Source organism: Rhodopseudomonas palustris (assembly GCF_013415845.1).
Taxonomy (GTDB): domain Bacteria; phylum Pseudomonadota; class Alphaproteobacteria; order Rhizobiales; family Xanthobacteraceae; genus Rhodopseudomonas; species Rhodopseudomonas palustris_F.
Genome location: NZ_CP058907.1, coordinates 283,739 through 340,022 on the forward strand (window position 1 = coordinate 283,739; position 56,284 = coordinate 340,022).

Annotated in this window: 54 protein-coding genes and 1 tRNA gene (2 of these 55 cut by a window edge); 34 read left to right on the forward strand and 21 right to left on the reverse strand. The window is 64.8% G+C overall.

Going from position 1 to position 56,284, the window contains the following annotated elements; translation table 11 throughout:
- Positions 1-945 carry the 3' portion of a phytanoyl-CoA dioxygenase family protein gene (locus HZF03_RS01335; RefSeq protein ID WP_119017665.1) on the forward strand. Its footprint begins 141 nt before the window's first position, so the window shows 945 of its 1,086 coding nt (coding positions 142-1,086); the start codon falls outside the window, past its left edge; it ends in the stop codon at positions 943-945.
- 27 nt (positions 946-972) lie between these two features.
- On the opposite strand, the gene HZF03_RS01340 is transcribed toward HZF03_RS01335, so the two are convergent.
- Both HZF03_RS01340 and HZF03_RS01345 read right to left on the reverse strand, forming a co-directional pair.
- Positions 973-2,271 carry a RuBisCO large subunit C-terminal-like domain-containing protein gene (locus HZF03_RS01340; RefSeq protein WP_119017664.1) on the reverse strand — a complete coding sequence of 433 codons (1,299 nt, stop codon included), beginning with the start codon at positions 2,269-2,271 and terminating at the stop codon, positions 973-975.
- A gap of 114 nt (positions 2,272-2,385) precedes the next feature.
- Positions 2,386-2,808 carry a secondary thiamine-phosphate synthase enzyme YjbQ gene (locus HZF03_RS01345; protein WP_012494025.1) on the reverse strand — a complete coding sequence of 141 codons (423 nt, stop codon included), beginning with the start codon at positions 2,806-2,808 and terminating at the stop codon, positions 2,386-2,388.
- Between the two features lie 225 nt (positions 2,809-3,033).
- Between HZF03_RS01345 and HZF03_RS01350 the strand changes: the two genes are divergently transcribed.
- Positions 3,034-4,971 carry an acyltransferase family protein gene (locus HZF03_RS01350; RefSeq protein ID WP_119017663.1) on the forward strand — a complete coding sequence of 646 codons (1,938 nt, stop codon included), beginning with the start codon at positions 3,034-3,036 and terminating at the stop codon, positions 4,969-4,971.
- A gap of 52 nt (positions 4,972-5,023) precedes the next feature.
- Here HZF03_RS01350 and HZF03_RS01355 read toward each other — a convergent pair whose 3' ends face one another.
- From HZF03_RS01355 to HZF03_RS01365, 3 genes are all read right to left on the reverse strand, one after another.
- Positions 5,024-6,190, reverse strand: a complete 1,167-nt coding sequence (locus HZF03_RS01355) for an alginate O-acetyltransferase AlgX-related protein (protein ID WP_119017662.1) — start codon at positions 6,188-6,190, stop codon at positions 5,024-5,026.
- A 2-nt stretch (positions 6,191-6,192) separates the two neighbouring features.
- Complete coding sequence (locus HZF03_RS01360) at positions 6,193-7,605, reverse strand: MBOAT family O-acyltransferase (RefSeq protein WP_119017661.1); 1,413 nt, start codon at positions 7,603-7,605, stop codon at positions 6,193-6,195.
- 205 nt (positions 7,606-7,810) lie between these two features.
- A tRNA-Gly gene (locus tag HZF03_RS01365) sits at positions 7,811-7,885 on the reverse strand.
- A gap of 315 nt (positions 7,886-8,200) precedes the next feature.
- On the opposite strand from HZF03_RS01365, the gene trxA reads away from it, so the two are divergent.
- The 3 genes from trxA (at position 8,201) to HZF03_RS01380 (ending at position 10,112) form a co-directional block, all read left to right on the forward strand.
- Positions 8,201-9,121, forward strand: a complete 921-nt coding sequence (gene trxA / locus HZF03_RS01370) for a thioredoxin (RefSeq protein WP_119017660.1) — start codon at positions 8,201-8,203, stop codon at positions 9,119-9,121.
- A 26-nt stretch (positions 9,122-9,147) separates the two neighbouring features.
- On the forward strand, positions 9,148-9,825 hold the full coding sequence (locus HZF03_RS01375; protein ID WP_011155836.1) for an LON peptidase substrate-binding domain-containing protein: 678 nt from the start codon (positions 9,148-9,150) through the stop codon (positions 9,823-9,825).
- Between the two features lie 89 nt (positions 9,826-9,914).
- Entirely contained in the window at positions 9,915-10,112 is a 198-nt protein-coding gene (locus tag HZF03_RS01380; RefSeq protein WP_011155837.1) for a Trm112 family protein, read from the forward strand.
- A gap of 135 nt (positions 10,113-10,247) precedes the next feature.
- Here HZF03_RS01380 and HZF03_RS01385 read toward each other — a convergent pair whose 3' ends face one another.
- A complete protein-coding gene (locus tag HZF03_RS01385; RefSeq protein ID WP_275540335.1) occupies positions 10,248-11,609 on the reverse strand; it encodes a ubiquinone biosynthesis hydroxylase in 1,362 nt (453 codons plus the stop codon).
- 98 nt (positions 11,610-11,707) lie between these two features.
- Between HZF03_RS01385 and tesB the strand changes: the two genes are divergently transcribed.
- From tesB to HZF03_RS01435, 10 genes are all read left to right on the forward strand, one after another.
- On the forward strand, positions 11,708-12,583 hold the full coding sequence (gene tesB, locus HZF03_RS01390) for an acyl-CoA thioesterase II (protein WP_119017659.1): 876 nt from the start codon (positions 11,708-11,710) through the stop codon (positions 12,581-12,583).
- Between the two features lie 193 nt (positions 12,584-12,776).
- Entirely contained in the window at positions 12,777-13,115 is a 339-nt protein-coding gene (locus HZF03_RS01395) for a P-II family nitrogen regulator (RefSeq protein ID WP_011155840.1), read from the forward strand.
- A 74-nt stretch (positions 13,116-13,189) separates the two neighbouring features.
- Positions 13,190-14,521, forward strand: coding sequence for an ammonium transporter (locus HZF03_RS01400; protein ID WP_119017658.1), 1,332 nt, complete (start codon positions 13,190-13,192; stop codon positions 14,519-14,521).
- A gap of 309 nt (positions 14,522-14,830) precedes the next feature.
- Entirely contained in the window at positions 14,831-15,169 is a 339-nt protein-coding gene (locus HZF03_RS01405) for a P-II family nitrogen regulator (RefSeq protein WP_011155842.1), read from the forward strand.
- 37 nt (positions 15,170-15,206) lie between these two features.
- Positions 15,207-16,649 (forward strand): ammonium transporter, encoded by a 1,443-nt coding sequence (locus HZF03_RS01410; RefSeq protein ID WP_011155843.1) that lies wholly within the window; start codon positions 15,207-15,209, stop codon positions 16,647-16,649.
- A gap of 118 nt (positions 16,650-16,767) precedes the next feature.
- Complete coding sequence (locus HZF03_RS01415) at positions 16,768-17,115, forward strand: nucleotidyltransferase family protein (protein ID WP_119017657.1); 348 nt, start codon at positions 16,768-16,770, stop codon at positions 17,113-17,115.
- Between the two features lie 681 nt (positions 17,116-17,796).
- Positions 17,797-19,023, forward strand: coding sequence for an aminotransferase class I/II-fold pyridoxal phosphate-dependent enzyme (locus tag HZF03_RS01420; RefSeq protein ID WP_119017655.1), 1,227 nt, complete (start codon positions 17,797-17,799; stop codon positions 19,021-19,023).
- A 13-nt stretch (positions 19,024-19,036) separates the two neighbouring features.
- Positions 19,037-21,508, forward strand: coding sequence for a DNA translocase FtsK (locus HZF03_RS01425; RefSeq protein WP_119017654.1), 2,472 nt, complete (start codon positions 19,037-19,039; stop codon positions 21,506-21,508).
- 17 nt (positions 21,509-21,525) lie between these two features.
- Positions 21,526-22,470 (forward strand): outer membrane lipoprotein carrier protein LolA, encoded by a 945-nt coding sequence (locus HZF03_RS01430; RefSeq protein WP_119017653.1) that lies wholly within the window; start codon positions 21,526-21,528, stop codon positions 22,468-22,470.
- Between the two features lie 288 nt (positions 22,471-22,758).
- A complete protein-coding gene (locus tag HZF03_RS01435) occupies positions 22,759-23,571 on the forward strand; it encodes an exodeoxyribonuclease III (protein ID WP_119017652.1) in 813 nt (270 codons plus the stop codon).
- 51 nt (positions 23,572-23,622) lie between these two features.
- Here HZF03_RS01435 and HZF03_RS01440 read toward each other — a convergent pair whose 3' ends face one another.
- Positions 23,623-24,072 carry a cyclic nucleotide-binding domain-containing protein gene (locus tag HZF03_RS01440; protein WP_119017651.1) on the reverse strand — a complete coding sequence of 150 codons (450 nt, stop codon included), beginning with the start codon at positions 24,070-24,072 and terminating at the stop codon, positions 23,623-23,625.
- Positions 24,073-24,111: 39 nt separating this feature from the next.
- Positions 24,112-24,798, reverse strand: coding sequence for a response regulator transcription factor (locus HZF03_RS01445; protein WP_011155851.1), 687 nt, complete (start codon positions 24,796-24,798; stop codon positions 24,112-24,114).
- 164 nt (positions 24,799-24,962) lie between these two features.
- Between HZF03_RS01445 and HZF03_RS01450 the strand changes: the two genes are divergently transcribed.
- Positions 24,963-25,526 (forward strand): L,D-transpeptidase family protein, encoded by a 564-nt coding sequence (locus tag HZF03_RS01450; protein WP_119017650.1) that lies wholly within the window; start codon positions 24,963-24,965, stop codon positions 25,524-25,526.
- 81 nt (positions 25,527-25,607) lie between these two features.
- Here the strand turns inward: HZF03_RS01450 and HZF03_RS01455 are convergent, their stop codons facing one another.
- Positions 25,608-26,267 (reverse strand): YggS family pyridoxal phosphate-dependent enzyme, encoded by a 660-nt coding sequence (locus tag HZF03_RS01455; RefSeq protein WP_119017649.1) that lies wholly within the window; start codon positions 26,265-26,267, stop codon positions 25,608-25,610.
- 170 nt (positions 26,268-26,437) lie between these two features.
- On the opposite strand from HZF03_RS01455, the gene HZF03_RS01460 reads away from it, so the two are divergent.
- The 4 genes from HZF03_RS01460 to holA all read left to right on the forward strand — a co-directional run bounded on the left by HZF03_RS01460 (position 26,438) and on the right by holA (position 32,585).
- Complete coding sequence (locus tag HZF03_RS01460; protein WP_011155854.1) at positions 26,438-28,111, forward strand: diguanylate cyclase domain-containing protein; 1,674 nt, start codon at positions 26,438-26,440, stop codon at positions 28,109-28,111.
- 205 nt (positions 28,112-28,316) lie between these two features.
- Entirely contained in the window at positions 28,317-30,947 is a 2,631-nt protein-coding gene (gene leuS / locus HZF03_RS01465; protein ID WP_119017648.1) for a leucine--tRNA ligase, read from the forward strand.
- Positions 30,934-31,497 carry an LPS assembly lipoprotein LptE gene (lptE, locus tag HZF03_RS01470; RefSeq protein WP_011155856.1) on the forward strand — a complete coding sequence of 188 codons (564 nt, stop codon included), beginning with the start codon at positions 30,934-30,936 and terminating at the stop codon, positions 31,495-31,497. The genes leuS and lptE overlap by 14 nt, the downstream gene beginning before the upstream one ends.
- Positions 31,498-31,553: 56 nt before the next feature.
- Positions 31,554-32,585, forward strand: a complete 1,032-nt coding sequence (holA, locus tag HZF03_RS01475) for a DNA polymerase III subunit delta (RefSeq protein ID WP_119017647.1) — start codon at positions 31,554-31,556, stop codon at positions 32,583-32,585.
- A 261-nt stretch (positions 32,586-32,846) separates the two neighbouring features.
- On the opposite strand, the gene HZF03_RS01480 is transcribed toward holA, so the two are convergent.
- The 7 genes from HZF03_RS01480 to hemJ form a co-directional block, all read right to left on the reverse strand.
- A complete protein-coding gene (locus HZF03_RS01480) occupies positions 32,847-33,737 on the reverse strand; it encodes a ParB/RepB/Spo0J family partition protein (protein WP_012494045.1) in 891 nt (296 codons plus the stop codon).
- A gap of 172 nt (positions 33,738-33,909) precedes the next feature.
- Entirely contained in the window at positions 33,910-34,764 is an 855-nt protein-coding gene (locus HZF03_RS01485) for a ParA family protein (RefSeq protein ID WP_011155860.1), read from the reverse strand.
- A gap of 27 nt (positions 34,765-34,791) precedes the next feature.
- A complete protein-coding gene (gene rsmG / locus HZF03_RS01490) occupies positions 34,792-35,463 on the reverse strand; it encodes a 16S rRNA (guanine(527)-N(7))-methyltransferase RsmG (protein ID WP_119017646.1) in 672 nt (223 codons plus the stop codon).
- 171 nt (positions 35,464-35,634) lie between these two features.
- Positions 35,635-37,503 carry a tRNA uridine-5-carboxymethylaminomethyl(34) synthesis enzyme MnmG gene (gene mnmG, locus HZF03_RS01495; protein ID WP_119017645.1) on the reverse strand — a complete coding sequence of 623 codons (1,869 nt, stop codon included), beginning with the start codon at positions 37,501-37,503 and terminating at the stop codon, positions 35,635-35,637.
- A gap of 165 nt (positions 37,504-37,668) precedes the next feature.
- The gene (mnmE, locus tag HZF03_RS01500) at positions 37,669-38,994 is read right to left on the reverse strand and encodes a tRNA uridine-5-carboxymethylaminomethyl(34) synthesis GTPase MnmE (RefSeq protein ID WP_119017644.1); all 1,326 of its coding nucleotides are present in this window, start codon (positions 38,992-38,994) and stop codon (positions 37,669-37,671) included.
- 87 nt (positions 38,995-39,081) lie between these two features.
- Positions 39,082-40,347 (reverse strand): transcription termination factor Rho, encoded by a 1,266-nt coding sequence (gene rho / locus HZF03_RS01505; protein WP_011155864.1) that lies wholly within the window; start codon positions 40,345-40,347, stop codon positions 39,082-39,084.
- Positions 40,348-40,606: 259 nt separating this feature from the next.
- Positions 40,607-41,047 (reverse strand): protoporphyrinogen oxidase HemJ, encoded by a 441-nt coding sequence (gene hemJ, locus HZF03_RS01510; RefSeq protein ID WP_012494049.1) that lies wholly within the window; start codon positions 41,045-41,047, stop codon positions 40,607-40,609.
- A gap of 454 nt (positions 41,048-41,501) precedes the next feature.
- Here hemJ and HZF03_RS01515 point away from each other — a divergent pair, with 454 nt between their 5' ends.
- The 4 genes from HZF03_RS01515 (at position 41,502) to dnaQ (ending at position 44,375) form a co-directional block, all read left to right on the forward strand.
- Positions 41,502-42,341, forward strand: a complete 840-nt coding sequence (locus tag HZF03_RS01515; protein ID WP_119017643.1) for a pyruvate, water dikinase regulatory protein — start codon at positions 41,502-41,504, stop codon at positions 42,339-42,341.
- Positions 42,338-42,946, forward strand: coding sequence for a Maf family protein (locus tag HZF03_RS01520; protein WP_119017642.1), 609 nt, complete (start codon positions 42,338-42,340; stop codon positions 42,944-42,946). Before HZF03_RS01515 ends, HZF03_RS01520 begins: the two co-directional genes overlap by 4 nt.
- A gap of 95 nt (positions 42,947-43,041) precedes the next feature.
- The gene (gene coaE / locus HZF03_RS01525; RefSeq protein WP_012494050.1) at positions 43,042-43,641 is read left to right on the forward strand and encodes a dephospho-CoA kinase; all 600 of its coding nucleotides are present in this window, start codon (positions 43,042-43,044) and stop codon (positions 43,639-43,641) included.
- 35 nt (positions 43,642-43,676) lie between these two features.
- Positions 43,677-44,375 (forward strand): DNA polymerase III subunit epsilon, encoded by a 699-nt coding sequence (dnaQ, locus tag HZF03_RS01530; protein WP_119017641.1) that lies wholly within the window; start codon positions 43,677-43,679, stop codon positions 44,373-44,375.
- Positions 44,376-44,453: 78 nt separating this feature from the next.
- Here dnaQ and secB read toward each other — a convergent pair whose 3' ends face one another.
- Positions 44,454-44,927 carry a protein-export chaperone SecB gene (gene secB / locus HZF03_RS01535; RefSeq protein WP_011155870.1) on the reverse strand — a complete coding sequence of 158 codons (474 nt, stop codon included), beginning with the start codon at positions 44,925-44,927 and terminating at the stop codon, positions 44,454-44,456.
- Positions 44,928-45,390: 463 nt separating this feature from the next.
- On the opposite strand from secB, the gene HZF03_RS01540 reads away from it, so the two are divergent.
- Genes HZF03_RS01540 through HZF03_RS01550 form a run of 3 tightly spaced genes read left to right on the forward strand, consistent with a single transcriptional unit; the run spans position 45,391 to position 48,159 of the window.
- Positions 45,391-46,098: a Tim44/TimA family putative adaptor protein gene (locus tag HZF03_RS01540; protein ID WP_012494052.1), complete on the forward strand. Its 708-nt coding sequence runs from the start codon at positions 45,391-45,393 to the stop codon at positions 46,096-46,098.
- Complete coding sequence (mltA, locus tag HZF03_RS01545) at positions 46,076-47,569, forward strand: murein transglycosylase A (protein ID WP_119017640.1); 1,494 nt, start codon at positions 46,076-46,078, stop codon at positions 47,567-47,569. Before HZF03_RS01540 ends, mltA begins: the two co-directional genes overlap by 23 nt.
- A gap of 5 nt (positions 47,570-47,574) precedes the next feature.
- The gene (locus HZF03_RS01550) at positions 47,575-48,159 is read left to right on the forward strand and encodes a Smr/MutS family protein (RefSeq protein ID WP_119017639.1); all 585 of its coding nucleotides are present in this window, start codon (positions 47,575-47,577) and stop codon (positions 48,157-48,159) included.
- Between the two features lie 335 nt (positions 48,160-48,494).
- On the opposite strand, the gene hslU is transcribed toward HZF03_RS01550, so the two are convergent.
- From hslU to hslV, 3 genes are read right to left on the reverse strand one after another with little or no spacing between them, the layout of a single operon-like run.
- Positions 48,495-49,796: an ATP-dependent protease ATPase subunit HslU gene (hslU, locus tag HZF03_RS01555; protein ID WP_119017638.1), complete on the reverse strand. Its 1,302-nt coding sequence runs from the start codon at positions 49,794-49,796 to the stop codon at positions 48,495-48,497.
- Positions 49,797-49,837: 41 nt separating this feature from the next.
- Positions 49,838-50,449, reverse strand: a complete 612-nt coding sequence (locus tag HZF03_RS01560; RefSeq protein WP_119017637.1) for a DUF2585 domain-containing protein — start codon at positions 50,447-50,449, stop codon at positions 49,838-49,840.
- A complete protein-coding gene (gene hslV / locus HZF03_RS01565) occupies positions 50,446-51,015 on the reverse strand; it encodes an ATP-dependent protease subunit HslV (RefSeq protein ID WP_011155876.1) in 570 nt (189 codons plus the stop codon). The genes HZF03_RS01560 and hslV overlap by 4 nt, the downstream gene beginning before the upstream one ends.
- Positions 51,016-51,202: 187 nt before the next feature.
- Between hslV and hisB the strand changes: the two genes are divergently transcribed.
- From hisB to coaA, 7 genes are all read left to right on the forward strand, one after another.
- Positions 51,203-51,796 (forward strand): imidazoleglycerol-phosphate dehydratase HisB, encoded by a 594-nt coding sequence (gene hisB / locus HZF03_RS01570; RefSeq protein WP_011155877.1) that lies wholly within the window; start codon positions 51,203-51,205, stop codon positions 51,794-51,796.
- 27 nt (positions 51,797-51,823) lie between these two features.
- Entirely contained in the window at positions 51,824-52,345 is a 522-nt protein-coding gene (locus HZF03_RS01575; RefSeq protein WP_119017636.1) for a DUF2628 domain-containing protein, read from the forward strand.
- The gene (gene hisH / locus HZF03_RS01580) at positions 52,342-52,992 is read left to right on the forward strand and encodes an imidazole glycerol phosphate synthase subunit HisH (protein ID WP_119017635.1); all 651 of its coding nucleotides are present in this window, start codon (positions 52,342-52,344) and stop codon (positions 52,990-52,992) included. Before HZF03_RS01575 ends, hisH begins: the two co-directional genes overlap by 4 nt.
- Positions 52,989-53,726 carry a 1-(5-phosphoribosyl)-5-[(5-phosphoribosylamino)methylideneamino]imidazole-4-carboxamide isomerase gene (hisA, locus tag HZF03_RS01585; RefSeq protein WP_119017700.1) on the forward strand — a complete coding sequence of 246 codons (738 nt, stop codon included), beginning with the start codon at positions 52,989-52,991 and terminating at the stop codon, positions 53,724-53,726. The genes hisH and hisA overlap by 4 nt, the downstream gene beginning before the upstream one ends.
- Positions 53,727-53,736: 10 nt before the next feature.
- Positions 53,737-54,504, forward strand: coding sequence for an imidazole glycerol phosphate synthase subunit HisF (gene hisF / locus HZF03_RS01590; protein ID WP_011155881.1), 768 nt, complete (start codon positions 53,737-53,739; stop codon positions 54,502-54,504).
- Between the two features lie 53 nt (positions 54,505-54,557).
- Positions 54,558-54,881, forward strand: coding sequence for a phosphoribosyl-ATP diphosphatase (locus tag HZF03_RS01595; RefSeq protein WP_011155882.1), 324 nt, complete (start codon positions 54,558-54,560; stop codon positions 54,879-54,881).
- 74 nt (positions 54,882-54,955) lie between these two features.
- On the forward strand, positions 54,956-55,912 hold the full coding sequence (coaA, locus tag HZF03_RS01600; protein ID WP_011155883.1) for a type I pantothenate kinase: 957 nt from the start codon (positions 54,956-54,958) through the stop codon (positions 55,910-55,912).
- A gap of 188 nt (positions 55,913-56,100) precedes the next feature.
- Here the strand turns inward: coaA and olsB are convergent, their stop codons facing one another.
- Positions 56,101-56,284 carry the 3' end of a l-ornithine N(alpha)-acyltransferase gene (gene olsB / locus HZF03_RS01605; protein ID WP_012494061.1) on the reverse strand. It continues 767 nt past the right edge of the window, so 184 of the gene's 951 nt are visible here — the last part of the coding sequence; its start codon lies beyond the right edge, outside the window; its stop codon occupies positions 56,101-56,103.

Below are 56,284 nucleotides of genomic sequence, written 5' to 3' on the forward strand. Positions count from 1 at the left end.
TGTCTCACCACCGCGCAGCGGATGATCGACGTCGAGCACCTGCCGCGTCCTGTCGACGCCGGTAACCGTTTCGTCACGACGCTGCGCAGCCTGCCGACCTATCTGCGCCTGATCATGCTGCAGCGGCTCGGCCGGTTCAGCGCCGGCTCGGCCTATGCGCCAAAGACCGAGCGCGGCACCGCGGTGTTCACGCCGCTCGCCCGCGACGGCTTCGCCGCCGTTCAGCTCGGCCCCGACAAGATCGTCGAACTGCGCAACCAGCTCGAAGCTGCATTCAAAACGCTGGAGCATCGCGTCGCGATTCCAGGCGATCCGGATTCCACCCGCGTGGTGATCGATCCGGCCGCCGCTCCCGACCTCTACAAATGGTTCAACCAGGTCGCCGCCGACGCCGGCCTCACCGAGGCGGCCAGCGGCTATCTGAAACGCCCCGTCGGCATCGGGCGGATCGCCGCTGACGTCAGTGAGGCGCCAAACGGCGCGTTGTCGAGCCCGTTCGCCGATGTCAGCGTCGATGCCTCTCCGTGCGACGGCTTCAAGGTCGACGACAGCTACAACGTGCTGAAGATGGTGGTGTATCTCGGCGAGACCGGCGCCGCGAACGGCCCGCTTACCTATGTGGCCGGCAGCAACCGCGCCGGCCGCCGGTTCTGGGACGCGATGATCCGCCGTGCCAATGATCTGTGCGGTCTGTCGTCGACACTGCCAGCGGCGCGCGAGACGTTCTACGCACTGCCAGCGGGCCTGCAGCGCAAGGCAACGTTCGGCGCCGATCTGGTTGCCGACAGCAACTTCACCACGGCAATCGCCGAGAACCAGGTTGTGGTGACGAGCAGCCAGGGCAATGCAGTGATCTACGATCCCGCCGGCATTCACCGCGACGGCGTGCCGAGCCAGGGGCGGCGCAGCGCCGTGATCGTCACCTTCACCGAGCTGCCGCGCTAAGGCGTCGGCAATCGCGGCGGGTGCCGATCAGCGCCCGCCGAAAGCTTTCAGCGCTGCCGCCAACTCAGGATGGCTGGCGGCGTGATCGGCCACCGGGATGCCCGCGGCAATCGCGTCCCAGGCCTGCCGGATCGAAGTCGCGCCCGCGGCCGGCCCCATCGGATGGCCGAACACGCCGCGGCCGGGCACGAAGCCGAAATCGGCGCTGCCGACCTTGCGATACACATTCTCCAGCGTCGCCGCGGAGTCGCTGCCGCCCGGCACCGGCAGACACGGCTTGATCGGCCCCATCGGCTCCAGGCAGGCGCGGATGCAGTCGAGCACCTCGTGTTCCGGCGTCATCATCCGCGGACCGAAGCCCGGCATGATCACGACGTCGAAGCCCGCCAATCGCTGCAGCCGCGTCATCACCCGCGAATGGATGCCGTAATTCGCCAGCCGGCTGAACGCGGCGATAAAGGGGAAGTGTGCGATCAGCGGCACGGTGGCGTGCTTGCGCAGCATCCGCACCGCGGACAGCCCAACCGGCATCGCATTGATCAGCAGCGCGCCGGCCCCATTGGCGACAGCGACGTCGTGCAGCTCGGTCAGCCGGTCGACCTCGTCGGTGATATTGGCAAGATAGATCTTCGGTACGCCAGTTTCCGCTGAGGCACGACGGCAGGCATCGCCGAGCAGCGCGGCGCGCTCGGCCAGCGGACACCAATCGACATCCGCCAGCATCTCGTCGTCCTTGGCGATGTCGAGGCCACCGGTCCAGCTCTGATAGCCGAGCTCGGCGAACGGCTGCGGCGGCAGGCCGATATTCGGCTTGATCACCCCGAAGAAGATCGGACGATCGAACGCCTGAAGCCGCTCGCGCACGCCTGCGATGCCAAAGCGCGGGCCATCGAACGCGGCGAGATACGACTCCGGAAACCGAATGTCCTGCAGCCGGATCAGCGGGATGCCGGGCGAGAAGAACACGCCCTCGCCGCAGACGGCCGACAGCAAGTTCGGAATCTTCGCGCCGAAATTGCCGTGCGGATGCGCGATGGTGACGCGGCAGGCATGCACCGGCCCGCGCGCCGCGCACTCGACCGGAACGCTGAAACCCAAGGGGCGTGGCTCCGCCGACAGCTCCAACACCTTGGCGGCGAAGCGCGGACGGAAATCTTCGTCGAAACCAACCCGGCGCCACTGCGCCGTCGACTGCTCGCTGCATAGATGCGCCGCCGCTTCGCGCGGATCGCCAGCGCATTCGAAATCGAAATCCAGCTCGATGTAATTGTCGAGGTCGAGATCCGCGCGCTTGGCGTAGAAGCCTGCGATGTCGTCCGGCGTCATGGCTGATGACCTGTTTGGTGATACCGCTGCGGTCTTACGCGGACGCAGCCCGCGTATCCATCCGTAGCACCCCGTTCTTTCGGTGGAGGAGCGGTCGCGCGGCGCGACTAGCCCTTACCCGATGATCTGCAGTTCGACGCCGCGGCGCTCGCGCGGACCGTCGAGCTCGATGAAGAACACCGACTGCCATTCGCCGAGCACCATGGTGCCTTTGGCGACCGGAATCGTCTCCGACGAATTCATGAACAGCCCGATCAGATGCGAGTGCGCGTTGTCGCGGCCATCGACTGGATCGAGATTGTGCAGATAGTCGCCGTCACGCGGCACGAAGCGCTTCAGAAACGTCAGCATGTCGCGCTCGAGCTTTTCCTCGCGCTCGTTGACGTTGATCCGCGCCGTGGTGTGCAGGCAGCTCACCGTAACCAGACCGTCCTTGATGCCACTCGAGGTGACGAAGCGGCGGACCTGGTCGGTGATGTCGATCAACTGGATCGGCGCGGTGGTGGCGAGTTCGATACGGTGACGTTGAATCTGCATGGCGACGTCCTGACTGGAACCGACCCGAGTGTTAGCCCGGTGCCCGCGCCCGAGCAACGCAAGCCGTCGCTGCCTGCGCGTCATGCGACCAGCTCGCAACCGGGCGCCACCGTAACTTGACAGTGCGGGAGGGCTTCGCGATGACGCGCAGCTTACATCCCTGCGAGTTGACGGAGCCCGCAGCGCCCAGTTCGACCTTCTTGCCTGCCAGGACCACGATTCCCGATGAGACCAGCCTATCGCAGCGATATCGATGGCCTGCGCGCGATCGCAGTGCTGCTGGTGGTTGGGTTCCACGCCTTTCCGGCGGAGGTCCGCGGCGGCTTTATCGGCGTCGACGTTTTCTTCGTGATCTCCGGTTTCCTGATCACGTCGATCATCTGCCAGGCGCTCGACCGCGGCGACTTCAGCTTCGCGACGTTCTACGCCCGCCGCATCAACCGCATCTTCCCGGCGCTGCTGCTGGTGCTGGCGGCCTGCGCGATCGGTGGCTGGTTCCTGCAGTTCCCGGTCGATTATCGCGACGCCGGCAAGGCGATCGGCTTCGGCGCCGCGTTCCTCGCCAACGTCGCGTTGCTGCACGATTCCGGTTACTTCGACACCTCCTCGGAGCTGAACCCACTGCTGCATCTGTGGTCGCTCGGAGTCGAGGAGCAGTTCTATCTGCTGTGGCCGCCGGTGATCATCCTGGCGTGGCGCTGGAAGAACGGCGCCGTGGCGGCGGCAGTAGCAATCCTGCTGGCATCATTCGTCACCAACCTGCTGCTGACACCGACACATCAATCCGCCGCGTTCTATCTGCCGGTGACGCGGTTCTGGGAACTGATGACCGGCTGTCTGCTGGCAATCGCCACGGCAACCCGCGCGGCGCCACTCGCGCAGCACGCCGCCCGCCTGCGCAATATCGGCGCGGTCGCCGGCCTCGCGCTGATCGCGACCGGCGCCACCCTGATCGACCGCAGCCGCGCCTTTCCGGGCTGGTGGGCGGTGCTGCCGGTGCTCGGCGCCGCACTGCTAATCGGCACCGGTCCCGGCACCTGGGTCGGTCGGCGGTTGCTCGGCAATCGCGCCATGGTCTATGTCGGGTTGATCAGCTACCCGCTTTATCTGTGGCACTGGCCTGTGCTCGCAGCGATCCGGATCGTGCGGCTCGGCGAGGAGCCGCCACCGCTGATGAAGCTGATCGCAGTTCTGGTGGCATTCGGGCTCGCCGACTTCACCTACCGGTTCGTCGAGCCGAAGATCCGCTATCGGCCGACCCGCGCCAAGACTGCCGCAGCCTTCGCCGGCGTCGCGCTAGTCGGACTTCTCGGCGCCGGCATTTACGTCGCGGGTGGTGTGCCATCGCGGTTCAGCGCCGGCGTGCAGATCGTCGCCCGCGATCATCAGGCCGAGGCGATGCCGGCGTATCGGCTGAAGAGCTGCTTCCTCAGTTCAGGCTCGACGTTCGCGCGCGAATGCGACGACGCGGCCTTGCCGGGCGTGCCGCGGATCGCGCTGTGGGGCGATTCGCACGCCGCGCATCTCTATCCTGGGCTGCGCGCCGTGCAGAAGAGCGAGGGCGGCTTTGTGCTGTCGCAGTACACGACCGCCGGCTGCCCGCCGATCTTCGGTTACGTCAGCGTCCAGACGCCGGGATGCACCGCCGCCAACGCCAATGCACGGGAGCGGCTGAAAGCGATCAAGCCGGACACCGTGATCCTGGTCGCCCGGCAGTGGCACGACTATGACGGCGCCGATCGCGATCCGGCGGCGATCGACGCGATGATCAAGGCAACGCTCGCCGAACTGCACAGCATCGGCATCGAGCGGATCGTCGTGGTCGGGAAATTTCCGAGCTGGCGAACCCCGCCAAAGCGCATTCTGGCGCAGGCCTACCGGTCCGAAGCCGCCGGCCTCACCACCGCATCCGACATACCCACGCGCGACGGACCACCGCGGCTGGATCGCTCGGAAGCCGAGGCCAACGAGCGGCTGCGCGCGTTCTTCACGGCGCAAGGCATCGAGTTCATTTCGCCGACGCCGGTGTATTGCAATGATCAGGGCTGCCTGCTTGCGGTGCCAGGCAGCGGCACCCCGGTGACATTCGACGGCAGCCACCTCACGATTGCATCGTCGCAGTTCTTCGTCAGGCAGATCATGAAGGAACTGCTCGGCCGATAGTTATCAAGCGGGCAGAACTGCCGCGCAGGCGCGGCCTCGACCTGTGCAGGCTTCAGGGCGTCCTGACGATCTGGTGAAGCAGCGAGAGGTACTGTTGTCGTCCGATCAGGCTTTCGTTCTCTTCGAGCAGCATCACGTCGACGTCTCGAACTTCGCGCAGCTCAGCCTCGGACAGATGGTCCTGTCGCACCCCACCGCGGGAGCGGCCGAGCTTGAGATAGAAGTATTGACCGAGTCGAGTCAGACACGCCTGCTCGGTCAGGACTTCGCTGACCGGGTCGATGAAGCTGGTGCCGACCAGCGCCGCATCGATCCGCGTCGCCTCGCGGCCGTCGCAGCTTGGATGACTGTAGGTCAGTTTCGGCGTCGGATAGTCGATCGGCGCCACCAGAAGATTGGCAAGCTCGGCGAGATCGCGGTCGCGCCCCTCGGCCGGCGAGCTCACCGTCACAGTAAAGCTAAACGGCGTGAGCAACTCGTGTCCCGCCCGGGTGTTGATCGCATTTACGATCTGCTGGCTGCCGCGCGCCATCACCAACTCGTTCCAGTGAATGCCACCGCGCGGGAACGGTGGCGTGTCGTCGCTCCGCATCGCATGGGTCGAGGTCGCCAGATCGAGCACATCGATGCCTGCGGCCCGTAGCCGCGCAACGTAGGCTGGGACGAGTTCCGCTCGCGCCTGCGGACTGCTCGGACAGACGATCAGATGCGTGAACTTGTCCGGCATATCGGCAACTTTGGACGGCGTCACGATGTAGAGAAACAGTTTGCCGCGATCGCGATAGTAGGCCTGAATGTCGCGCAGCAGCGGAATCGCGGCATCCGCCATGGTGTCGGCCTGACCGATCGTGCGCGAGCAATATTCCTCGAGATAGCCGCGCTGCACGAGTTCACCGTCGCGCCCGATCAGGATGCCGGGGGCGGTGATCTCGCCGAACAACGAATACGCGATCTGATTGTTGAGCCGAATTAACGTTCGCCGCAGCGGCATTGCGTCCGCAATTCGCAGCACGGCCGCTTTCTGCAGTGCGCCGTCGATGAAGCCGTGCAGCGAAAGATCGAACGGCACCTGCTGGGTGACGCCGACAAGTGCCGGCCCGATCCGAACGGCGTGCGACGGCACCGCGAGATTCCAAAGCGTCCACGCCGGCATCGCCACAAAGGCAGCGGCCGCCAGCCGGCGGAGCCATCGTCGCGGTGATGTGGTAATCGCCGCCATCCTCAAAACCGGAAATAGATGAAGGGCTGAAACGGGATCGCCACCGCGCGCGCGATCGCGATCGTACCCAGCGCGCCGAGGCCGACATAGCCGGCGAGCCGAAGCACACCACTGCTGCGCCAGGCTGCGCCCAGCGAGCCAAAGGCCGGCAGGCCCGGGATCAGGCTCAGCGCTGCGCCGAGCGCAGCCGTCCAGAGCACTGAAACCGGTGGCGGCAGCCACGCGGTTGCATGACCGAAGCCGGCGAGCGCACCGAAGAAACCACCGAGGTGCGCCGTATCCGGCGAGCGGAAGATCACCCAGCCAAGCATCACGATCAGCAGGGTCGCCATGGTGGCGATCACGGCGCCGCCACGTTGCAGCCAACGCTCCAAGAACACCCGGTCGAGCGTGAGGAACAGACCGTTATAGGCGCCCCACAGCACGAAATTCCAACTCGCGCCGTGCCACAGGCCGGACAGCAAGAAACAGATCCAGAGATTGCGATAGGTGACGAGCGCGCTGCCGCGGTTGCCGCCGAGCGGGATGTACAGATAGTCGCGAATCCAGGTGGTGAGCGAAATGTGCCAGCGTCGCCAGAACTCGGTGATCGAGCGGGAGATGTACGGCATGTTGAAGTTCTCGCGCAGCGAGAAGCCGAGCATTCGGGCGATCCCGATCGCCATGTCGGAATAGCCGGAGAAGTCGAAATAGATCTGCAGCGTGAAGCAGACCGTACCTAACCATGCGGCCCCCATCGACAGCGTCGCCGGATCGGCGCCGAACACCTGGTCGGCGTAGTGACCGAGCGGATCGGCGATCAGCAGCTTCTTGAACGCGCCTTGGGCGAACCGCGCCAAACCTGCGCCGCAATCGCTCCATTCAAAGCCCCGTGGCACAGCGATCTGGCGATCGATCTCATGATACTTGAGGATCGGGCCAGCCAGCAGCTTCGGAAAGAAGAACACGAAAAGGCAGTAGTCGGAGAACCGCCGGGCGGGCTGCGACACACCGCGATAGCTGTCGACCAGGTAAGTGATCTTCTCGAAGGTGACGAACGAGACGCCGATCGGCAACGCGATGTGCCAGACCGGCAGCGCACTGAACTTGCCGGCGGCGAGCAGCACGTTCAGGCTCTCGAGCGCAAAACTGGTGTATTTATAGATGATCAGGATTGCGAGGTTCTGCACCACCCCGAGCGCCAGCAGCGCGCGCTTGGTCGGGACGATCGAGCTGCCTGTGATTCGCCGCGCCAGCAGATGATCGATCAGCGCCGAGGCCACCACCACAGGCACGAACAGCGGCTCGCCCCAGAGGTAGAACAGCCCGCTGCCGATCAGCAGGATCCAGCGCTTGGTCCGCGCCTCACGGGCCGCGAAATACAGCACATAGAGGAACGGAAAGCAGGTCAGGAACAGGGGATCGTAGAAGAGCATGGCGGACGGGTGGTTCCTGGTGCCTGCAGGCGATCGACGGGCCACCTATTCCAGATTCCGCTGGCTACGCCCAGCCGAAGCGACGCACGAGGCCCCGGCTCTAGAGACCTGCGAAAAAAGATAATCGACGACCGAGGCGAGCGCCGGCGTCTCAATCGATGACTTTAGCTGGTTTGGAAAGCCGGCGCCTGAACAGGCGGATCTCTGGAGCGGGCGAAGGGATTCGAACCCTCGACCCCAACCTTGGCAAGGTTGTGCTCTACCCCTGAGCTACACCCGCATCCGAGAAACGGCGCGCCGTCGGCACGACCGTGGGCAGTCGTATGCCAAATGCCGCGGGCGATTGCAACAGCCGTTCGACATTTCATGTGCCGGCTTTTTTTGCGGGCGGATGACCGCGTGGGGGATTTTGACTCAAATGCGACCGAGGGCGGCCGGCGGGCCGCCTGCGGCGGCGGCGAAATTAGGGTCAAGAGGGGTCTGGGCGACCACAATCCAGCGCGGGGCCGGTTCCCGTTGCAAATCGAACTTCCCGCGCCATCTAGAGCGAGGGCCGTGTTAAAACGGCGGACCGACCGACAACAGCGAGGACGACGTGACGATTTTGGAGCAGGGCAGCGGTGCGGCGCCTCAGGCAGCCGCCGATCTGATCAAGGACACCACGACCCAAAGCTTCGTCCGCGATGTGATCGAAGAATCCAAGCGCCAGCCGGTTCTGATCGACTTCTGGGCGCAGTGGTGCGGTCCGTGCAAGCAGCTCACCCCGATCCTGGAAAAGGCGGTTCGGGCCGCGAACGGCAAGGTCAAGCTGGTCAAGATGAACATCGACGAGCATCCGTCGATTCCCGGCCAGATGGGCATCCAGTCGATCCCGGCCGTGATCGCCTTCGTCGATGGCCGCCCGGCCGACGGCTTCATGGGCGCGGTGCCGGAGAGCCAGGTCAACGCCTTCATTGAAAAGCTGACCGCCGGCATGCCGGGCGGTGCGCCGACCGCCGCCGAGCTGCTCCAGGAAGCCGAAGCAGTGCTGGCGGAGGGCGATGTCCAGACTGCGACTTCGATCTATGCCGAGGTGCTGCGCGCCGACGGCACCAATGTCGCCGCGATCGCCGGGCTGGCCCGCTGCTATATGCAGACCGGCGCCACCGAACAGGCCAAGAAGACATTGGGGCTGGTGCCCGAGGCCAAGCGCGAGGACGCCGCCGTCAAGGCGGTGCAGGCGATGATCGATCTTGCCGAGCAGGCGCAGTCGCTCGGCCCGATCGCCGAGCTGGAACAGAAGGTCGCAGCCGATCCGCTCGACCATCAGGCGCGCTTTGATCTTGCGATCGCCCTCAATGCTGCCGACCGGCGCGAAGATGCGACCACGCATCTTCTCGACATCGTCAAGCGCGACCGTAAATGGAACGACGACGGCGCACGCAAGCAGCTGGTGCAGTTCTTCGAGGCCTGGGGCCCGACCGACGACGCCACCGTCGAGGGCCGCAAGCGGCTGTCGACGATTCTGTTCTCGTAGTCGCAATTCAAAGCGCGGAGCCAGCGATGCCGATCAATGCCGCCTATCGCGGGCCAGCCGACCTTCCCGAGGTGATTCCGGTGTTTCCGCTCGCCGGGGCGCTGCTGCTGCCGCGCGGTCAGATGCCGCTGAATATCTTCGAACCGCGCTATCTGGCGATGATCGACGATGCGCTGCGCGACGGCCATCGGCTGATCGGCATGATCCAGCCGGATGCGGCGCATTCGTCGGAGACCGCCGAGAAGCCGTCGCTGTTCAACGTCGGTTGCGTCGGGCGCATCACCCAGCTCGCCGAATCCGGCGACGGCCGATACATCCTCGAACTGACCGGCGTGTCGCGCTTCAAGGTAGTCGATGAGCTGCAGGTTCTGACGCCGTACCGGCAGTGCAAGGTCGACTATTTCCCGTTCGTCGACGATTTTACCGCCCGCAAGGGCGAGGACGAGGTTGATCGCGAGACCCTGCTGTCAGTGCTGACCGATTTCCTCAAGGCCAACAATCTCAAGGTCGATTGGGACGGCGTCGAAAGCGCGCCGAACGAGGCTCTGGTCAACGCGCTGGCGATGATGTCGCCATACGGGCCCCCGGAGAAGCAGGCGCTGCTCGAGGCGCCGGATCTGAAGACGCGCGCCGAAATCCTGATCGCCGTCACCGAGATGGACCTCGCCAAGAAGCGCACCAGCGGAGACCCGCCGCTGCAATAACGCGCAGCAATTTGCGCGCGCGCGTTGACGGCGCCGCGCTGCTGTCCGATCAAGCCCGATGCCAGCCCATTGTTCTGGAGCCTGAAGCCATGAGCCTTTCGCCGTCCGAGCGGCCCGACACTGTCGACCGCAAGCTGCTCGACATCCTGGTCTGCCCGGTCACCAAGGGACCGCTCGAATTCGACCCCGCCCGCCAAGAGCTGATCTCCCGCGGTGCCAAGCTGGCCTATCCGATCCGCGACGGCATCCCGATCATGCTGCCCGAAGAGGCGCGGAAGCTCGGGTGAGGTGAGCGGCAGCTCAACCCCGAGTACAGCGCAACCTCTCCCTTAGGCGAGAGAGCGAGCGCGCTGCGATTCGGTGAAAAGCTGATTGCTTTCCGCGGCGGCGGAGACGGCGGGTCGATCCGCTTCCACCCTGCCTTACAGCGCTTCGCCCTTCAGCAGCCGCGGGATTTCGCCGGTGAGGCCGGCGGCCTGCCGGATGAAGGCGCCCTTCAGCGGCGGCAGGCGGTCGACCAGACCGAGGCCGATGTCGCGAATTCCGCGCAGCAGCGGCGAATTGTTGGAAAACAGGAAGTTGAGTCCGTTGGTGGCGACGCCCATCGCCACGGTGTCGAACCGCCGCCAGCGCTGATAGCGCTCCAGCACGTCGACTTGCCCCGGATCGATCCCCAGCCGGGCCGCATCCACCACCACCTCGGCCAGAGCCGCGACGTCGCGCAGGCCCATATTGAGGCCCTGTCCGGCGATCGGATGAATGACGTGCGCGGCGTCGCCGATCAGCGCGAGCCGCGGTGCGATGAACGACTGCGCGACGAAATAGCCGAGCGGAAACGACTTCGGCTTGTCGAGCGGCTTGACGTCGCCGAGCCGCAGCCCGAACCGCTTCTCCAGTTCGCGTTGGAATTCCTTCTCGGACAGCGCGACGATCCGCTCGGCATCGCGGCGGCTCTCGCTCCACACCAGCGACGAGCGCCGGCCGGTGAGCGGCAGGATCGCGAACGGACCGGCAGGCAGGAAGTGTTCTTCGGCGCAGCCATTGTGGTCGCGCTCGTGCTCGACCGTGACGACGATGCCCGACTGGTCGTAATCCCAGCCATAGGTGGCGATGCCGGCGCGCTGGCGCAGCTTCGACTTGGCGCCGTCGGCGGCGACCAGCAGGCTGGCATCGATCACGCTGCCGTCGCCGAGCGTGACGCCGATCGCTTCGGTGCGCGCGTCGTAGGAGGTGACCGGGGTGGCGCGCAGCTCGACGCCTTCGGCCTCGGCGCGTTTGGCCAGCGCCTCGACCAGATATCTGTTTTCGACCATGTGGGCGAACGGCTCGCCGGGCTGCACTTCGCCCGCGAAGGTCAGGAATACCGGCCGCGTCGCGTCTTCAAGATGGCTGTCGGTGACGATCATGTCGATGATCGGCTGCGCGGTCGGCGCCACCTCGTCCCAGACCCCGAGCGCCTCGAACAACCGCCGGCACGCCGCGACGATCGCGGTGGCGCGCGGGTCGCGGCTCGGTCGCAGCGCGAGCGCCGGATCGGCGACGATCACCGGCACCTCGGGGCCGAGCCCCTGGCGCAACGCCAGCGCCAGCGCCAAACCGGCGAACGCCCCGCCCCCAATCACAATGCTTCGCGGTGCCGTCATATTTCTCACTCTCGCGCCATGATCCTTGCGCCCGGATCGGAGCTGGGCGAAACAGGTTTCAAGGACCAACCCGCTGTTGCCGGGGCGGTTTCTAACAGACAACGCCGGCGGTGGGAAATCACCTGCATGGCCGCGCGGCATTCCGCCCTGGTCGCTGCTGCGATGGGCCAACTTGTTGTTTCGACGCTTTGTTGCGCGTTGTCCCGCCCCGCCTGAACCGCCGTGAAGGAGCTCGACCGGTGTCCAAGAGCCTGATCGATCTGATCTCGATTCTCGATCTCGAACCGCTCGAGGTGAATCTGTTCCGCGGCACCAGCCCGAAGACGAGCTGGCAGCGGGTGTTCGGCGGCCAGGTGATCGGCCAGGCCATGGTCGCCGGCTGCCGCACGGTCGAGAACCGGCTGCCGCATTCGCTGCATTGCTACTTCATCCTGCCGGGCGACCCGCAGGTGCCCATCATCTACCAGGTCGAGCGACTGCGCGATGGCCGCAGCTACACCACCCGCCGGGTCACGGCGATCCAGCACGGCAACGCGATCTTCTCGCTGATGATGTCGTTCCACGACGACGAGCCGACCAACTTCGACCACCAGGACAAGATGCCCGACGTGCCGCCGCCCGAAGCGCTGTCGGCGGAGGAGATCGTCAAGCAACCGTTCTTCAAGGACATGCCCGACTTCATTAAGCGCTACTATGAGAGCGACCGGCCGATCGAACTGCGTCCGGTGGAGCTGAAGCGCTATTTCGGCCAGAAGATCGACGACGGCCGCATCCATGTCTGGATCAAGACAGCCGCCAAGCTGCCCGACGATCCGGCGCTGCACATGTGCGCGCTGGCCTATGCGTCGGATTTCTCGCTGCTCGACGCGGTGATGGCGCGCTACGGCCGCACTTTGTTCGACAAGCGGATGATGCCGGCCAGCCTCGACCATGCGATGTGGTTTCACCGCCCGTTCCGCGCCGACGAATGGCTGCTGTACGCGCAGGACTCGCCGTCGGCACAGGGCGGCCGCGGCCTGACCCGCGGCCAGATCTTCAAGACCGACGGCACCCTGGTGGCCTCCGTCGCCCAAGAGGGCTCGGTGCGCGAACGCCGCGACACTCCGAAGGGCTGAGAGCGCCGCTCCGGCGCTGGGGCCCGCCCCCTTGGAGAGTGAGCCATCGAACGAGCTCGGGCCGTCAGCCTTCTCGCTGAGCAGTCAATCAGCTTATTTTCTGCGCGCCTTGCCGCTAAACCCGGCATATACACGGGACCGGAGCACCGCCGCAGCGGTGTCAAAAGGCTTTGCGCGAATGAGGGGCTAACGCATGAAACTGGTCGTCGCCATCATCAAACCTTTCAAGCTGGACGAGGTCCGCCAGGCGCTGACCGAGATCGGCGTTCACGGCATGACCGTCACCGAGGTCAAGGGCTACGGCCGCCAGCGCGGCCATACCGAGATCTATCGTGGCGCCGAGTACATCGTGAATTTCCTGCCCAAGCTGCGGATCGAGATTGCGGTCGATTCCGCGCTCGCCGACAAGGCGGTCGAAGTGATCACCCGCGGCGCCCGCACCGGCCAGATCGGTGACGGCAAGATCTTCGTCACGCCGATCGACCGCGCCTTGCGGATCCGCACCGGCGAGACCGACGTCGACGCGCTGTAACGGGCTTTCGACAGCCATTTCCCAACCCCGCGGAGCCGGGGGGCGCCGCGCACAGTTCCAACAGGACGGGCATCATGACCTTGTTGCTACGCCGCGCGGCGTCGGCCGCGACGGGCTACATCCTTGCAACATTCGGCCTTGCGGCAGTCGGCGTGACGCCGGCGCTGGCGCAGGGGATGGCCACGACGGCGCCGGGGATCAGCCCGGCCGACACCGCCTGGATGACGGTCGCCACCGCCTTCGTGCTGATGATGACGATCCCCGGCCTGGCGCTGTTCTACTCCGGCATGGTGCGCAAGAAGAACGTGCTGGCCACGATGGCGCAGAGCCTCGCGGCCGTGGCGCTGATCTCGATCCTGTGGGTGGCATTCGGCTACTCGCTGGCTTTCACGGGCGGTGGCAGCCTGATCGGCTCGTTCGACCGGATCTTCCTGGTCGGCATGACCATGGACAGCGTCAATCCGGCGGCCAAGACCATCCCGGAAGCGCTGTTCATGCTCTACCAGATGACTTTCGCGGTCATCACGGTGGCGCTGGTGGCCGGCTCGGTCGCCGACCGGATGCGGTTTTCCGCCTATCTGTTGTTCTCGATCGGCTGGTTCATCTTCGTCTATGTGCCGCTGGCGCATTGGATCTGGGGCGGCGGCTTTTTGGGCGCAATGGGCGTACTGGACTTCGCCGGCGGCTTGGTGGTGCACCTGTCGGCCGGCACCGGGGGCTTGGTGGCGGCGATCGTGATCGGCCGCCGCCATGGCTACGGCATGGAAAACCTGTCGCCGTTCGACCTGTCGCTGGCGGTGATCGGCACCGGCCTGTTGTGGGTCGGCTGGTTCGGCTTCAATGGCGGCTCCGCCCTGGCGGCGGATTCCCGTGCGGTGTTCGCCATCACGGCGACGCATCTGGCGGCTTGCTCGGGCGCGCTGACCTGGGGCGCAATCGAATGGATGGCACGGCGCAAGCCGTCGGTGCTGGGCATGATTTCCGGTGCCGTCGCCGGCCTCGGCACCATCACACCGGCATCGGGCTATGTCGAACCCTGGCACGGCGTGGTAATCGGCATCGTCGCCGGCCTGATCTGTTACTGGGCCTGCACTTGGCTGAAGCACCGCCTGCGCTACGACGACTCGCTCGACGTGTTCGGCGTCCACGGCATCGGCGGCCTGACCGGCACGTTCCTGGCCGGCATTTTCGCCACGGCCTCGATCGGTGGCGTCTCGGGCGCCCTCGAGGGCTCGTGGATGCAGCCACTGACCCAGCTCGCCGGTATCCTGGTCACCTTCGTGTGGTCCGCCGTGGCCACCTATGTGCTGCTGAAGGCCGTCAGCCTGTTCGTGGCGCTGCGCGTCTCCCGCGAGCACGAGATCGAAGGCCTGGACATTTCGCAGCATGGCGAGGCGCTGCAGTAAGCCGGCGCCCGACTTTAGACTAAGCGCTATGCCCTTCGGTTGGGCAATCATTGTGTCCGCAAGCTGGCATGCCTGATTTTTGATCAGGCATGCCCAGCTGTTGAGCGCGACCGAATAGCGCAGCTGGTGCCCCAGTGCCGCACCGCGAAAAAGGCGCTGATTCCGAAATGATTCCAAAGCCCCGCCCGACTGGCACGGCATTTGATTCTAAGGGGCCGGCTGTGCCCGCGTAGTGATGCTCCGCGTGGGGATTTTCAGTCGAGATCATTTCCCGGCCAGTTCGGTCGGGACCTAGCGGGGATAGGACCCATGAAAATTGTTATGGCGATCATTAAGCCATTCAAACTCGAAGAAGTCCGTGACGCCCTGACCGCCATCGGCGTTCACGGTTTGACGGTGACGGAAGTGAAGGGATACGGCCGCCAGAAAGGCCACACGGAAATCTACCGCGGCGCTGAATACGCGGTGAGCTTCCTGCCCAAGATCAAGATCGAGGTCGCGATCGCCAACGAGCAGGTCGAGAAGACCATCGAGGCGATCACCAGCGCCGCCAAGACCGGCCAGATCGGCGACGGCAAGATCTTCGTCATCGGCCTCGACCACGCGGTGCGCATCCGCACCGGCGAGGCCGACGCGGCCGCCCTCTGATCCCCTCACCTTCATTGCTTCACTCAGGAGACGACAAATGACGTTCAAACGTCCCTACGGCGCGGGACTGGCGGTCCTTGCGGCCGGCATGTTCGCCGCAACTGCGGCCTACGCCGAGCCAACGGTCAACAAGGGCGACAACGCCTGGATGCTCACCTCGACGGTGCTGGTGCTGTTGATGACCATCCCAGGCCTGGCGCTGTTCTACGGCGGTCTGGTCCGCTCCAAGAACATGCTCTCGGTGCTGGCGCAGGTGTTCTACACCGTGTGTATCGCCTGCATTATCTGGGCTCTGTACGGCTACAGCCTCGCCTTCACGGGCGGTTCGGACTTCATCGGCGGCTTCTCCAAGGCATTCCTCGCCGGCGTGACCACCGACTCCAAGGCCGCGACCTTCTCGGTCGACGCCAACATCTCGGAGCTGGTGTACGTCTGCTTCCAGATGACCTTCTGCGCGATCACTCCCGCGCTGATCGTCGGCGCCTTCGCCGAGCGCACCCGGTTCGCTGCCGTGGCGCTGTTCATCCCGCTGTGGATCACCCTGATCTACCTGCCGATGGCCCACATGGTCTGGTACTGGGCCGGTCCGGACGCGATCAACGACGCCGCCAAGGCGCTCGCTGCCGCTGCCGACGAAGCCGCCAAGACCGCCGCGCAGGCCAAGCTCGACGAAGTCAACGCCGACTCCGGCTTCCTGTTCAAGAAGGGCGCGATCGACTTCGCGGGCGGCACCGTGGTGCACATCAACGCCGGTATCGCCGGTCTGGTGGGCGCCCTGCTGGTCGGCCGTCGCACCGGCTACGGCAAGGAGTTGATGGCCCCGCACTCGCTGACCATGACCATGATCGGCGCCTCGCTGCTCTGGGTCGGCTGGTTCGGCTTCAACGCCGGTTCGAACCTCGAAGCTTCGGGCGGCGCTGCGCTCGCCATGACCAACTCCTTCGTCGCGACTGCGGCGGCGGCGCTGTCGTGGATGTTCGCCGAGTGGATCTTCAAGGGTCATCCGTCGGTGCTCGGTGCGCTGTCGGGCGCCGTTGCCGGTCTGGTCGCGGTCACCCCGGCTGCCGGCTTCTCCGGCCCGATGGGCGCGATCGTGCTCGGCCTGGTGGTCGGCGTGGTCTGCCTGTTCTTCTGCACCGTGGTGAAGAACGCGCTGAAGTATGACGACTCGCTCGACGTGTTCGGCGTCCACGCGGTCGGCGGCATCGTCGGCGCGATCGGCACCGGCATCCTGGTGAACCCGGCTCTCGGCGGCACCGGCGTGTACGACTACGTGGCCGGCAAGGTCGGCGACTACGACATGACCACCCAGCTGATCTCGCAGTGCTGGGGCGTCGGCACCACCGTGCTGCTGTCCGGCATCGGCTCGGCGATCCTCTACAAGGTCGTCGACGTGATCGTCGGTCTGCGGGCCCCGGTGGAAGTCGAACGCGAAGGCCTCGACCTCGTCGAGCACACCGAGCGCGCTTACAACATGTAAGTTCTCCCGAGGGCGCGGCGTTCTCCAGACCGCCGCGCCCAGACCTACGGTTCGGGCAACTACCCGGCAATGTCCGAACCGTCGAGGGGTCCCAGCGCAAGCTGGGGCCCCTTTCTTTATGGCTCGCGGCTCGCAAGGCTTCGCACCCGAAACCTGCTATACTGCATCCATGGACCGCCGCACCGCACTTGAGATCTTGAAAAATTCGGAGGCCCCGCTACGTGCGCGCGGTGTCCGGCGGGCTGCCCTATTTGGATCGGTGGCGCGTGGTACCAACCTTCCGGACAGCGATATCGATGTGCTGATCGAGATCGATCCGACGGCTCACATCACCGTGTTCGACTACGTGGAGCTGAAGGACTACATCGCAGGCCTGTTCGACCATCCGGTCGACGTCGTGAACCGCGACCAGCTCAAGCCGTCCGTTGCGCCGAGCGCGGCGGTGGATGCGATCTACTTTATCTGAAAGCGCAAATGGCCTTTCTTCATTACTCCGCAGAGCCGTGCTTTAGAATGCGCGCGGTGGATTCGGACGGATATTTTGAGGAATTTGGGAGAAAACCTCGAGGCCTCTGGTTCTCCGTGAATGACGCTTGGGAGAACTACGTTCTCGCCAGAAGCGAATGGTCCAGAGAGACGCTGAGGTTTCGGACGGAGGTAGTATTCGCCAGCTCCGCTCGCATCTATCAGCTCAGGGGGCCTGAACAGTTGGTGTCTCTCACAGAAGAATATCTTACTGTGAGGATATGCACGCAGACCCAGGAGTCGGTTCCAGAGAGACCTCCTTTGAAATTCGATTGGCCTCGCTTTTCTCGCGACTACGACGCGATCATCAATCTGATGGGGGGTATCGAACAAGAAGTGCCGGCAGGGTGGAGCACTAACTGGTCCGTGCCGTCCGGTTGCACCTGGAATCCCGAGGTTGTGACGCTCCGGCCAATTAATTACAGCCATCATGAACAGAGCTGACGGATGTGCTGACTTGAGATCTGTGGGTCCCAGAGGACAGCTCGGGAATAGACTGAGAAGCCCGCCCCCAACCGTCGATGGTTAATCGCGTCTTAACCTCGCCGTATCTATGGTGGCTGATCTGTTTCCGCTCGATCCACCAAGGCGATCGGGTGCGGTGAAAACTGGCGTATTTTGAATGGCTTTGTCCGCTTCCACCACACCGGCGCGTGCGGCCGGCAGCGTCGACGCTACCGGGCAGAGCGAGCGCTCGCCGTTCGCGCGGCTGACCGAACTGCTGGCGCCGTATCAGCCGGGCCAAAGCCTGATCAATCTGTCGGTCGGGGAACCGCAGCATCCGGTGCCGGATTTCGTCGGCGCCGTGCTGGCGCGGCATACCGCCGAGTTCGGCCGCTATCCGCTCGCCAAAGGCATCGAGCCGTTCCGCAAAGCTGCATCCGCCTGGCTGACCAAGCGCTTTGCGCTCGATCGCGCGCCCGATCCCGAGACGGAAGTGCTGGTGCTGAACGGCAGCCGCGAAGGGCTGTTTCTCGCCGCGATCGCGGCTACGCGCTACGTACCGAAGCGCGACGGCACGCCGGCGATCCTGATGCCCAACCCGTTCTATCCGGCCTATGCGGCGGGCGCCCGCGCCGCCGGCTGCGAGGCGGTGTTCCTCCCGACCACGCTTGCCAACGGCTTCCTGCCGGATCTCGATCGGCTCGACGAGGCAACGCTGAAACGCACGGTGGCGATCTATCTGGCTTCGCCGGCGAACCCGCAAGGCTCGGTCGCCTCGCGCGATTACTTCGTTCGGCTGAAGCAGCTCGCCGATCGCTATGGCTTCATGATCCTCAGCGACGAGTGCTACTCGGAGATCTACACCCAGGTCGCGCCCGGCAGCGCGCTGCAGGTCGCAGGTCGGGATTTCCGCAACGTCGTCGTGTTCCAATCGCTGTCGAAGCGATCCAACTTGGCCGGCATGCGGGTCGGCTTCGTCGCCGGCGATAAGGACTTCCTCAAAGCCTATCACGAGCTGCGCAACGTCGCGGGGCCGCAGGTGCCGATCCCGCTGCAGCATGTCGCAGTCGCCGCATATGCAGATGAAGCGCATGTCGAGGAGAACCGGCGGCTGTATGCGCTGAAGTTCGATCTCGCCGATCAGATCCTTGGGGCCCGTTACGGTTATCAGCGGCCCGCCGGCGGCTTCTGCCTGTGGCTCGACGTCTCCGCTCATGGCGGCGACGAGGCCGCGGCGGTGAGCCTGTTCAGGGACAGCGGCGTCCGCGTGGTGCCAGGCAGCTATCTGGCCCGGCAGCAGAACGACGGCAGCAATCCCGGCGCCGGCTATATCCGCGTCGCGATGGTGCAGGACAGCGAAACCACCGCAGAGGCGCTGCATCGCCTGGTGCGGATTCTCGGATGATGCGCAGGGCCCCATGAGCATGCCGGCGATCGAACGAGCCTTTCCCCTGGTCGGACACCTGCCGCCTTCGGTGCGCGAGGTGCTGACGCGGCGGCTGCGCGAGCTCGCTGGCTTCGGCCTGATCGCGATCGCGGCGGTGGCGGCGGCTGCGCTCGCGACCTGGTCGGTGCAGGATCCCAGCCTCAGCCACGCCACCTCGCGGCGCATTCACAACCTGCTCGGCTACCCGGGCGCGATCGGCGCCGATCTGGCGATGCAGATCCTCGGCCTCGGTGCGATCGGGCTGTTGATGCCGGTCGCGGTGTGGGGCTGGCGGATGCTCAATCACCGCCCCTTCGACCGCACCGCGCTGCGGATGGGCGCCTGGTTCCTGTGCACGATCTTCGCGGCCGGCTTTGCCTCGTCGTTTCCGCATGACACCGCCTGGCCGCTGCCGACCGGGCTCGGCGGCGTGGTCGGCGACGCGCTGGTGCGGGCGCCGTCGCTGGTGTTCGGCCCCGGCCTGATCTTCCGCGTCATCCTCAGCTTCATCCTCGGCGCCGCGGTGCTGGCGACATTCCTGATCGCAGGCGGTTTCGGATCGCGCGAGCGGGAACCCGACGAGGTGGCGTCCGATGAGGATCTGCCGCTCGAAGAGGAAGAAGAATCCGACCGCGGCTCGGTGTCGCTCGGCTGGCTGGTGCACGCGATGCTGAGTGCAAAGGCCCGGCTGTGGCGGCTGGCGAAGCTGTCCTATCAGGGCCTCGTCAGCAGTGCACCCGCGGCCGGCAAGCAGGGTTTCGAACGGCAGGAGCCGCGGCTCGGCGGCCGCGCCGCGCCGCCGATCGCACCAGAGGTCGATCACCACGACGACTACGAACCCGAGCCGGTGGAAGAGATCGAAGACGAGGACGACGACGAGGAGGAAGCCCCTCCGGTTGCCCGCGCGCCGCGCAAGAAGGCAGCGCCCAAGCCGGTGGCCAAGAAGGCACGGTTCGACCTGCCCTCGGTCAACGTTCTATCCGCACCGAAGGCGTCGGACCGGCAGCCGCTCAGCAAGTCTGAGCTCGAAGCCAATTCGCGCGCGCTGGAAGGCGTGCTGCAGGACTTCGGCGTGCGCGGCGAGATCATCAAGGCGAGCCCTGGCCCGGTGGTCACGCTGTACGAACTGGAGCCGGCGCCCGGCATCAAATCGTCGCGCGTGATCGGCCTCTCCGACGACATCGCCCGCTCGATGAGCGCGCTGTCGGCGCGCGTCGCCGTGGTGCCCGGCCGCAACGCGATCGGCATCGAGCTGCCCAACGCGCATCGCGAGAAGGTGTATTTGCGCGAACTGCTCAGCGTGAAGGACACCAACGAGACCGTGCACAAGCTGCCGCTGTGCCTCGGCAAGAACATCGGCGGTGAATCGATCATCGTCGACCTCGCCCGCATGCCGCATCTGTTGATCGCAGGTACCACCGGCTCGGGTAAGTCGGTCGCGATCAACACCATGATCCTCAGCCTGGTGTACCGGCTGCGGCCGGATCAGTGCCGCCTGATCATGGTCGATCCGAAGATGCTCGAACTTTCCGTCTATGACGGCATCCCGCATCTGCTGACGCCGGTCGTCACCGATCCGAAGAAGGCGGTGGTGGCGCTGAAGTGGGCGGTGCGCGAGATGGAAGAGCGCTACAAGCGCATGGCCAAGCTCGGCGTCCGCAACATCGACGGCTACAACACCCGTCTCGGCGAAGCCAAAGCCAAGGGCGAAGAGCTGACCCGAACGGTGCATACCGGCTTCGACAAGGAGACCGGCAAAGCGATCTACGAGGAAGAGAAGCTCGACCTCGAACCGCTGCCCTACATCGTCATCATCGTCGATGAAATGGCCGACCTGATGATGGTCGCCGGCAAGGACATCGAAGGCGCGGTGCAGCGCCTTGCCCAGATGGCCCGCGCCGCCGGCCTGCATGTGATCCTCGCGACGCAGCGCCCGTCGGTCGACGTCATCACCGGCACCATCAAGGCCAACTTCCCAACTCGCATCTCCTTCCAGGTGACGTCGAAGATCGACAGCCGCACCATCCTGGGCGAGATGGGCGCCGAGCAACTGCTCGGCCAGGGCGACATGCTGTACATGGCTGGCGGCGGCCGCATCAGCCGCGTCCACGGCCCGTTCGTCTCCGACGAGGAAGTCGAGAAGGTCGTCAAGCATCTCAAGGCGCAGGGCGCCCCCGAATATCTCGAGGCGGTCACCGCCGAGGAGCCGAGCGAAGAAGACGGCGCGGTGTTCGACGCCACCGGCATGGGTGGCGACGGCGGCGGCGATCTGTTCCAGCAGGCGGTGGCGATCGTCAAACGCGACCGCAAGGCCTCGACCAGCTATATTCAGCGTCGGCTGCAGATCGGCTACAACCGCGCCGCGTCGCTGATGGAGCGGATGGAGCTCGAAGGCATCGTCGGCCAGGCCAACCACGCCGGCAAACGCGAGATTCTGGTCGCCGAAGAGGATTCCAACTTTTGAGGCGCGGGATCAGGGTCATGCAGGGAGCCGACATGGGGTCGCGAAATCGCCACAGCGCCCCTGTAGCGGCAGACCAGCACCGTGGCAACGCCGTCACGGCCGTGCAGGACATGAGCTTGATCAAACAATTCAACGACTTGATGCCGACTTGGACGACCGCGTCCCGGCTGCGGCAGCTTTGCGCAGCCGCCGCTGCGGTCATGATCGTCGGCGCCGCGATTCAGCCGTCAGCGGCCGAACCGGTGCCGGCCCCGAAGCCGTCGCCGCGCGCAACCCAGCTCAGCGCGGCCGAGCCGAAGCAGCGCGCCCCGCAAGCCCCCACCCAGCCGCCGGTCGCCAAGCTGACCACACCGCCCGAGCCGGTGATCCCCGATCCGCGGCGCAACGTGCCGGCGTCGATCTTCACCACTTTCGATGCCGCTCAGAAGGCGGAAGCCGCCAAGGCCAGCACGTATCTGTCGTCGCTGCAGACCTTGGTCGGCCAGTTCGTCCAAGTCGGACCGGACGGCAGCAAGCTCACCGGCGATTTCTACATCATGAAGCCCGGCCGGGTGCGGTTCGAGTATGACGACCCGAGCCCGATCTCGATGATCGCCGACGGCCAATCGGTGGTGGTGCGCGATCGCAAGCTGGCGACCCAGGACGTCTATCCGCTGTCGCAGACGCCGCTGCGCTATCTGCTCAGCGACCGGCTCGATCTGCTCCGCGACACCAACGTCGTCAGCATCACCTCCGACGATCTGTATTCAAACATCATCATCGAAGAGAAGAACGCGGTCATCGGCACCAGCCGCTTGCTGCTGATGTTCGGCACCAAGGACGGTCAGCTCAAGCAATGGACCGTGACCGACCCGCAGGGCTACGACACCACCGTGGCGGTGTACAATCTCGACACCACCAGGCGCCCTGATCCGTCGATGTTCAAGATCGACTACACCAATTACGGCACCCCGCCGGGCTAGAGACTTTCCATCGGGCTTTTCTCGATGGTCCGCTGCGCGGACGATGGATGCGCGGGTCAAGCCGGCGCATGACGCTGTGCTTGAAGCGCCGCCTCGCCGATTGCGCACCCCGTCATGCAGGCCCGTCATTGCCGGGCTTGACCCGGCAGAACATCCCCTTCGAAGAAACGCGGCCTGAATGCTTGGCCGGTTGTTCACACCATCGGCTTGCGTCCGACCCCATGCCGCGCAACAAGGATGGATCGTACGTCTTTCGGTGCCGTCCCGCCTTCCTGCGACCGAGATCCCATGCGTCTCACGCTCACGACTTGGAACATCAACTCGGTGCGGCTTCGCATCGATCTGGTGGCGAAATTCCTCAAAGCCCAGCGCCCGGACATCCTGTGCCTGCAGGAGACGAAGTGTCCGGACGATGCGTTTCCGCTGAAGCGGTTCAAGCGACTCGGCTACGAGCATATCGCGCTCAACGGACAGAAGGGCTATCACGGCGTCGCGGTGATTTCGAAACTACCGTTCGTCACCACCGACGTCCGCACCTTCTGCGACATCATCGACAGCCGCCACATCTCGGTCTCGGTGAAGACCGACGAGAACGCGCCTCCGCTGGTACTGCACAATTTCTACGTTCCGGCCGGTGGTGATATTCCCGACCCAGCCGTTAATCCGAAGTTCAAGCACAAGCTGTCGTTTCTCGACGAAATGAAAGCCTGCGAGCCGCTGCATCCGTCCGGCGATCAGCGGCACATTCTGGTCGGCGACCTCAACGTGGCGCCGCACGAGCACGACGTCTGGTCGCACAAACAACTTCTCAAGGTCGTGTCGCACACCCCGGTGGAGTGCGAGAAGCTGCTCGCGGTGCTACGCGCCGGCAACTGGGTCGACGTCGCGCGCGAGCGGATCCCGCTCGATCAGAAGGTCTATACATGGTGGAGCTATCGGGCTGCCGATTGGACCGTCGGCGACCGCGGCCGGCGGCTCGACCACATCTGGGTCTCGGAAGCGCTGAAGGACCGCGTGGTCGACTTCAAGGTCCTGCGCGACGCGCGAAGCTGGGAGCGGCCGAGCGACCATGTCCCGGTGACGATGACGATGGAGCTGTAGTTAGTTGTTCGACGCGTTTTATTCGCGCGAACTGCTTCGCTTGAAAACGCTCTACGACGTCAGCTTGCTGCCCACCATGACGATGTCGCTCGCCACCTGATTGGCGCGGGCGGCAAATTCGTCGCGCAGCCGTAGCGCTGCACCCGGATCGCTTTCGAGCACCCGCTGAAACAGACTGCGGGCAATCCGGATCGCCGTGGAATATTCCAGCGCCACCGCGGTGGTCTGTCGCCGCATCGGCATCACCAGCGCGAGCTCGCCGATCAGATCGCCCGGCCGCGCCACCGTCTCGTGGACGCCGCCGTTTTCCATGGTGATTTGGAACGCGCCGCGCTGCACCACATAGCCGGCATCGGCCGGCTCGCCGACATTGAACATCACGTCGCCGCGGGCGAAGTCGCGCTGCTCGGAGCCGATCGCCAGCATCCGCAGCGCCTGCTCGCCGAGCAGCCGCAGCGTCGGAACGCGCGCGAGCAGGGCAACATCATCTTCGATCGACATGCGGGACCGGGCAACGAGTGAATCGGCCCCTTATTGGTATCACGGCACGAGTTTGTAGCCACCGGCCTCGGTGACCAGAATCTCCGGATTCGCCGCATCGCGCTCGATCTTTTGGCGGAGCCGGTAGATGTGGGTCTCGAGCGTGTGGGTGGTGACGCCAGAATTGTAGCCCCACACCTCCTGCAGCAAGGTCTCGCGCGACACCGGCGCCTGACCGGCACGGTACAGGAAGCGGAGAATCGCGGTTTCCTTCTCGGTCAGCCGCACCTTCTTGGCGTTGGCGCCGGTCAGCATCTTCGAGCCGGGGCGGAATGAATACGGCCCGACCGTGAACACCGCGTCCTCGCTGGCTTCGTGCTGGCGAAGCTGGGCGCGGATCCGCGCCAGCAGCACCGCAAACCTGAACGGCTTGGCCACGTAGTCGTTGGCGCCGCTTTCCAGACCCAGAATGGTGTCCGAGTCAGTGTCGTGGCCGGTCAGCATGATGATCGGCGCCTTGAAGCCGCCCTTGCGCAAGCTTCGCACTACTTCGCGGCCGTCGGTGTCGGGAAGGCCGACGTCCATCAGCACCAGGTCGGGCGACAGCGCCTTGGCGGTCTGCACGCCCTTGGCGCCGGTATCGACCGCGGACGCCTCGAATTCCTCGTGCAGCGACAGCTGCTCGACCAGCGCGTCGCGCAGATCATTGTCGTCGTCCACGATCAGGATCTTGCGGGCGTTCGGCATGGGCGCTGTCCTTCCGTCGTCTGGCGGCGCGGCTCTCGTCGGGGCGCGCACACAAATCACGCGCGATTGTATCGCAGATCACCAGATAGGGAGCGATTCCGCGGAATTTAACTGCAGCAGCCTAAATTTGCCGCCATGATGCCTGCGGCAAACTTCCCAGACGTATGAAAAAGACAACCAAATCAGCCCCTTCAGAGAAATCGCCAAGGCCGCTTGCCCGGGTGCAGGTGCGCGCGGCGGCCGGCCAGCGCAGCCGCGGCTGGCTGATCGCCGGCGGGCTGACCATCCCGGTGGCGCTGGGGCGCGGCGGCATCCTCGCCAACAAACGGGAAGGCGACGGCGGCACGCCGCGCGGCACGTTTCACCCGCTACGGCTGTGGTGGCGCCCCGACCGCGGCCCCCGGCCCCCGACACATCTGCCGATCCGCATTATCGGCCCTGACGATGCCTGGTGCGAAGACCCAAAGAGCCGGCACTATAACCGGCCGATCCACCGGTCATCCGCCGGCGAAGGGGATCGGCTGACGCGAGACGATCACCTCTACGACCTGATCGTCGAGATCGACCACAACACCCGGCCGCGGATTGCCGGCCGCGGCAGCGCCGTTTTTCTTCATCTGGCCCGCGACAATTTCGGCCCGACCGCCGGCTGTGTGGCGATGACTCGCGGCAACTTGCAGCGTCTGCTGGCCCGAATCGGGCCACGGACGAAGATCGTCATCGGTTAGCCTGACGAGCTTCGGTGTCACCACCCGCGCAGGCGGGTGCTAACCCCAGCGTTTTGGAAGACCCCTGGCGTCATAACGGCTTCAGCGATGCCCGAAGATCGCCGACCCGACCCGCACATGGGTGGCGCCGAATTGGATAGCGGTGGCGAAGTCGGCGCTCATGCCCATCGACAGCTTCGAAAGGCCATTGCGCTTGGCGATCTTGGCGCATAGCGCAAAATGCGGCGCCGGCGCTTCATCGACCGGTGGGATGCACATCAGTCCGCTGATGGTCAGCCCCCAGCGCTCGCGGCAAGCGACCAGAAAGGCATCGGCATCCTGCGGCGCGATGCCCGCCTTCTGCGGCTCCTCGCCGGTGTTGATCTGAACGAACAGTTCGACCTTTCGGCCAGCCTGCGGCAGCACCTTGCTCAGGGCTTCGCACAGGCTGTCACGATCGACCGAATGGATCGCGTCGAACAGCGCGACGGCGTCCTTGGCCTTGTTGGACTGCAGCGGTCCGATCAGATGCAATTCGGTGCCGGGGTATTCGTCGACCAGCGCCGGCCATTTGCCCTTGGCTTCCTGCACGCGATTTTCGCCGAACACACGCTGGCCGGCCGACAGCACCGGGCGGATCGCCTCCGCCTCGAAGGTCTTCGACACCGCGATCAGCGTCACCTCACTGCGCTCGCGCCGTGCATCCTTGCAGGCACTCGCGATTTCGGCCTCGACCGCGGCCAGATTGGCGGCGGCGCTCATCGGCTCAAGGCTCCGGAAGATGCTCGGCGGCGGGAGAAAGGCGGCCTTGGCGGCGCGATGAATGCGGCGAGTTCGTCCACGGTTCCGGCTTCGCTCAAATTGTAATGAATCGGGGAAAGGCTTCTTGAAGCCTTCCTCCTAGGATGATTGCGGGGGGTCGAGGGGCAACGATGTCACGCATCGCAATCGTCCGCAAGAAAGCCAAGCTCAGAGCCTTGCTCGGCATCCGTGCCAGGCTCGTGGTGCTGGCGCTGATCCTGGTCTGTCCGCTGATGCTGGACCGGGTGCGTCTGCTCGAAGCGACGCGCACCGCACAGCTCGCCGCGATGGCCAATGAGCTGTCGACGCTGGCGCAGCGCACCGCGGATGCCGAGCGCGAGGTGATCTCGTCGGTCGAAGCGGTGCTAAAATCAGCCGCCTACGTGCACGCCGCCGCCGCCCAGGCGGGACGAAGCTGCAGCATCCTGCGCGCCAGCCTGCGGGTCGATCTGCCCTCGATCCGAATGCTGATGGTGGCCGGCCCCGACGGCGTGGTGCACTGTTCGACCTCTTCGATGTTCGTCGGCAGCAACATCAGCGACCGCCCATACTTCCGTAAGGCTTTGGAAACACACGACTTTGTCGTGAGTGACTTCTTGGTCGGCCGTCAGACCCAGAAGGGCACGATCCTGGCCGCCTACCCGGTCTCGGCGATCGATACCGGCGAAGAGGCGGTGATCGTCGCCGGCATGAATTTGGACTGGCTGTCCGACATGATGAGCAGCCTGGCCGGCCGCGCCGGCGTCAACGCCGCCCTGATCGACGGCGAAGGCACCGTTCTGGCCGCGCCGCCGGACGAGCGCAGCCTGATCGGCAAGAAGCTCGACCGTTTGGCGCTGCTGCCGGCGATGGCGGAGACTCCGCAAGGCCGCAGCAGCATTACCATGCGGGACGATGCCGGACGGCTGATGACCGTGAGCCGGATTCCCGGCACCAGCGCCAGGCTGGTCGTGACCGTGGACGAGAACAAGGTCTCGGCCGGGATCAATCACGACATCCGCACCGCCTATCTGCAGCTCGCGCTGGTCTGCCTGTTCGTGCTGCTCGGCGCGCTGATCGCGGCCGAACGGCTGATCGTCCAGCCGATTTCGGTGCTGACCGGGGTCGCCAAGAAATTCGCCGAAGGCAACTGGTCGGCCCGGGTGGCGCGCAAGCGGCTGCCGTCGGAATTCGTGCCGCTGGCGCGCGCGTTTAACGCGATGGCGGCGCAGCTCGGCCAGCGCGAACGTGAGCTGGTCGCCAGCAACAGCCGCCTGACCGTGATGGCCTCGATGGACCTGCTGTCGGGCCTCGCCAACCGCCGCGGCTTGCAGAGCCGGCTCGACTTCGAATGGATGAAGGGCCAGCAGACCGGGCATCGCCTGGCGCTGATGATGATCGACGTCGACCATTTCAAGCTGTTCAACGATTCGTACGGCCATCCCGAGGGTGACGCCTGCCTCAGCCGGATCGGCGAGACGCTGGCAGCGGTGGCCGACCAGACCGGCGGGTTCGCGGCCCGTTACGGCGGCGAGGAGTTCTGCCTGCTGCTGCCGGAAACCGGGATCGGCCGCGCCCTCCAGGTCGGCGAGCTGGTCCGCACCACCGTCGAACAGCTCGCTCTGCCGCATAAGACCAGTGCGTTCGAGCATGTTACCGTCAGCATCGGCGTCGCCTGTACGCTGCCGAGCGAACACGCCTCCCCGGCCGAGCTGATCGAGGCTGCCGACGCAGCGCTGTACGCGGCCAAACATCGCGGCCGCAACAATGTGGTCGAGCACGGCTTCATCCGGGCCAGCGACGGCCCGGTGGCGATGGCGAGCTGAGGCTGCTCAAGGGCCGCCCGGCGAGCTGCCGGGCTTGCGCCATCCCATTGACCCGACACCATGTTTCATGGCCTAGTCCGCGCGCTTCGCGCGCGATTTGACCCGAGCCCCCGCACCGGTTGGCGACCTCGGCCGCGCCCCGTTTTCCGCCCTGATCCGCGCTCGAACCGGCCGGCCGCCTTCTGATCTTCCGAACCCTGATCTCATGAGCAACGAACGATACAACGCCCGCGAATCCGAGCCGAAGTGGCAGGCGAAATGGGACGAGGCGAAGATCTTCGCCACCCGCAACGACGACCTGCGCAAAAAGTATTACGTGCTGGAGATGTTCCCGTATCCGTCGGGGCGGATCCACATGGGTCACGTGCGCAACTACACCATGGGCGACGTCGTCGCGCGGACCATGCGGGCGCGCGGCTACAATGTGCTGCACCCGATGGGATGGGATGCATTCGGTCTGCCGGCCGAGAACGCGGCGATCGAGCGCAAGATCGCCCCGAAGGCTTGGACCTACGACAACATCGCGGCGATGAAGAAGCAGCTTCAGACCATGGGTCTGTCGCTGGACTGGGCGCGTGAATTCGCGACCTGCGATCCGTCCTACTACAAGCACCAGCAGAAGATGTTCCTCGACTTCCTGAAGGTCGGGCTGGTCGAGCGCGAGAAGCGCAAGCTGAACTGGGACCCGGTCGACATGACCGTGCTGGCCAACGAGCAGGTGATCGACGGCCGCGGCTGGCGCTCGGGCGCGGTGGTCGAGCTGCGCGAGATGAACCAGTGGGTGTTCAAGATCACCAAATACGCCCAGGAGCTGCTGGACGCACTGGATACGCTGGACCGCTGGCCCGACAAGGTGCGGCTGATGCAGCGCAACTGGATCGGCCGCTCCGAAGGCCTGATGGTACGCTTCGCGCTCGATAGCGCGACCACACCGGCCGGCGAGACCGAGCTGAAGATCTTCACTACCCGTCCGGATACGCTGTTCGGCGCCAAGTTCATGGCGATCGCAGCCGACCATCCGCTGGCGCAAGCCGCGGCGGCGAAGGACCCGAAGGTCGCCGCGTTCATCGACGATTGCAAGAAGCGCGGCACCGCGCAGGCCGAGATCGATACGGCCGAGAAGCAGGGCATCGATACCGGCATCCGCGCCGTGCATCCGTTCGATCCGAGCTGGAAGCTGCCGGTCTACGTCGCCAACTTCGTGCTGATGGAATACGGCACCGGCGCCATCTTCGGCTGCCCGGCGCACGACCAGCGCGACCTCGACTTCGTCAACAAGTACCAGCTCGGCAATACGCCCGTGGTCTGTCCCGAAGGCCAGGACCCGGCGACCTTCGTCATCACCGACACCGCCTATGACGGTGAAGGACGGATGATCAACTCCCGCTTCCTCGACGGCAAGACGATCGCCGAGGCGAAGGAAGAAGTCGCCAAGCGGCTGGAGACCGCGCAGCTTGCCGGCGCACCGGTCGGCGAGCGCAAGGTCAATTTCCGCCTGCGCGACTGGGGCATCTCACGTCAGCGCTATTGGGGTTGCCCGATCCCGATCATCCACTGCCCGACCTGCGACGTGGTGCCGGTGCCGGATGCGGATCTGCCGGTGGTGCTGCCGGAGGACGTGTCGTTCGACAAGCCGGGCAATGCGCTCGACCATCACCCGACCTGGAAGCACGTCACCTGTCCGAAGTGCGGCGGCAAGGCCGTTCGCGAGACCGACACGATGGACACCTTCGTGGACTCGTCCTGGTACTTCGCGCGCTTCACCGATCCGTGGAACACCGAGGCGCCGACTACGCCGGACGTCGTCAACCGGATGATGCCGGTCGATCAGTACATCGGCGGCGTCGAGCATGCGATTCTGCATCTGCTGTACAGCCGGTTCTTTACCCGGGCGATGAAGGCGGCGGGTCACATCGACATCCAGCATGACGAGCCGTTCGCCGGCCTGTTCACGCAGGGCATGGTGGTGCACGAGACCTATCGCAAGGCCGACGGCCACTTCGCCTCACCGGCCGAGATCTCCATCACGGTCGAGGGCGATACCCGGCGAGCGACGCTGCTCGACGGCGGCTCGCCGGTCGAGATCGGCCCGATCGAGAAGATGTCGAAGTCCAAGCGCAACACCGTCGATCCCGACGACATCATCGGGACCTACGGAGCCGACACCGCGCGCTGGTTCATGCTGTCGGATTCGCCGCCGGATCGCGACGTGATCTGGAGCGAGGAAGGCGTCAAGGGCGCGTCGCGCTTCGTGCAGCGGCTGTGGCGGATGGTGAACGATGCGGCCCCGATCGCCGCTTCGGCCCCGGCCGAACGGCCGGCGAGCTTCGGCGCCGATGCGCTCACCTTGCGCAAGGCCGCGCATGGTGCGCTCGACAAGGTGCTGTCCGGCATCGAGCGGCTCGCCTTCAACGTCAGCCTGGCGCATATCCGAGAGTTCTCGAATACCCTCGGCGACGCGCTCGCCCGTTCGCAGACGCCCTCGCCCGATCTCGCCTGGGCGATTCGCGAATCGACCGTGATCCTGGTGCAGCTCTTCCACCCGATGATGCCGCACCTCGCCGAGGAATGCTGGACGGTGCTCGGCCAGACCGGCTTGGTCTCCGAGGCGCTGTGGCCGCAGATCGAACCGGATCTGCTGGTCGAGGACAGCATCACCCTGCCGGTTCAGGTCAACGGCAAGAAGCGCGGCGAGGTGACGGTGCCCCGCGACGCTCCGACCGGCGAAATTGAGGCTGCCGTTTTGGCGCTCGATGCGGTAAAACAAGCCTTGGGTGACAAGCCCGTTCGCAAGGTGATCGTCGTCCCGCAGAGGATCGTGAATGTCGTCGGCTAAGCCCGCGGAGCTCAAGAAGTTCGTCGTCCGGTTGGCGCTGGCGGTTGCGCTGGCGGCCCCGGTCGCCGGCTGCTTCCAACCGATGTACGCCGATCGCGGCGACGGTTCGCCGACGCTGCGCGATAAGCTGAACGCCATCGAAGTCCCGCCGCTGGATATTCCGAACGGGTCGCGCAATTCCCGCCTTGGCGTCGAGCTGCGCAACAAGCTGATGTTCAAGCTGTACGGCAGCGCCACCGGCGCGCCACCGCTGTACACGCTGAAGATCTCGATCTCGACCTCGCGGTCGTCGCTGATCGTCGATCCCAGCACGCAGCTGCCGACGATCGAAAACTACGCGATCGACGCCAGCTATCAGCTCAAGGACATCGCCACCGGCAAGACCGTGGTGAGCGGCAACACTTTCTCGCGCGTCGAATACGACGTGCCCGGCCAATCGCAGCGCTTCGCCCGCACCCGCGCCGGCCGCGATGCGGAAGACCGCGCCGTGCAGGAGATCGCCGAGAACATCAACACTCGGCTCGCCTCGTTCTTCTACGCCGGGATGTGATCCGCGATTCCGCCGAGCACGCGGTGTTGGTTCATATTCGGCTCTGGCGCTGAGTAATGGTTGCGCTTCGCGGCAAAGATGCCACCTCGTTTCTGGCTAGGCCCGATCCGGGCCGGCCGATCGTGCTGCTGTACGGACCTGATGCGGGCCTCGTGCGCGAACGCGCCGATGCGCTGATCGCGGCCTCGCTCGACGATCCCAAAGACCCGTTCGCATTGGTCCGGCTTGATGGCGACGAACTCGCCGCGGAGCCGTCGCGGCTGGTCGACGAAGCCCTGGCGATTCCGATGTTCGGCGGCCGGCGCGCGATCCGCGTTCGCGCCGGTTCGCGCAGTTTCGTCGCCGGCGTCGAAGCTCTGATCACCTCGCCACCGCGGGAATGCCGCATCGTGATCGAGGCCGGCGATATCAAGCCGGACCACGCGCTGCGCAAGGCCTGCGAGAAAGCTGCCACCGGCGCAGTCGCGATCGGCTGCTATCCGGACGCCGAAGCCGACATTGCCCGGCTGATCGACGACGAACTGCGCGGCTCGAATCTGCAGATCGCCAAGGATGCGAGGGCGGTGCTGACGACGCTACTCGGCGGCGACCGCCAGGCCTCGCGCAACGAACTGCGCAAGCTTGCGCTGTACGCGCATGGCAAGGGCGAGGTCACGCTGGACGACGTGATCACCTGCGTGTCGGATGCGTCCGACCTCAAGCTTGATGCAATTGTCGACGCCGCGTTCTCGGGCAAGCCCGTCGTGGTCGAGACAGAATTCGCCAAGGCGATGGTGGCCGGAACCTATCCGGGTCAGATCATCCTTGCGGCGCAGCGCCACGCCGCGTTTCTGCACAAGACCAGCCTCGTGGTCGAAGGCGGTACGCCGGCCGCCGTGGTGCTCGATTCCGGATTTCCGCGGCTGCATTTCTCCCGCAAGGCCGCAGCCGAGACGGCGCTCCGCAATCTCTCGACGACCCGCCTCGCGCAGATCATCGAGCAACTCGCGAGCGCCGCACTCGAAACCCGCCGCCAGGCCACACTCGGCGCAGCGATCGCGCAGCGGACGCTGCTATCAATCGCCGTCAGCGCGAGGCGCCGGAGTTAGTCTCGTTGTTACCATCCGTAGGGGGACCTGGCGTATCGCGAGCTACGCGCACCTCGCCCCCCTTCGTTCGTCATTCCGGGGCGCGCGTAGCGCGAGCCCGGAATCCATAACCACTGCGCCCTCGGCTCGGAGCCCAGAGCAGCCTCGCCGTGTCCTCACGAGAAGTTTGTGAGTATAGATTCCGGTTTCGCGCAGCTACACCGCGCGCCCCGGAATGACGAACGAGAGATCGTCGCCTCAGGCGTCAACGAACAACGCGGACTAACCGCCCACCTCGAGCCGGCGGATGATGTCGTCGAGCTGATCGAGATCGGCGTAACGGATTTGGACTGCGCCGGTGCCTTCGTGATCGTCGATCGTCACCTTCATGCCGAGCGCATCGCTGAGGCGTTTTTCGAGCGCCAGCGTGTCGGCGTCCTTTACCGACTTGGCGCTCGCCGTGGCGCGGGGCTTCTGCGGCTTGCGCTCCGGCACGCCTTCTTCATGCGCGAGCGCTTCGGTTTGCCGGACATTGAGCCCTTCAGCGACGATCCGCTTGGCGATCGTCGATGGATCGGGCAGACCGATCAGCGCGCGGGCGTGACCCGCGGTCAATTCGCCGGATGCGATCAACGACTTGACGTCGTCGGGCAGCTTGATCAGCCGCATCATATTGGCGACGTGGCTACGGCTCTTGCCGACGATCTTGGCGATCTCTTCCTGGCTGCGATTGAACTCGGCCGCCAGAGCCTGATAGCCCAGCGCCTCTTCGAGCGGATTGAGATCTTCGCGCTGAACGTTTTCAACGATGGCGATTTCCAGTGCGAGCGCGTCCGATACGTCGACCGGAACGATCGGCACTTCGTGCAGACCGGCGCGCTGCGCCGCGCGCCAGCGCCGCTCGCCGGCGATGATCTCATAGCGATCGGCGGAACCCTTCACCGGACGAACCACGATCGGCTGGATCACGCCGTGCTGCTTGATCGAGTCGGACAATTCACCAAGCTCGGCATCGGTGAAGGTGCGACGCGGGTTGCGCGGGTTAGCCTTGATGAATTCGATCGGCACCTTGCGCTGTGCCCGCGGCCGCTCGACCTGCGTGGCCTCGCCGCCGACATCGCCGATCAGACTCGCCAAGCCACGCCCCAGTCGCGAACGGTGCTCATCGGCCATCGCCAGCTCCCTTGGATTCACGTCGCTACTCCGCACTGATGAAATGAAATGTTGTTAGTTCGCGTCGTCATTACGAAGCGGCATCGCAAGCAAGCCGGCGCCCTGCCCGGCTCTGGATCGCGTTGCTCCGCCCGCAATGACGAGGCGTGGTCGGCGCCGCCGGCCGCGCACCTCAATGCGTGGTGCGGAGTTCGCGCTCGCGCTGAATCACTTCGGTGGCGAGCTTCAGATAGGCTTCGCTGCCGACGCATTTCAGATCGTAAACCAGCACCGGCTTGCCGTAGCTCGGCGCTTCGGAGATCCGCACGTTACGCGGGATCATGGTGTCGTAGACCTTCTTGCCCATGAACTGGCGCACGTCGGCGACAACCTGGCTCGACAGATTGTTGCGGCTGTCGAACATCGTCAGCACGATGCCGTGGATCGTCAGGCTCGGGTTGAGGTTGGCGCGGACCTGCTCAACCGTCTGCAGCAATTGCGACAAACCTTCGAGCGCGAAGAACTCACACTGCAGCGGCACCAGGATCGCATCCGCGGCCGCCATCGCATTCACAGTCAGCAGATTCAGCGAGGGCGGGCAGTCGATCAGCACGTAGGTGTAGTCGAGCGGCGGATCGATGTCCTTGTTGAGCACGCCGATCGCATCGCGCAGCCGGAACGCGCGGTCACCGCGATGGCCGAGCTCGAGCTCGAGGCCCGACAGATCCATCGTCGAAGCTGCGATGTGCAGCCGCGGCACCGCGGTCGCGACCACCGCATCACGGAGTGGCGCTTCACCGGCCAGCACGTCGTAAGTTGAAGTGTTACGATCGCGGCGGTCGATGCCGAGCCCGGTCGAGGCGTTGCCCTGCGGATCGAGATCGACAATCAGCACGCGCTCGCCGATCGCGGCCAGGGCCGTGCCGAGATTGATCGCGGTGGTGGTCTTGCCGACCCCGCCCTTCTGGTTGGCGAGCGCGATGATGCGCGGACGCCCGGGCTCTGAATTCGCCCTATCCCCTTGATAAATCTCGTCAATTACGGTCATGGCAGGTTCTTTTGGCTCGCGGTGGCGTTATGTGCGTCGTTCGATGTGGTCGATTTCGACGATCCAGCCTTGGCCACCGGTCACGCTGGCATGCAGCTTGGGCTGGAATTTCCAATATTTAGTAGCTTCCGTCAATTCTGCATCTACATCTTGACCTTTCAGGAACAGCGCCTTTGTGGTTCCGGGGGTCATCAGCGGTTCGGCAAAACCGATGAGCTGGTGTAGCGGAGCGACCGCACGGGCGGTGATGCAATCGAGTGCTTGTGGGAATCTATCCACGTTATCCCCGATGTCCGCGAGAATGACTGTGCCCGGAGCGCCCGCGACGCGGAGCGCCTCGCGCAGGAACGCGGCCTTCTTGGCAATCCTCTCCACCAACGTGACGTGTCCACCGACGTCCGCCATCGCGCAGGCCAGTACCACACCGGGAAACCCGCCTCCCGATCCGAAGTCGAGCCATCGCCGGGCATGCGGCATCAGACTGACCAGCTGCAGCGAATCCGCGATGTGCCGGGTCCAAAGCTGCGGCAGGGTCGAGGGAGCGACCAGATTGGTCTTAGCCTGCCATTGCTGCAGTAGCACGACATAGGCATCGAGGCGGGCTTCGAGCGCCGACGAGATTGGGATGAGCTTCAGCGCCGCCGCTTTGTCAGCGTCGAGATCTGAGACGGAAACGAGAGGTCTGGCAGCGCGCTGCATGGAACTTCACTGCGGGGGAGACGGCCGTGGAGGCCTTTTTAGATTATATTCTCGCAAACCGATTCCGACCACCGAATACGGCACCGATCTGCAATCGACGGCTAGAGTTTCACGTGAAACACGACGGAGCCGAGAGGTGGAGGTGTTTCACGTGAAACGCTGGTTGCCACCCTACCCCGTCGATTTCCGCTTCCGTTGTTCACGCCGCAGATAGGCGGCGAGAATTCCGAGGGCCGCTGGCGTGATGCCGTCGAGCCGACCCGCCTGCCCAACGGTGTGTGGGCGATGCCGCTCCAGCCGCGTGCGAGCCTCGTTCGACAGACCGGGGACCGCCGCGTAATCGACATCGGTAAGCCCGAGACTTTCGTCCCGACGAAACGCCTCGACGTCTGCGGTCTGGCGCTCCAGATAGACATGATATTTGGCGTCGATCTCGACATGCACCGCGATCGCCGGATCGACCTTTCCAAGCTCCGGCCATATCGCGCGAACCTGAGCCCACTCGATTTCCGGATAGGACAACAGATCGAACGCGGAGCGGCGCTGGCCATCCCGGTTCAGTGCCAGTCCGTGCTTGGCTGCTTCGTTCGGGGTGATCGACAGCGATTGGGCAAGCGCTTTCGCGTCAGAAAGTGCGACCATTTTGTCCTGATGGAAGGCCGACCGCTCCACCCCGACGCAACCGAGTGCTAGGCCCTTGTCGGTCAGACGCTGGTCGGCGTTGTCGGCTCGAAGGGTCAGGCGATACTCGGCCCGAGAGGTGAACATCCGGTACGGCTCGGTGATGCCGCGGGTCACCAGATCGTCGATCATCACGCCGAGGTAGCCGTCGGCGCGATCGAACACCGCCAGATCGCCACCTCCCGCGGACAATGCCGCGTTGAGCCCAGCGACCAGACCCTGGGCTGCCGCCTCTTCATAACCGGTGGTGCCATTGATCTGCCCGGCCAGGAACAGCCCGCGCAGCCGCTTGGTCTGCAGCGTCGGCTCCAATTCCCGCGGATCGACGTGATCGTATTCGATCGCGTATCCCGGACGGAGCATTTCGGTTCGCTCCAGCCCCGGAATGGTCTTCAGGATTGCCCGCTGCACCTCTTCGGGAAGCGACGTTGAGATCCCGTTGGGATAGACGGTCGGGTCATCAAGCCCTTCCGGCTCCAGGAAGATCTGGTGGCCGTCGCGATCGCCGAATTTGACGATCTTGTCCTCAATCGAGGGGCAATAACGCGGCCCAGTCGATTGGATCTGCCCGGAATACATCGGCGAGCGATGCACATTGGCGCGGATCACCTCATGGGTGGCCGGCGTCGTCCGGGTGATGCCGCATTCGATCTGCGGCGTGGTGATTGCCGGCGTCAGGACCGAAAACGGTTCCGCCGGATCATCGCCAGGCTGCATTTCGACGGCGCTCCAGTCGATTGTCCGGCCGTCCAGACGTGGCGGAGTTCCGGTTTTGAGGCGACCGAGCTTAAATCCGAGCGCTTCGAACGACGATGAAAGCCCCATCGCTGGGGCCTCGTCGATCCGGCCAGCGGGCCAGCTTCGCTCGCCGAGGTGAATGAGGCCGCGCAGAAAGGTCCCGGTCGTAATGACGACCGCCGCGGCAGCAAACTCCCGGCCGTCGCCGAGCCGAATGCCGCTCACACGGCCGTCCTGCCATAGCAGCGCGTCGGCCTCCCCTTCGATCACCGACAAATTCGGAAAGCCCTGGATCGCGGTCTGCATCGCGGCCGCATATAGCTTGCGATCAGCCTGCGCCCGCGGGCCGCGGACCGCGGGGCCTTTACGGCGGTTCAGCATCCGAAACTGAATGCCGCCGGCGTCGGCGACCCGGCCCATCAGCCCATCCAAGGCATCCACTTCGCGGACCAGATGACCTTTGCCCAACCCTCCGATCGCCGGATTGCAGGACATCGCACCTACGGTGGCAAAACGATGGGTAACGAGGGCAGTAGCCGCGCCGATCCGGGCAGCCGCAGCCGCAGCTTCGCAGCCGGCATGGCCGCCGCCGATGACGATGACGTCGAAAGAGGTACGCATGGTGGGGTTGTAGCTCAGCTCCGGGGAGCTTTGAAGGCGAGTTCGCCGATCTTGATACCGGCTGAACCTCACCGAACTGTTTCACGTGAAACAGCCGAGCCCAAATCCCGATAGCGTGGTTAACCTTTCGTTACCACCGGCTGACCGGCCGAGACCCGAGCAAGCCTATTTGCCAATGCAGAACCGGCCGAAGATCTCACCAAGGACATCCTCGACGTCGACCCGCCCGAGCAATCGGCCGAGACTGTGAGCCGAAGCGCGGAGTTCTTCGGCGACGATTTCTTCGGCCAGTCCCGGCACGAGGCTGCGTGTCAGCGATGCCGCAGCATCGGCGAGCAACCGCCGATGGCGGTCGCGCGTGATCAATCCGGCTTCTGCGGACCCGAAATACTGCGCAGCAAATTGCGTCAGTTCGCGCAGCAAATCCGCAAACCCCTCGCCGGTCGTGGCCGAAATCCGGAAACCGGGCTCTGACGGGCCGGATTCTGCCACCTCGCCGGTCGCCAAATCGATCTTATTCCGGACCCGCCAGACTTCCGGTCCGCTGACATCGGGATCCGAAGCATCCGTGGTCGTGCTCAGCCACAGAACAAGGTCCGCCGAAGCGGCTCGCGAGCGGGCGCGTCGCATACCCTCCTGCTCGACCGGATCGTCACTGTCTCGCAGTCCCGCCGTATCGATCACCGTCACCGGATAGCCGTCGAGATCGAGCTGGATTTCGATCACATCCCGGGTGGTGCCAGCATGCGGCGAGACGATCGCCACCTCGCGGCGCGCCAGGCGATTGATCAGAGTGGACTTGCCGACGTTCGGCGGCCCGGCGATCGCCACCACCATCCCGTCGCGAAGCTTTTCGCCCCGGCCCTGCTCGGCCAAGACCTCGGCGATCTCTGCCGACAGCTCGGCGATCTTCGCCCGCGCCGGCCCCATCAGCTCGTCGGCAACGTCGCCTTCGTCGGAAAAGTCGATCCCTGCTTCGACCAGTGCCAGTGCCTCGATGATCTGGTCGCGCCATCGCCGCGCCCGGTCGCCCAGCACGCCGCCAAGTTGGCGGAGCGCCTGCCGACGCTGCGCGTCGGTGTCCGCATGGATCAGATCGTCAAGACCTTCGGCTTCGGTCAGGTCGAGCTTGCCGTTTTCGAATCCACGCCGGGTAAACTCGCCCGGCTCCGCCGGCCGCACGCCTTCGAATGCCGAGAGGGTCTTGATCAGCGCCGCCGCCACTGCACGGCTACCGTGGATGTGCAATTCGGCAACGTCTTCGCCGGTAGCGGACGCAGGCGCCGGAAACCACAACGCCACGCCGTCATCGATCAGATCACCATCGCGGCTCCGAAGATCACAGCGTACCGCGCGCCGGGGCGGCGGTAATGATCCGGTCAGCGCCGTCAGCACTTCACCCGCTCGCGATCCGGAAACACGCACGATTGCGATCGCCGACGGCAGCGGTCCGGTCGCAAGGGCGAAGATGGTCTGATCGCTCGGATGCATGGCGCTGTCTTGCCGAGGCGCTGTTCCGAACGCAAACAAAAAGGGCGCCCCGTGGGGGCGCCCTTGATGGCCGGCTATTCAACTCGCTCAGGTGTTCATCGAGTCGAAGAATTCCGAGTTGTTCTTGGTGTTGCGCAGCTTGTCGAGCAGGAACTCGATCGCGTCCATCGTCCCCATCGGGTTGAGGATACGGCGCAGCACGTACATCTTCTTCAACAGCTGCGGGTCGGTGATCAGCTCTTCCTTGCGGGTACCGGACCGCGAGATGTCGATCGCCGGGAACGTGCGCTTGTCGGCAACCTTGCGGTCGAGGATCAACTCCGAGTTGCCGGTGCCCTTGAACTCTTCGAAGATCACTTCGTCCATGCGCGAGCCGGTGTCGACCAGCGCGGTGGCGATGATGGTGAGCGACCCACCCTCTTCGATGTTACGGGCGGCGCCGAAGAATCGCTTCGGCCGCTGCAGCGCGTTGGCGTCCACACCGCCGGTCAGCACCTTACCCGAAGACGGTACCACCGTGTTGTAGGCCCGGCCGAGGCGGGTGATCGAGTCGAGCAGGATGACGACGTCGCGGCCGTGTTCGACCAGGCGCTTGGCCTTCTCGATCACCATCTCCGCGACCTGGACGTGGCGAACCGCCGGCTCGTCGAAGGTCGAGGAAATCACCTCACCCTTCACCGAGCGCTGCATGTCGGTGACTTCTTCGGGCCGCTCGTCGATCAGCAGCACGATCAGATAGCACTCTGGGTGATTCGCCGTGATCGAGTGTGCGATGTTCTGCATCAGCACGGTCTTACCGGTGCGCGGCGGCGCGACGATCAGAGCGCGCTGGCCCTTGCCGATTGGGGCAACGATGTCGATGACGCGGGCCGACAGATCCTTGCGGGTGGGATCGTCGATCTCGAGCCGGAAGCGTTCATCCGGAAACAGCGGCGTCAGGTTGTCGAAATTGACCTTGTGCTTCGACTTCTCGGGATCCTCGAAGTTCAGCGAGTTGACCTTGAGCAGCGCGAAGTAGCGTTCGCCTTCCTTCGGGCTGCGGATGTGGCCTTCGATGGTGTCACCGGTGCGCAGGCCGAAGCGGCGGATCTGCGAGGGCGAAACGTAAATGTCGTCCGGACCGGGAAGGTAGTTGGCATCCGGCGAGCGCAAGAAGCCGAAACCATCGGACAGCACCTCGACGACGCCTTCGCCGATGATGTCGGTCTCTTTGGCCGACAACTGCTTGAGGCAGGCGAACATCAGCTCCTGCTTGCGCATCGTGCTGGCGTTCTCGACCCCGAGCTCTTCCGAAAACGAAACGAGTTCGGCCGGCGTCTTGGCCTTCAGGTCTTGAAGTTTGATTTCCCGCATGGGGGTGGTCCTGTGGAAACGAGACTGGGGATTCGTCAGCGGAAGAAAAAGCGGGAGGAAATAACCGGAGTCCGCAGGTCTTCAGGTCGACGGTGTCTTGAGCAAGGAAGGTGCGGGAGGTTTCAGACCCGATGCGGCGGCCGGTTCAAAAGGAACCTGATCGCAACCACATTCGCCTGCTTTAGGTGGGACGAATGCCAGTATAGAAAATCCGTTGCGTCCACGCAAGACGATCGACGCCGTACCGAAATCAGTGCCGTCAGAACGGCTTGACGATCACGAACAGTACCGCCGCGATCATCAGAAGCGTCGGTATCTCATTGATAATACGGTAGAATTTATGAGACCGGGTATTCCGGTCAGCGGCGAAGTCACGCACATAGCGGCCGAGCAGCAGATGAATCACGGTCATCAGCACGACCGCGGCGAGCTTGGCGTGAAACCAGCCCGAGGTGAAATAGCTCTGCTCCCAGGCGATCGCCAGACCAGCGACCCACGCGACCATCATGGCCGGATTCATGATCGCCCGGTACAGCCGGCGTTCCATGATCTTGAAGGTCTCGGACTGGGTCGATCCGACTTCGGCGGTGCAGTGGTAGACGAACAATCGCGGCATATACAGCATGCCGGCCATCCAGGAGATCACCGCCACCACGTGCAGGGTCTTCACCCACGGATAGACATCCACCCAGTCGATCATTCGATCTTCCATTCCGCTGTGCCGCGAAGCTGTCAGACGATCCGGAACGCAGGACCTGCATCGCGCGTTGATCGAATGCTCGAATGCGGAGATTTCCGCAAGCGCCAGCTTTCTTATCAATATTTATAGATTCTTAGGGTTTGAGTCTAAGTGACCGTGGATTGGACTCACCCAACAGCATTCCAAAGTTCTTCCGCACCTGCCCACATCTTCACAGTCGTCCCCAACTGCTGGTCTGTTCGTCGGGCGCTTGCAGGATCAGAGGGTTGCGCCGGGTCGTCGCCGCATTACCGAGAGACAAATCCACATTCACCCGCTAACCTCATCGCGATCCCGAAATGCTCTTCTCACCCGACGCCTGTGAAGAAAAAGCCGGGTTATCCCGAGCCCGACGGCCGTGGCTCCGCTTTGGTGCGATTCTCGGCCCGTTGTTCACAGGTTACACAGGGCCACGATGCTGACCGACGGCAGCTACTTTCACCTTCATCTGGTCTCCGACTCGACCGGCGAAACTCTGATCACGGTGTCCCGGGCCGTGACGGCGCAATACGCCAACGTCACTCCGGTCGAACATGTCTATCCCTTGGTGCGCAGCCAGAAGCAGCTCGATCGCGTGCTGCAGGAAATCGAAGAAGCGCCCGGCATCGTCCTGTTCACGCTGCTGGAGACCGAATTGGTCAATCGGCTCGAAGCGAAGTGCCAGGAGATCAACAGCCCGAGCCTGTCGATCATCGGTCCGGTGATGCAACTGTTCGAAGCCTATCTCGGCGCGTCGACCATGGGCCGGGTCGGTGCGCAGCACACGCTCAATGCCGAATATTTCCAGCGCATCGACGCGTTGAACTATTCGATGATGCACGACGACGGCCAGCACGTCGAAGGGCTTGAAGAAGCCGATGTGGTGCTCGTCGGCGTATCGCGGACCTCGAAGACGCCGACCTCGATCTATCTGGCCAATCGCGGCATCCGCACCGCCAATGTGCCGCTGGTCGCCGGCATTCCGATTCCGCATCAGCTCGAGACGCTGAAGAAGCCGTTGGTGGTCAGCCTGCACGCGTCGCCGGAACGTTTGATCCAGGTGCGGCAGAATCGGCTTCTCAGTCTCGGCGCCGGTACGGGCAACGACTCTTATATTGATCGCCAGGCGGTGACCGACGAGGTGCTGCTGGCGCGTAAGCTCAGCGCCAAATATGGCTGGTCGCTGCTCGACGTCACCCGGCGGTCGATCGAGGAAACTGCTGCGGCGATCATGAAACTGCTTGCCGATCGGCAGCGCCAGAAGGTGCCGGAATGACGCTGTGGCTCGGGCCGCAGCCGCTGGTGCTGGCTTCGCAGAGCCGCGCCCGGCAGACTGTGCTCGCCAATGCCGGAATTCCGTTCGACGCGATTCCGGCCGACATCGATGAGCGCGGCATCGCGGAGGCCTCAGGCCTCAGCGCGCCGGGGGACATTGCCGCATTGCTGGCACAGCAGAAGGCGGCATTCGTCAGTAATTACCATCCCGGCCGACTGGTGCTTGGCGCCGATCAGACGTTGGCGCTCGGTGCGCGTGGTTTCAACAAACCCGCTGATCGTGCGGCCGCCGCCAAGCAGCTCCGCGAACTCGCCGGTCGCCGCCATGAACTGCACTCGGCGGTCGCCGTCGTCCGCAACGGCATCACGCTATTTGCCGATGTCGCCATCGCGCGGATGACGATGCGGCCGCTCACCGAGGCCGAGATCGAAGCCTATCTCGATGTCGTCGGTGACAAAGCCACCACCAGCGTCGGTGCCTATCAGATCGAAGGCGTAGGGGTGCATCTGTTCGACGGCATCCACGGTGACCATTTCACCATCCTGGGCCTGCCGCTGTTGCCGTTGCTCGGTTTTCTGCGTAGCCAGAACCTGCTGGCGGTCTGAGGCGCGGGCGACGAACCAAACAACAAGCGAGACTCAGGACCGATCGGAATCGGATCTGAAACGTCTCGTGCCGAAGAAAAGACGGAGGCGATGGAATGCTGGTGCTCGGACTGACCGGTTCGATCGGGATGGGCAAATCGACCACCGCCAAACTGTTCGCCGAAGCCGGCGTGCCGGTCTACGACGCCGACGCCACCGTGCATAAGATCTACGAAAACGAGGCGGTGCCGGCGATCGAGGCGGCGTTTCCCGGCACCACGGTCGGCGGCAAGGTCGATCGCGCGTTGCTGTCGGCAAAGGTGGTGCATGATCCGGCTGCGATGAAGCGGCTCGAGGGAATCGTGCACCCGATGCTGCGCGCCCATCACCAGCAGTTTCTCGACGATGCCGAATCATCGGGCGCGCCGGTTGCAGTGGTCGATGTCCCGCTGCTGTTCGAAACCGGCGGTGAAAAGCGCGTCGACGCGGTGGTGGTGGTGACGACCTCGCCGGAGGTGCAGCGCGAACGGATTCTCGCGCGCGACAACATGACCCCTGAAAAACTCGACGCGATTCTGGCCCGCCAGATGCCCGATGCCGAAAAGCGCAAGCGCGCGGATTTCGTGGTGGATACTTCAAACGGACTCGACCCGGTGCGGCTTCAGATCCGCGAAATCCTCGAGGCCGCTGCTAAAATGCCGCGGCGGCGCGACTGATTCGCGAAGCGACCAAGACAGCCTGATCAGAAGCGATGCGTGAAATCGTCCTCGATACCGAAACCACCGGCCTCGATCCGCTGCGCGGCGATCGGCTGGTCGAAATCGGCTGCGTCGAGATCTTCAACCGGATGCCGACCGGCCGCACCTATCATCAATACCTCAATCCCGAACGGGACATGCCGGCTGAAGCCTTTGCGGTGCATGGGCTGTCGAGCGAATTCCTCGCCGACAAGCCGCTGTTCGCACATGTGGCGGACGAGTTTCTCGAATTCATCGGTGATGCGCCGCTGGTGATTCACAACGCATCGTTCGACATCGGCTTCATCAATGCGGAGTTGTCGCGGCTGTCGCGCGCGCCGGTGCCACGCGATCGCCTGGTCGACACGCTGCTGCTCGCCCGCCGCAAGCATCCGGGCGTGTCGAACCGGCTCGACGATCTTTGCTCGCGTTACGCGATCGACAATTCGCGCCGGACCAAGCATGGCGCGTTGCTCGACGCCGAGCTGTTGGCCGAAGTCTATATCGACCTGATCGGCGCCCGGCAGTCGCAGCTCATTCTGGCCGACGTGCCGGTTGAGGTGGCCGGAGCTGCCAGCGAGAGCCGGCGCCGCCAGCGACCCGCGCCGCTGCCGAACAGGCTGACCGACGCTGACCTCGAAGCCCACCGCGCCTTCATCGCCACCATGGGCGAGAAGGCGATCTGGCCAGACTATCTGCCCGCCGGCGCCTGAGCGTTTGTCTTCCTGAAACGACAATGCCCGGCGCATCGGCCGGGCATTGCAAACGTCATGAAGTGAGCAGCGACCGGATCAGCTCGGCTGACCCTGCTGCTGGGCGCGCTCGAGGTTCTGGCGATACAGGCCGATGAAATCGACCGGATCGAGCATCAGCGGCGGGAACCCGCCGTCGCGCACCGCACTGGCGATGATCTCACGGGCAAACGGGAACAGCAGCCTGGGGCATTCGATCATGATCAGCGGATGCAGGTTTTCCTGCGGCACGTTCAGTACCCGGAACACACCCGCATAGGCCAGCTCGAAGCTGAACAGTACGCTGCTGCCGGATTCGGCCTTGCCTTCGATCGACAGCGTGACTTCGTATTCGTTCTCGCCGACGTTGTTGGCGCCGACATTAATCTGGATGTTGATCGCCGGCTGCTGCTGCTGCGGGGCGAGCGACGCCGGAGCGTTCGGATTCTCGAACGACAGATCCTTGGTGTACTGCGCCAGCACATTGAGTTGCGGAGGAGCACCCTCGGGAGGCGTGCCGTTACCGTTGGTCATCGATGGTTCTCCTGGAAGCGGATTTGGGTGGCGGCCGCCGACTTGCAGAGGGCGTCGCAACAATGGGCAGGTGCTTTGGCGAGTGGCTATCATACGCTCCCCGCGTTCCACAAGGTAGACAGAGGCTGCGACTGCCGCCCGGTTGGCGGGTGCCGAATACCGTGCCCACAGCCTGGATGTCCCGCGATGCCCCGCCGAAACCTCTCCTTAACTGCCGAGCGGTCAGGTTTTCGGGCCTCGCCCGGTTTCCGGCCGGGCCCGAACCGCGTAAGCTCGCCGGGCCACAGCTCCAAAGATCGCTGTGTGGGGGTTGCCAACCCCACCTGCTGTGCCAAAACGCGCCATTGGCGCGCCGCGGTTGATGCCTACATGGTGTGAACCGGCTCTCTGCCGCGTTGGCGCCGCGAGGCCGGAGACCAAAGCCGCGCCGGTAGCCCCGGCCCGATCAGAAAGTGAATGCGACGTGGATATTTACACCATCATCTTCTTGGCGCTCGCGGTGTTCATCTTCCTGCGTCTGCGCAACGTGCTCGGCCAGCGCACCGGCAGCGAACGGCCGCCGTTCGATCGCGCCGCCGCGCGGGATATGATTCCCGGCAAGCAGGACAACAACGTGGTTTCGATGCCTGGCACCGTGATCGACCAGGCGCCGATGGCGCCGAACGCCGACGTGGTGCCGCCCTCCGATCGCTGGAAGGGCATCGCCGAGCCGGACTCCGAGCTGGAGCACGGTCTCAACGCCATCGCTCAAAACGATTCGTCGTTCGACGCGCAACACTTCATTACCGGCGCGAAGAGCGCCTATGAGATGATTGTGATGGCGTTCGCCAATGGCGATCGTCGCTCACTGCGCGATCTGCTGTCGAGCGAGGTCTATGAGAGCTTCGACGCGGCGATCAAGGATCGCGAAAAGAACGACCTCAAGGTCGAGACCCGCTTCGTGTCGATCGAGAAGGCCGAGCTGATCAGCGCCGAGCTGCGCGATCGCACCGCGATGCTGACTCTGAAATTCGTGTCGCAGATGATCTCGGCAACCCGCGACAAGACCGGCGCGGTGGTCGACGGGTCGCCCGACAAGGTTGTCGATATCACCGACGTCTGGACCTTCGCCCGCGACACGAGCTCGCGCGATCCGAACTGGAAGCTGGTTGGGACCGGCAGCGGCACCTGACGTACGCGGCGCGCGCCGCGCCGCCCTCGCCGGCTGCGTTCTCGCAGCCGCGCTACTGTCTGTGCTGGGCGAGGCAGATGCGCGCAGCCGGCATCACCATTCCGGCGCCCGATCGGTCTCGAAATTCGCCGAGCATCACGCAAAGTATCCGCATCCGCTGTGGCCGCTGGAGATTCCGGGCGGCCAGTATTTGCCGGTCGCCTGGTCGGAAATTCACGGTTGGGACTCCGACGATCAGCTTGCGGCCCTGAAAACTTTCCGTGTGAGTTGTCGTCCAATCCTGGCGGCAGGCCGAGCGCCATTGATCGACAAGCCGCTCGGCGGCTCGTTGTGGGAGCCGTGCCATGCGGCGCGCTCGGCGCATCTGACGACGGCGGCCGAGGCGCGCGCGTTCTTCGAACAGCATTTCGTGCCGCTGCAGATCTCGCGGCTCGGCGAGCCGCTCGGCTTCGTCACCGGCTACTATGAGCCGGTGATCGAAGGCTCGCCGGTCAAGACCGACGACTACGTGGTGCCGGTGTATCGCCGGCCCTCCAACCTGTTTGTCCGCGGCTACAAGCAGGAAGCAGCCCTGCCGAATGGCGGGCCGGTGTTTCGCAAGATCGGCCGGCGCAAGCTGGTGCCGTATTACGACCGCGGAGAAATCGAAGATGGCGCAATCGACGGCCGGGGTCTCGAGATCTGCTGGCTGAAGAGTCAGACCGATCTATTGTTTGCGCAGATCCAGGGATCGGCGCGGATCAAGCTGCCCGACGGCCGGGTGATTCGAATCAATTACGACGCCCACAATGGCTTCCCCTACACGCCGGTTGGTCGCATCCTGATCGAGCGCGGCATCATCCCGCGCGAAGAGATGTCGATGCACCGCATCCGCGACTGGATGGACGCCAACCCCGACGGCGCCAAGGAGCTGCGGCGGGCAAACCGCTCGTATGTGTTCTTCCGCAAGGTCGAACTGAAGGACGACGATGAAGCGATCGGGGCCCAAGGCGTGCCGCTCACCCCAGGCCGCTCGATCGCCATCGACAAGGGTCTGCATGTCTACGGCACGCCTTTCTTTATTACGGGCGAACTGCCGATCGAATCCCCGACCGCGAAGACAGCGTTTCGGCGGTTGATGATCGGCCAGGACACCGGCTCGGCGATCGTCGGCCCGGCGCGGGCCGACCTGTATTTCGGCGCTGGTGCTGAGGCGGGCGCGGTGGCAGGACGGATCCGTCATCCGATCGCGTTCGCCATGCTGGTGCCGAAGGGTCTCGATCCGGTCGCGCGCGCCCGCAGTCTGCCGGTGCCCGAGCCGCGGCCGCCCGCCAAAACCAACAAACCCGCGGCGACGCCATCGAAATCCGGTGGTAGAGACGGAGCCACGACAGTTCCGACACCAGATAGCCGGCCGGCTACCGAGCCGTCACGGCCGACTGGTCATCGGCACCGCTCGCATCACTCTCGGCACCATCGCCACCTGCGCTGACCTCGATGAAACGTATCATTCCGCCGCTCGACCCGCCGATGTCGCGCCGCAAGCGCAGCTTGACCGAGGATGAACGGGCGCTGTGGGACGGTGTGGCGCGACAGATCAAGCCGCTGCGCGGCCGGCCGCGGCTGATCAAGGTCGAGATTGCCGATCCGCAGGCCCTCGTGCCGGCCATCAAGCCGGCGCCGGTGGCGCCGCCGCAACCGCTCAAGCGTACCGCGAAACCATCGCTCCCAACCGCCCCGCCGCCGCTCGCCACGCTGGGCCGGCGCGAGCGGGCGCATCTGTCGCGTGGCCGCAAGGACATCGACGCGCGGATCGATCTGCATGGGATGACCCAGGCCCGTGCCCATCATGCACTACTGTATTTCCTGCAGCGCGCCAGTCACGACGGGCTCGGCTTCGTGCTGGTGATCACCGGCAAGGGCAAGAGCGGCGACACCGAACGCGGCGTGCTCCGCCGCCAGGTGCCACAATGGCTCGCCCTTCCCGAATTCCGCGCCTATGTGGTCGGTTTCGACGAAGCCCACATTGGCCACGGCGGCGAAGGCGCGTTGTACGTGCGGGTGCGGCGGGCACGCGGTTAGTTCGCAAAGCACGGGGTGTTCATCGGCCGACGCGCCCCCGTTTCCAACGTCATCACCCGCGCATGCGGGTGATCCAGTCTCCCAGAGAGGTCGTTACTTGGACGCAGACGCTCTGCGATACTGGGTCGCCCGGACGAGCCGGGCGATGACGGGAGTGCGTAGTTGAAAAATCTTGGCCTCAATTGAGTCCCGAGTCATCGCCGGGCTTGACCCGGCGATCCATCTCTTCGCCAAGAGGATAGATGCGCGGGTCAAGCCCGCGCATGACGTTGGTACTTGAGGATGAGCCCTGTTCTTTCGTCGTCAGAGCCGACAGAGCTGCCCCAAACGGCCGGTTACAGAATAAACCGGCTCAAATCCGTATTCTTGGCGAGATCCCCGACATTGGTCTTCACGTAGTCCGCATCGACACGGAAAGTCTCGCCGTGGCGGTCGGGGGCGACGAAGGAGATCTCGTCGAGGACGCGCTCCATCACGGTTTGCAGCCGGCGCGCGCCGATGTTCTCGACCGTCGAGTTCACCGCGACCGCGACATCGGCCAGCGCGTCGATCGCGTCGTCCGAGAAGTCCAGCGTCACGCCCTCGGTCTTCATCAGCGCCACATACTGCTTGATCAGTGAGGCTTCCGGCTCGGTCAGGATCCGGCGCATGTCGTCGCGGCTCAGCGCATTGAGCTCGACGCGGATCGGCAGCCGGCCCTGCAGCTCGGGCAGCAGGTCTGAGGGCTTGGCGATGTGGAAGGCGCCCGAAGCGATGAACAGGATGTGCTCGGTCTTCACTGCCCCGTGCTTGGTCGACACCGTGGTGCCTTCGATCAGCGGCAACAGATCGCGCTGCACGCCTTCGCGCGAGACTTCGCCGCCGCTGCGGCCGTCGCGCACGCAGATCTTGTCGATCTCGTCCAGGAACACGATGCCGTTGTTCTCCACCGCAGCGATCGCTTCCTGCACCAGCTGATCAGTGTCGAGCAGCTTGTCGGCTTCTTCGTTGACCAGGATCTGGTGCGAATCCGCCACCGTCAGCCGCCGCTTCTTGGTGCGGCCGCCCATCTTACCGAAGATGTCGCCGAGCGAGACCGCGCCGATCTGCGCGCCCGGCATGCCGGGAATTTCGAACATCGGCGAGCCTGACCCGGCCTGGGTCTCGATCTCGATTTCCTTGTCGTTGAGTTCGCCGGCGCGCAGCTTCTTGCGGAACGAGTCGCGCGTCGCCGGACCCGAGCCGGGCCCGACCAGTGCATCGAGCACGCGTTCCTCGGCGGCGACCTGGGCGCGCGCCTGCACGTCCTTGCGCTTCTTCTCGCGCACCTGTGCGATCGCGACCTCGACCAGATCGCGGATGATCTGCTCGACGTCGCGGCCGACATAGCCGACCTCGGTGAACTTCGTCGCCTCGACCTTGAGGAACGGTGCGCCGGCGAGCTTGGCGAGCCGCCGCGCGATCTCGGTTTTGCCGACGCCGGTCGGGCCGATCATCAGGATATTTTTCGGCAGCACCTCTTCGCGCAAGCTACCTTCGAGCTGCAGCCGCCGCCAGCGATTGCGCAGCGCGATGGCGACCGCGCGCTTGGCGTCGGCCTGGCCGACGATGAAGCGGTCGAGTTCGGAGACGATTTCACGGGGGGAAAAGTCGGTCATGGGGCCTACGTAAGGTCGGTCGAACGAGGGAACAAGCGGGGTCAGATGATCGGAGGTCCCGCCTGCCATTGCCGGATGGCATCGAACGGATGAATCAGCATGATCACGTTGAGGGTCAGATTGTCGCGGATGTGCAAGCCGACCAGCACTTCGAACAGCACCGCGATCGCGACGGTGGCGGTGATCGGCAGCCAGCGGGCGAGCAGGAAGCCAGAGATCATCGCAAGCGTATCGGCGACCGAATTGACGATGCTGTCGCCGTAGTAATCGAGCGAGATCGTGCCGGCGCGGTAGCGCTCGATGATGAAGCTCGAATTCTCGGCCAGCTCCCAGCCGCCTTCGATCAGTGTCGCCACGATCAGCCGCGCGGTCCACGACCAGCGCCGCAGCAGCAGCCACGTGCCGGCATAGAACAGGAAGCCGTGGATGATGTGCGAGAACGTGTACCAGTCGGTCAGGTGCTGAGAGTTCTCCGAACTCATCACCACGCCGTGCCACAGCTTGACAGTGCCGCAGTTGCAGATCGGCACCCGGCCCATCGCGAACAGCGCTGTCGCCTGAAGCGCGAGCAGAGCCAGGACGATGGCCAGCGCGAAACGGACCGGCAGGTCGGTCGCGGACGACACCGGCCGTTCGGCCCCGGCCGCGCTCATGCGGTCAGCGTCTCGAGGGTGAGATTGCCGTTGGTGTAGACGCAGATGTCGGCGGCGATGCCGAGCGACTTGCGCACGATGGTCTCGGCATCCTGATCGGTGTCGATCAGCGCGCGGGCGGCGGCGAGCGCGTAATTTCCGCCGGAGCCGATCGCCATTACGCCGGCTTCCGGTTCGAGCACGTCGCCGGTGCCGGTCAGGACCAGCGACACGTCCTTGTCGGCGACGATCATCATCGCTTCCAGCCGGCGCAGATACCGGTCGGTGCGCCAATCCTTGGCGAGTTCGACCGCTGCGCGGGTGAGCTGGCCGGGATATTGCTCGAGCTTGGCTTCGAGCCGCTCGAACAGCGTGAAGGCGTCGGCGGTGGCGCCGGCAAAGCCGCCGATCACGTCGCCCTTGCCGAGCTTGCGAACCTTCTTGGCGTTGGCCTTGATCACGGTCTGGCCGATCGAGACCTGGCCGTCGCCGCCGATCACGACCTTGCCGCCCTTGCGCACGGTCAGAATGGTGGTGCCGTGCCAGACCGGGGGGCCGGCGTCTGCCGAAGAGCTATGAGGTGCCATGGAGTTCCTTTCGCGAGCGCTGATCTAGGCACGGCCGGGCGGCGATGCAATCGCCCTCCCGACCACCGCCGGAGCGGCCAATCCGCTCACCATAGGACGAAGATCGGCCCCGCTCCGCAGCTGGCGCAGTAGCGAAGGTGTCACCGGCCTGTTAAAAGACCGGCGTTTTTACCGGAGAGCCCGCTTCATGCGCACGGCGACGATCAAGCGCAAGACCAAGGAGACCGACATCGAGGTCACGGTCGACCTCGACGGCACCGGTGTGGCCAACGCCGCCACCGGGATCGGTTTCTTCGACCATATGCTCGATCTGCTCGCCAAGCATTCGCGGATCGACATCACCGTCAAGGCGGTGGGCGACCTCCATGTCGACTTCCACCACACCACGGAGGATGTCGGCATCGCGCTCGGCCAGGCAGTCAAGCAGGCGCTTGGCAATATGGCGGGCATCACCCGCTATGCCACCGTGCTGATGCCGATGGACGAGACCCTGACCCGGGTGGTGATCGACGTCTCGGGCCGGCCGTTCCTGGTGTTCAAGGCGGACTTTCCGCGCGACAAGATCGGCGAATTCGACACCGAGCTGGTGCGGGAGTGGTTTCAGGCCTTCGCCATGAACGCGGGCGTGACTCTGCATGTCGAGACCCTATATGGCGAGAACAGCCATCACATCGCCGAATCCTGCTTCAAGGGATTGGCCCGGGCGCTGCGCGCGGCGGTGGCGATCGATCCGAAGACGGCCGGCGAAGTCCCTTCGACCAAGGGGCAGCTCGGCGGCTAACCGCCGTTGGGCGGTGGAGACAAGTCCATGCCGGTGTTCACTGTTCATGCCCCGCGGGCGGACGACGACGAGCCGCAGCGCGCTGCGCCCGAGCAGTTTCGCTTCGTCCGCGACGGGTTCTACGTCTGGGCCTTTGTATTCGGCCCGTTCTGGCTGTTGTACCGCCGGCTGTGGCTGGCGACGCTCGGCTATCTGGTGGTGATCGCCGCCTCCGCGGTGGCGCTGACCGTGCTGCATGCCGGAAGCGGCACCCGTTTCGTGGTTGCGCTGCTGCTCGCCAGCCTGCTCGGGCTCGAAGCCGGCAGCCTGTGGCGCTGGACCCTGGCCCGGCGCGGCTGGCAGTCGGTCGGCGTAGCGGTCGGCGAGGACCGCGAGATCGCCGAACGGCGGTTCTTCGATCGCTGGGTTGCCGGCCAGCCGCAGCCGATCAGCTTCACCCTCCCGGTCGACCGCGGTGCGCCGCCGCCGGCTCGCACTATTCCGCTGCCGGCGTCGTCGATCCATGGCGACATCTTCGGCTCGTTCCCGAACCCCGGAGGCTCGCGATGAGCGTTGCGATCATCGACTACGGCTCCGGCAACCTGCACTCGGCGGCGAAAGCGTTCGAGCGCGCGGCGCGGAGCATGGAGAATCCCGAACCGATCCTGGTGACCCGCGATCCGGATCAGGTGTTCCGGGCCGACCGGGTGGTGCTGCCCGGCGTCGGCGCCTTCGCCGACTGCCGCAAGGGACTGGATTCGATCGACGGCATGGTCCAAGCGCTGAACGAGACCGTCCGCGATAAGGCGCGGCCGTTCTTCGGCATCTGCGTCGGCATGCAGCTGATGGCGACCCGCGGCAAGGAGCATGTCACTACCGACGGGCTGAACTGGATCGCCGGCGACGTCGTCAAGATCGCGCCTGATCGCGAGGATCTGAAGATCCCGCATATGGGCTGGAATACGCTAGATCCGGTCCGTGAACACCCGGTGCTCGAAAAGCTGCCGCTCGGCCCGAAAGGCCTGCACGCTTACTTTGTGCACTCCTTCCACCTCGCCGCCGAACACGAAGGCGACGTGCTGGCGCGCGCTGACTACGGCGGGCCTGTCACGGCTGTCGTCGGCAAGGACACCGCGATCGGTACTCAGTTTCACCCCGAGAAGAGTCAGCGCTTCGGCCTGGCGCTGATCTCGAATTTTTTGAAGTGGAAGCCGTGATTCTCTTCCCCGCGATCGATCTCAAGAACGGCCAGTGCGTGCGGCTCGAACAGGGCGACATGGCGCGCGCCACGGTGTTCAACCTCGATCCCGCCGCGCAGGCGCAGAGCTTTGCGGCGCAGGGCTTCCAGTACCTGCACGTCGTCGATCTCGACGGCGCCTTCGCCGGCAAGCCGATGAACGCCCAGGCGGTCGAGGCGATGCTGAAGGTGGTGTCGATGCCGGTTCAGCTGGGCGGCGGCATCCGCGACCTCAAGACGATCGAAGCCTGGCTGTCCAAGGGCATCGCCAGGGTCATCATCGGCACCGCCGCGGTGCGAGATCCGGCGCTGGTGAAGGAAGCCGCCAAGGCCTTCCCTGGCCGCGTCGCCGTCGGCCTCGACGCCCGCGACGGCAACGTCGCGGTCGAGGGCTGGGCCGAGAGCTCGCAGGTCACCGCGCTCGACATTGCGCAGCGGTTCGAAGACGCCGGTGTAGCCGCGATCATCTTCACCGACATCGCCCGTGACGGGCTGCTCAAGGGCATCAACTGGGACGCAACCATCGCGTTGGCCGAGGCGATTTCGATTCCGGTGATCGCCTCCGGCGGCCTCGCCTCGATCGAAGACGTCAGGACGCTGCTCAGCCCGCGCGCCAAAAAGCTCGAAGGCGCGATCGCCGGCCGGGCGCTGTACGACGGCCGGCTCGATCCGGCCGAAGCTCTGGCGCTGATCGGCGCCGCCAAGGCCGCGTAAGGACGCCGCGATGTTCAAGGTCCGCGTCATCCCCTGCCTCGACGTCAAAGACGGCCGAGTCGTCAAAGGCGTCAACTTCGTCGATCTGCGCGACGCCGGCGATCCGGTCGAGGCGGCGATCGCCTATGACGCCGCCGGCGCGGACGAGCTTTGCTTTCTCGACATCACCGCCACCCATGAGAACCGCGGCATCATGCTGGATGTGGTGCGGCGGACGGCGGAAGCCTGCTTCATGCCGGTCACGGTCGGCGGCGGCGTCCGCACCGTCGACGACATCAAGACCCTGCTGCGCTCCGGCGCCGACAAGGTCTCGATCAATTCGGCCGCGGTGGCGCGACGCGAATTCGTCAAGGAAGCCGCCGAGAAGTTCGGCGACCAGTGCATCGTGGTGGCGATCGACGCCAAGCGTGTGCCGGGCCGGGACCGCTGGGAGATCTTCACCCATGGTGGCCGGAAGGGCACCGGGATCGACGCGATCGAATTCGCCCAGGAAGTGGTGTCGCTCGGCGCCGGCGAAATCCTGCTGACCTCGATGGACCGCGACGGCACCAAGTCGGGCTTCGACATTCCGCTGACCCGGGCGATTGCCGACAGCGTCGGCGTCCCGGTGATCGCGTCGGGCGGCGTCGGCAATCTCGATCACCTGGTCGACGGCATCCGGGAAGGCCACGCCACCGCGGTGCTGGCGGCCTCGATCTTCCATTTCGGTGAGTACACCATTCGTCAGGCCAAGGATCATATGGTCCAGGCCGGGCTGCCGATGCGGCTCGATCCCTAGCGTTACGCGGCGAGGGGCGGTACTCTCGCACCCAGAACTGGCAGAGTTAGCGTATGGCCCGTTTCACCCTTCATGATCTCGCTGCGACGGTCGATGCCCGCGCGGCGTCCGGCGGCGAGAGCTCCTACACCAAGAAGCTGCTCGACAAGGGCCCCGAGCACTGCGCCAAGAAATTCGGCGAAGAGGCGGTCGAGATGGTGATCGCTGCGGTCGAGAACGATCGCGGCCATCTCATCTCCGAAACCGCCGACGTGTTGTTTCACATGCTCGTGCTGCTGAAGTCGCGCGGCGTGAAGCTCGAGGAAGTCGAGGCGGCGCTGGCGCAGCGCACCTCGATGTCGGGCCTGGAGGAAAAGGCGTCGCGCAAGCGCGACTAACGGCATCGGCCGCGCGAGGCGGCCGCAACAACAATAAATTCCGCCATTCAAAACCAAGGCGAAGGGCCCGCGAGATGGACGCAAGGTCGGATCTGCATCACTACAACCCGTACCGGGTGTTCTCGCGGGCGGAATGGGCGAGCATGCGTGAAGACACGCCGATGACGCTCGATGCCGCTGAGGTTGCGGCGCTGCGCTCGATGCACGACCGGCTCGACCTCAGCGAGGTCGAAGAAATCTATCTACCGATGTCGCGGCTGTTGTCGATCCATGTCGCGGCGATGCAGCAGCTGTACTACGCGCAACGCCGCTTCCTCGGCGTGGTCGAGCGCAAGATGCCGTTCATCATCGGCGTCGCCGGCTCGGTGGCGGTCGGCAAATCCACCACCGCGCGCGTGCTGCAGGCGCTGCTGGCGCGCTGGTCGCCGCGACCGACGGTCGATCTCGTCACCACCGACGGCTTCCTGCATCCGAACGCGGTGCTGGAGCGAGCCGGGCTGATGCAGAAGAAGGGCTTTCCGGAGAGCTACGACCTGCCGGCGTTGCTCGGCTTCCTGTCTGACATCAAGTCGGGCCGCCGCAAGGTCAAGGCGCCGATTTACTCGCACCTCACCTACGACATCGTGCCGAACAAGTTCACGGTGATCGACCGGCCCGACATTCTGATCGTCGAGGGCGTCAACGTGTTGCAGACCGGCCGCCTGCCGCGCGACGGCAAGGCGGTGCCGGTGGTGTCCGACTTCTTCGATTTCTCGGTGTATCTCGACGCCGACGAGCCGGTGCTGCGCGACTGGTACGTCCGGCGCTTCCTGGCGCTGCGCGACACCGCGTTCCACGATCCGCGGTCGTACTTCCATCGCTACGCTGTGCTGTCCGACGAAGAGGCGACAGCGACCGCGATCGCGATATGGGAACGCACCAACCTCGCCAACCTCGAAGATAACATCCTGCCGACCCGCCCGCGCGCGACGCTGATTCTAAAAAAGGGCGCGGACCACGTGGTGGACTCGGTGGCGCTGCGAAGGTTGTAAGCGTCAGCCACGCCCTGGGCGTTGTTGGTCAGCGTATCACTATTAAGACACGTCATCGCCCGGCTTGACCGGGCGACCCAGTATCCCCGTGCGCTCGTTGTCAGCACTCAGCATGAAAGCAAATGCACTGGAATACTGGGTCACCCGCCTTCGCGGGTGATGACGGTGAGTTATGTGGAACTGCCCTGCTACGCAGCGTGCCGCGACGCATCCGCGCCGAAATGTTCGATATAGCGGGCGCTGATTGCCGAGACCGGCAGGATGATCAGCACGTCGGTGGTGCCGAACTGATAGTCGATCACCGCGCCCTCGCCGATCGTGGCGCCGAGCCGCAGATAGCCTTTGATCAGCGGCGGCAGTTCCCGCAGTGCC

Excerpts from the sequence above, each read along its gene's own strand:
- HZF03_RS01455 (WP_119017649.1), bottom strand. The coding sequence starts at position 26,267 with ATGAGCGCCGCCGCCAATCTGGCCGCGGTCGAGGCCGAAATCGCGAGT.
- hisB (WP_011155877.1), top strand. The coding sequence starts at position 51,203 with ATGCGCACGGCGACGATCAAGCGCAAGACCAAGGAGACCGACATCGAG.
- HZF03_RS01420 (WP_119017655.1), top strand. The coding sequence starts at position 17,797 with ATGGCTTTGTCCGCTTCCACCACACCGGCGCGTGCGGCCGGCAGCGTC.
- coaE (WP_012494050.1), top strand. The coding sequence starts at position 43,042 with ATGCTGGTGCTCGGACTGACCGGTTCGATCGGGATGGGCAAATCGACC.
- HZF03_RS01430 (WP_119017653.1), top strand. The coding sequence starts at position 21,526 with ATGCAGGGAGCCGACATGGGGTCGCGAAATCGCCACAGCGCCCCTGTA.
- HZF03_RS01415 (WP_119017657.1), top strand. The coding sequence starts at position 16,768 with ATGGCTCGCGGCTCGCAAGGCTTCGCACCCGAAACCTGCTATACTGCA.
- HZF03_RS01360 (WP_119017661.1), bottom strand. The coding sequence starts at position 7,605 with ATGCTCTTCTACGATCCCCTGTTCCTGACCTGCTTTCCGTTCCTCTAT.
- HZF03_RS01400 (WP_119017658.1), top strand. The coding sequence starts at position 13,190 with ATGACCTTGTTGCTACGCCGCGCGGCGTCGGCCGCGACGGGCTACATC.
- HZF03_RS01450 (WP_119017650.1), top strand. The coding sequence starts at position 24,963 with ATGAAAAAGACAACCAAATCAGCCCCTTCAGAGAAATCGCCAAGGCCG.
- HZF03_RS01575 (WP_119017636.1), top strand. The coding sequence starts at position 51,824 with ATGCCGGTGTTCACTGTTCATGCCCCGCGGGCGGACGACGACGAGCCG.
- HZF03_RS01355 (WP_119017662.1), bottom strand. The coding sequence starts at position 6,190 with ATGGCGGCGATTACCACATCACCGCGACGATGGCTCCGCCGGCTGGCG.
- HZF03_RS01560 (WP_119017637.1), bottom strand. The coding sequence starts at position 50,449 with ATGAGCGCGGCCGGGGCCGAACGGCCGGTGTCGTCCGCGACCGACCTG.
- HZF03_RS01410 (WP_011155843.1), top strand. The coding sequence starts at position 15,207 with ATGACGTTCAAACGTCCCTACGGCGCGGGACTGGCGGTCCTTGCGGCC.
- dnaQ (WP_119017641.1), top strand. The coding sequence starts at position 43,677 with ATGCGTGAAATCGTCCTCGATACCGAAACCACCGGCCTCGATCCGCTG.
- holA (WP_119017647.1), top strand. The coding sequence starts at position 31,554 with ATGGTTGCGCTTCGCGGCAAAGATGCCACCTCGTTTCTGGCTAGGCCC.
- HZF03_RS01440 (WP_119017651.1), bottom strand. The coding sequence starts at position 24,072 with ATGTCGATCGAAGATGATGTTGCCCTGCTCGCGCGCGTTCCGACGCTG.
- hslU (WP_119017638.1), bottom strand. The coding sequence starts at position 49,796 with ATGACCGACTTTTCCCCCCGTGAAATCGTCTCCGAACTCGACCGCTTC.
- hisH (WP_119017635.1), top strand. The coding sequence starts at position 52,342 with ATGAGCGTTGCGATCATCGACTACGGCTCCGGCAACCTGCACTCGGCG.
- coaA (WP_011155883.1), top strand. The coding sequence starts at position 54,956 with ATGGACGCAAGGTCGGATCTGCATCACTACAACCCGTACCGGGTGTTC.
- mnmE (WP_119017644.1), bottom strand. The coding sequence starts at position 38,994 with ATGCATCCGAGCGATCAGACCATCTTCGCCCTTGCGACCGGACCGCTG.
- HZF03_RS01425 (WP_119017654.1), top strand. The coding sequence starts at position 19,037 with ATGAGCATGCCGGCGATCGAACGAGCCTTTCCCCTGGTCGGACACCTG.
- lptE (WP_011155856.1), top strand. The coding sequence starts at position 30,934 with ATGTCGTCGGCTAAGCCCGCGGAGCTCAAGAAGTTCGTCGTCCGGTTG.
- HZF03_RS01385 (WP_275540335.1), bottom strand. The coding sequence starts at position 11,609 with ATGCCGCGCGGCCATGCAGGTGATTTCCCACCGCCGGCGTTGTCTGTT.
- HZF03_RS01460 (WP_011155854.1), top strand. The coding sequence starts at position 26,438 with ATGTCACGCATCGCAATCGTCCGCAAGAAAGCCAAGCTCAGAGCCTTG.
- hisF (WP_011155881.1), top strand. The coding sequence starts at position 53,737 with ATGTTCAAGGTCCGCGTCATCCCCTGCCTCGACGTCAAAGACGGCCGA.
- HZF03_RS01480 (WP_012494045.1), bottom strand. The coding sequence starts at position 33,737 with ATGGCCGATGAGCACCGTTCGCGACTGGGGCGTGGCTTGGCGAGTCTG.
- HZF03_RS01435 (WP_119017652.1), top strand. The coding sequence starts at position 22,759 with ATGCGTCTCACGCTCACGACTTGGAACATCAACTCGGTGCGGCTTCGC.
- hemJ (WP_012494049.1), bottom strand. The coding sequence starts at position 41,047 with ATGATCGACTGGGTGGATGTCTATCCGTGGGTGAAGACCCTGCACGTG.
- HZF03_RS01550 (WP_119017639.1), top strand. The coding sequence starts at position 47,575 with ATGAAACGTATCATTCCGCCGCTCGACCCGCCGATGTCGCGCCGCAAG.
- HZF03_RS01380 (WP_011155837.1), top strand. The coding sequence starts at position 9,915 with ATGAGCCTTTCGCCGTCCGAGCGGCCCGACACTGTCGACCGCAAGCTG.
- mnmG (WP_119017645.1), bottom strand. The coding sequence starts at position 37,503 with ATGCGTACCTCTTTCGACGTCATCGTCATCGGCGGCGGCCATGCCGGC.
- leuS (WP_119017648.1), top strand. The coding sequence starts at position 28,317 with ATGAGCAACGAACGATACAACGCCCGCGAATCCGAGCCGAAGTGGCAG.
- HZF03_RS01405 (WP_011155842.1), top strand. The coding sequence starts at position 14,831 with ATGAAAATTGTTATGGCGATCATTAAGCCATTCAAACTCGAAGAAGTC.
- HZF03_RS01345 (WP_012494025.1), bottom strand. The coding sequence starts at position 2,808 with ATGCAGATTCAACGTCACCGTATCGAACTCGCCACCACCGCGCCGATC.
- HZF03_RS01520 (WP_119017642.1), top strand. The coding sequence starts at position 42,338 with ATGACGCTGTGGCTCGGGCCGCAGCCGCTGGTGCTGGCTTCGCAGAGC.
- rho (WP_011155864.1), bottom strand. The coding sequence starts at position 40,347 with ATGCGGGAAATCAAACTTCAAGACCTGAAGGCCAAGACGCCGGCCGAA.
- HZF03_RS01595 (WP_011155882.1), top strand. The coding sequence starts at position 54,558 with ATGGCCCGTTTCACCCTTCATGATCTCGCTGCGACGGTCGATGCCCGC.
- HZF03_RS01445 (WP_011155851.1), bottom strand. The coding sequence starts at position 24,798 with ATGCCGAACGCCCGCAAGATCCTGATCGTGGACGACGACAATGATCTG.
- HZF03_RS01350 (WP_119017663.1), top strand. The coding sequence starts at position 3,034 with ATGAGACCAGCCTATCGCAGCGATATCGATGGCCTGCGCGCGATCGCA.
- HZF03_RS01515 (WP_119017643.1), top strand. The coding sequence starts at position 41,502 with ATGCTGACCGACGGCAGCTACTTTCACCTTCATCTGGTCTCCGACTCG.
- HZF03_RS01375 (WP_011155836.1), top strand. The coding sequence starts at position 9,148 with ATGCCGATCAATGCCGCCTATCGCGGGCCAGCCGACCTTCCCGAGGTG.
- HZF03_RS01485 (WP_011155860.1), bottom strand. The coding sequence starts at position 34,764 with ATGACCGTAATTGACGAGATTTATCAAGGGGATAGGGCGAATTCAGAG.
- HZF03_RS01395 (WP_011155840.1), top strand. The coding sequence starts at position 12,777 with ATGAAACTGGTCGTCGCCATCATCAAACCTTTCAAGCTGGACGAGGTC.
- hslV (WP_011155876.1), bottom strand. The coding sequence starts at position 51,015 with ATGGCACCTCATAGCTCTTCGGCAGACGCCGGCCCCCCGGTCTGGCAC.
- rsmG (WP_119017646.1), bottom strand. The coding sequence starts at position 35,463 with ATGCAGCGCGCTGCCAGACCTCTCGTTTCCGTCTCAGATCTCGACGCT.
- HZF03_RS01340 (WP_119017664.1), bottom strand. The coding sequence starts at position 2,271 with ATGACGCCGGACGACATCGCAGGCTTCTACGCCAAGCGCGCGGATCTC.
- secB (WP_011155870.1), bottom strand. The coding sequence starts at position 44,927 with ATGACCAACGGTAACGGCACGCCTCCCGAGGGTGCTCCTCCGCAACTC.